Origin of the sequence: Burkholderia sp. Bp8986, assembly GCF_003854225.1 — a bacterium.
In the GTDB taxonomy this organism is placed as follows: domain Bacteria; phylum Pseudomonadota; class Gammaproteobacteria; order Burkholderiales; family Burkholderiaceae; genus Burkholderia.
Window position 1 is genome coordinate 1 of sequence record NZ_QTQM01000056.1, and the last position, 41,003, is coordinate 41,003.

The 41,003-nt window shown below is 69.0% G+C and carries 38 protein-coding genes and 2 pseudogenes; 19 read left to right on the forward strand and 21 right to left on the reverse strand.

The window, feature by feature from the left end:
- Positions 1 to 264: amidohydrolase family protein (locus tag DID99_RS32625; protein ID WP_148094686.1), on the reverse strand; the 264-nt coding region annotated here is incomplete at its 3' end.
- Between the two features lie 19 nt (positions 265 to 283).
- The gene (locus DID99_RS32630; protein WP_044846122.1) at positions 284 to 451 is read right to left on the reverse strand and encodes a DUF1427 family protein; all 168 of its coding nucleotides are present in this window, start codon (positions 449 to 451) and stop codon (positions 284 to 286) included.
- 119 nt (positions 452 to 570) lie between these two features.
- Between DID99_RS32630 and DID99_RS32635 the strand changes: the two genes are divergently transcribed.
- Positions 571 to 1,494, forward strand: coding sequence for a LysR family transcriptional regulator (locus tag DID99_RS32635; protein ID WP_124489483.1), 924 nt, complete (start codon positions 571 to 573; stop codon positions 1,492 to 1,494).
- A 19-nt stretch (positions 1,495 to 1,513) separates the two neighbouring features.
- On the opposite strand, the gene DID99_RS32640 is transcribed toward DID99_RS32635, so the two are convergent.
- A complete protein-coding gene (locus DID99_RS32640; protein ID WP_124489484.1) occupies positions 1,514 to 2,200 on the reverse strand; it encodes a hydrolase in 687 nt (228 codons plus the stop codon).
- Positions 2,201 to 2,483: 283 nt separating this feature from the next.
- Between DID99_RS32640 and DID99_RS32645 the strand changes: the two genes are divergently transcribed.
- The 4 genes from DID99_RS32645 to DID99_RS32660 all read left to right on the forward strand — a co-directional run bounded on the left by DID99_RS32645 (position 2,484) and on the right by DID99_RS32660 (position 5,698).
- Positions 2,484 to 2,744, forward strand: a complete 261-nt coding sequence (locus tag DID99_RS32645; protein WP_124668341.1) for a XapX domain-containing protein — start codon at positions 2,484 to 2,486, stop codon at positions 2,742 to 2,744.
- Between the two features lie 10 nt (positions 2,745 to 2,754).
- A complete protein-coding gene (locus DID99_RS32650; RefSeq protein WP_124524099.1) occupies positions 2,755 to 4,335 on the forward strand; it encodes a sodium:proton antiporter in 1,581 nt (526 codons plus the stop codon).
- Between the two features lie 61 nt (positions 4,336 to 4,396).
- Positions 4,397 to 4,789, forward strand: a complete 393-nt coding sequence (locus DID99_RS32655) for an OsmC family protein (protein WP_124668342.1) — start codon at positions 4,397 to 4,399, stop codon at positions 4,787 to 4,789.
- Positions 4,790 to 4,813: 24 nt separating this feature from the next.
- The gene (locus DID99_RS32660) at positions 4,814 to 5,698 is read left to right on the forward strand and encodes a pirin family protein (protein ID WP_124668343.1); all 885 of its coding nucleotides are present in this window, start codon (positions 4,814 to 4,816) and stop codon (positions 5,696 to 5,698) included.
- 71 nt (positions 5,699 to 5,769) lie between these two features.
- Here DID99_RS32660 and DID99_RS32665 read toward each other — a convergent pair whose 3' ends face one another.
- Genes DID99_RS32665 through bcsB form a run of 9 tightly spaced genes read right to left on the reverse strand, consistent with a single transcriptional unit; the run spans position 5,770 to position 20,553 of the window.
- Positions 5,770 to 5,964 carry a hypothetical protein gene (locus DID99_RS32665; RefSeq protein ID WP_124668344.1) on the reverse strand — a complete coding sequence of 65 codons (195 nt, stop codon included), beginning with the start codon at positions 5,962 to 5,964 and terminating at the stop codon, positions 5,770 to 5,772.
- Positions 5,946 to 7,502, reverse strand: a complete 1,557-nt coding sequence (bcsG, locus tag DID99_RS32670) for a cellulose biosynthesis protein BcsG (protein WP_124668345.1) — start codon at positions 7,500 to 7,502, stop codon at positions 5,946 to 5,948. The genes DID99_RS32665 and bcsG overlap by 19 nt, the downstream gene beginning before the upstream one ends.
- 27 nt (positions 7,503 to 7,529) lie before the next feature.
- Positions 7,530 to 10,067, reverse strand: coding sequence for a UDP-forming cellulose synthase catalytic subunit (gene bcsA / locus DID99_RS32675; protein WP_124668346.1), 2,538 nt, complete (start codon positions 10,065 to 10,067; stop codon positions 7,530 to 7,532).
- Entirely contained in the window at positions 10,064 to 10,852 is a 789-nt protein-coding gene (gene bcsQ, locus DID99_RS32680) for a cellulose biosynthesis protein BcsQ (protein ID WP_124489490.1), read from the reverse strand. Before bcsQ ends, bcsA begins: the two co-directional genes overlap by 4 nt.
- Positions 10,849 to 11,058, reverse strand: coding sequence for a hypothetical protein (locus tag DID99_RS32685; protein WP_124489491.1), 210 nt, complete (start codon positions 11,056 to 11,058; stop codon positions 10,849 to 10,851). The genes bcsQ and DID99_RS32685 overlap by 4 nt, the downstream gene beginning before the upstream one ends.
- On the reverse strand, positions 11,055 to 13,055 hold the full coding sequence (gene bcsE / locus DID99_RS32690) for a cellulose biosynthesis protein BcsE (RefSeq protein ID WP_124668347.1): 2,001 nt from the start codon (positions 13,053 to 13,055) through the stop codon (positions 11,055 to 11,057). Before bcsE ends, DID99_RS32685 begins: the two co-directional genes overlap by 4 nt.
- 8 nt (positions 13,056 to 13,063) lie before the next feature.
- Positions 13,064 to 16,999, reverse strand: a complete 3,936-nt coding sequence (locus DID99_RS32695; protein ID WP_124668348.1) for a cellulose synthase subunit BcsC-related outer membrane protein — start codon at positions 16,997 to 16,999, stop codon at positions 13,064 to 13,066.
- Entirely contained in the window at positions 16,984 to 18,213 is a 1,230-nt protein-coding gene (gene bcsZ, locus DID99_RS32700; RefSeq protein WP_124523921.1) for a cellulose synthase complex periplasmic endoglucanase BcsZ, read from the reverse strand. Before bcsZ ends, DID99_RS32695 begins: the two co-directional genes overlap by 16 nt.
- Before the next feature lie 6 nt (positions 18,214 to 18,219).
- Positions 18,220 to 20,553, reverse strand: a complete 2,334-nt coding sequence (gene bcsB / locus DID99_RS32705) for a cellulose biosynthesis cyclic di-GMP-binding regulatory protein BcsB (RefSeq protein ID WP_124668349.1) — start codon at positions 20,551 to 20,553, stop codon at positions 18,220 to 18,222.
- 524 nt (positions 20,554 to 21,077) lie between these two features.
- On the opposite strand from bcsB, the gene DID99_RS32710 reads away from it, so the two are divergent.
- Positions 21,078 to 22,100: a sensor domain-containing diguanylate cyclase gene (locus tag DID99_RS32710; RefSeq protein WP_124668350.1), complete on the forward strand. Its 1,023-nt coding sequence runs from the start codon at positions 21,078 to 21,080 to the stop codon at positions 22,098 to 22,100.
- 138 nt (positions 22,101 to 22,238) lie between these two features.
- Here the strand turns inward: DID99_RS32710 and DID99_RS32715 are convergent.
- From DID99_RS32715 to DID99_RS32720, 3 genes and pseudogenes are all read right to left on the reverse strand, one after another.
- Positions 22,239 to 22,507 (reverse strand): annotated as a pseudogene (locus DID99_RS32715) (class I SAM-dependent methyltransferase family protein); the annotation flags it as partial.
- A complete protein-coding gene (locus DID99_RS37470) occupies positions 22,411 to 22,716 on the reverse strand; it encodes a hypothetical protein (protein ID WP_185640926.1) in 306 nt (101 codons plus the stop codon). The pseudogene DID99_RS32715 and the gene DID99_RS37470, both read right to left, overlap by 97 nt.
- A gap of 65 nt (positions 22,717 to 22,781) precedes the next feature.
- The gene (locus tag DID99_RS32720; protein ID WP_124489496.1) at positions 22,782 to 23,387 is read right to left on the reverse strand and encodes a CDP-alcohol phosphatidyltransferase family protein; all 606 of its coding nucleotides are present in this window, start codon (positions 23,385 to 23,387) and stop codon (positions 22,782 to 22,784) included.
- On the opposite strand from DID99_RS32720, the gene DID99_RS32725 reads away from it, so the two are divergent.
- From DID99_RS32725 to DID99_RS32750, 6 genes are all read left to right on the forward strand, one after another.
- Positions 23,372 to 23,833: a hypothetical protein gene (locus DID99_RS32725; protein WP_260444745.1), complete on the forward strand. Its 462-nt coding sequence runs from the start codon at positions 23,372 to 23,374 to the stop codon at positions 23,831 to 23,833. The genes DID99_RS32720 and DID99_RS32725 overlap by 16 nt on opposite strands.
- Positions 23,830 to 24,462: a lysophospholipid acyltransferase family protein gene (locus DID99_RS32730; RefSeq protein ID WP_124524302.1), complete on the forward strand. Its 633-nt coding sequence runs from the start codon at positions 23,830 to 23,832 to the stop codon at positions 24,460 to 24,462. The genes DID99_RS32725 and DID99_RS32730 overlap by 4 nt, the downstream gene beginning before the upstream one ends.
- A gap of 36 nt (positions 24,463 to 24,498) precedes the next feature.
- The gene (locus tag DID99_RS32735; RefSeq protein ID WP_044848429.1) at positions 24,499 to 25,428 is read left to right on the forward strand and encodes a phosphatidate cytidylyltransferase; all 930 of its coding nucleotides are present in this window, start codon (positions 24,499 to 24,501) and stop codon (positions 25,426 to 25,428) included.
- Between the two features lie 132 nt (positions 25,429 to 25,560).
- Entirely contained in the window at positions 25,561 to 26,382 is an 822-nt protein-coding gene (locus tag DID99_RS32740; RefSeq protein ID WP_124572164.1) for a carbon-nitrogen hydrolase family protein, read from the forward strand.
- Between the two features lie 761 nt (positions 26,383 to 27,143).
- Positions 27,144 to 28,331, forward strand: a complete 1,188-nt coding sequence (locus DID99_RS32745) for a DUF6402 family protein (protein ID WP_260444746.1) — start codon at positions 27,144 to 27,146, stop codon at positions 28,329 to 28,331.
- A complete protein-coding gene (locus tag DID99_RS32750) occupies positions 28,307 to 28,768 on the forward strand; it encodes a hypothetical protein (RefSeq protein ID WP_185733849.1) in 462 nt (153 codons plus the stop codon). Before DID99_RS32745 ends, DID99_RS32750 begins: the two co-directional genes overlap by 25 nt.
- 114 nt (positions 28,769 to 28,882) lie before the next feature.
- Here the strand turns inward: DID99_RS32750 and DID99_RS32755 are convergent, their stop codons facing one another.
- Genes DID99_RS32755 through DID99_RS32765 form a run of 3 tightly spaced genes read right to left on the reverse strand, consistent with a single transcriptional unit; the run spans position 28,883 to position 31,894 of the window.
- A complete protein-coding gene (locus DID99_RS32755) occupies positions 28,883 to 29,194 on the reverse strand; it encodes a hypothetical protein (RefSeq protein WP_124489499.1) in 312 nt (103 codons plus the stop codon).
- Complete coding sequence (locus tag DID99_RS32760; RefSeq protein ID WP_124524305.1) at positions 29,194 to 30,555, reverse strand: acyclic terpene utilization AtuA family protein; 1,362 nt, start codon at positions 30,553 to 30,555, stop codon at positions 29,194 to 29,196. Before DID99_RS32760 ends, DID99_RS32755 begins: the two co-directional genes overlap by 1 nt.
- A 40-nt stretch (positions 30,556 to 30,595) precedes the next feature.
- On the reverse strand, positions 30,596 to 31,894 hold the full coding sequence (locus DID99_RS32765; protein WP_124489501.1) for a CitMHS family transporter: 1,299 nt from the start codon (positions 31,892 to 31,894) through the stop codon (positions 30,596 to 30,598).
- A 97-nt stretch (positions 31,895 to 31,991) separates the two neighbouring features.
- On the opposite strand from DID99_RS32765, the gene DID99_RS32770 reads away from it, so the two are divergent.
- Positions 31,992 to 32,888, forward strand: a complete 897-nt coding sequence (locus DID99_RS32770; RefSeq protein ID WP_124523911.1) for a LysR family transcriptional regulator — start codon at positions 31,992 to 31,994, stop codon at positions 32,886 to 32,888.
- A gap of 39 nt (positions 32,889 to 32,927) precedes the next feature.
- Here DID99_RS32770 and DID99_RS32775 read toward each other — a convergent pair whose 3' ends face one another.
- A complete protein-coding gene (locus DID99_RS32775) occupies positions 32,928 to 33,512 on the reverse strand; it encodes a flavin reductase family protein (protein ID WP_044848424.1) in 585 nt (194 codons plus the stop codon).
- 452 nt (positions 33,513 to 33,964) lie between these two features.
- Here DID99_RS32775 and DID99_RS32780 point away from each other — a divergent pair, with 452 nt between their 5' ends.
- The 3 genes from DID99_RS32780 to DID99_RS32790 all read left to right on the forward strand — a co-directional run bounded on the left by DID99_RS32780 (position 33,965) and on the right by DID99_RS32790 (position 36,792).
- The gene (locus DID99_RS32780) at positions 33,965 to 35,125 is read left to right on the forward strand and encodes a porin (protein WP_124668352.1); all 1,161 of its coding nucleotides are present in this window, start codon (positions 33,965 to 33,967) and stop codon (positions 35,123 to 35,125) included.
- Between the two features lie 68 nt (positions 35,126 to 35,193).
- Positions 35,194 to 35,457 carry a hypothetical protein gene (locus DID99_RS32785; protein ID WP_124668353.1) on the forward strand — a complete coding sequence of 88 codons (264 nt, stop codon included), beginning with the start codon at positions 35,194 to 35,196 and terminating at the stop codon, positions 35,455 to 35,457.
- Between the two features lie 87 nt (positions 35,458 to 35,544).
- The gene (locus tag DID99_RS32790; RefSeq protein ID WP_124668354.1) at positions 35,545 to 36,792 is read left to right on the forward strand and encodes a transglycosylase SLT domain-containing protein; all 1,248 of its coding nucleotides are present in this window, start codon (positions 35,545 to 35,547) and stop codon (positions 36,790 to 36,792) included.
- Positions 36,793 to 36,813: 21 nt separating this feature from the next.
- On the opposite strand, the gene DID99_RS32795 is transcribed toward DID99_RS32790, so the two are convergent.
- Both DID99_RS32795 and DID99_RS32800 read right to left on the reverse strand, forming a co-directional pair.
- The gene (locus tag DID99_RS32795; RefSeq protein WP_124668355.1) at positions 36,814 to 37,149 is read right to left on the reverse strand and encodes a hypothetical protein; all 336 of its coding nucleotides are present in this window, start codon (positions 37,147 to 37,149) and stop codon (positions 36,814 to 36,816) included.
- Between the two features lie 295 nt (positions 37,150 to 37,444).
- Positions 37,445 to 38,191, reverse strand: a complete 747-nt coding sequence (locus DID99_RS32800; protein WP_124489508.1) for a MipA/OmpV family protein — start codon at positions 38,189 to 38,191, stop codon at positions 37,445 to 37,447.
- A gap of 248 nt (positions 38,192 to 38,439) precedes the next feature.
- Here DID99_RS32800 and DID99_RS32805 point away from each other — a divergent pair, with 248 nt between their 5' ends.
- From DID99_RS32805 to DID99_RS32815, 3 genes and pseudogenes are all read left to right on the forward strand, one after another.
- Positions 38,440 to 39,168, forward strand: a complete 729-nt coding sequence (locus DID99_RS32805; RefSeq protein WP_044848420.1) for a response regulator — start codon at positions 38,440 to 38,442, stop codon at positions 39,166 to 39,168.
- Positions 39,169 to 40,509, forward strand: coding sequence for an ATP-binding protein (locus tag DID99_RS32810; RefSeq protein ID WP_124489506.1), 1,341 nt, complete (start codon positions 39,169 to 39,171; stop codon positions 40,507 to 40,509).
- Positions 40,510 to 40,894: 385 nt separating this feature from the next.
- Positions 40,895 to 41,003 (forward strand): annotated as a pseudogene (locus DID99_RS32815) (hydrolase); the annotation flags it as partial.

Sequence of the window (41,003 nt, forward strand, 5' to 3'; positions counted from 1 at the left end):
CCAGCGCAGCTCCATGTTGTAGTTCAGGCCACCGCGAATCACGTGGCAGTGGTTGTCGATCAGGCCGGGCAGCGCGCCGCGGCCGCCGAGATCGACGATCTTCGTCGCGCGGCCCGCGAGCGGCATCACGTCCGCGTCGCTGCCGACCGCGACGAAGCGGCCGTCCTTGATCGCGACGGAGGTCGCGACGGGATTCGCGCGGTCGAGGGTCGTGAATCGTCCGTTGTGGAGGATCAGATCCGGTTGAGTGTCGGGTACGCTCATCAATATGTCCTCGATGCAATCAGAAACCGAGCCAGTGACGGACCGGTGCAACGGCCGCCACGCCGATCAGCATGCCGGCCAGCCCGACCAGCGCGATCAGCGGCGGTGCGGGCGAGCGCACCTTGATCACGCTGTACACGACGCCGACCAGCACGCCGGCGCCCAATGAAACCAGATACGATTCCATACGTCCTCCCGACTGAATTAGAATGTGCCGCATTACCGCCCGGGGGCCGGGCGCCGTGCGCCTGCGGCCCGATCCGCTGCCGTCCCGTCCGCTTCACTTCGCCGCCACGCTTTCCAGCCATGCAACATCTGCCCGACCTCGAAGCCTGGGCCATCTTCGCGCGGGTCGCGGAGACCGGTTCGTTCGCCAAGGCCGCCGACCTGCTCGGCATCACGCAACCGACCGTGTCGAAGGCGATCGCGCGACTCGAAAAGCGCCTCGGCGCGATGCTGCTGTACCGTACGTCGCGCAAGCTGTCGCTCACACCGACCGGCGAACTGCTGCGCGATCGTGCGATCCGGCTGCTTGCCGACGCCGAACTGATCGAGGACGAGGCATCCGCGCACGCGCTCGAACCGCACGGCCTCGTGCGCGTGAACGCACCGATGTCCTACGGCCTGTGCAATCTCGCGCCGCTGCTGCCCGCGTTTCTCGAACGCTATCCGCGCGTCGACGTCGACCTCGTGCTCACCGACAACTTCGTCGACATCGTGTCCGGCGGCTTCGACGTCGCGATCCGGATCGCCGAACTGAGCGATTCGTCGCTGCGCGCACGCCGCCTGTGCGCGGTACGCCGGCCGCTCGTCGCGTCGCCCGCGTATCTGGACCGGCACGGCCGGCCGACCCATCCGAGCGAACTCGACCAGCACGTGTGCCTGACCTACACGAACATCCCGACGCCCGAATACTGGCGCTTTCGCCATACGACGTCGGGCGACGAATTCGGCGTGCCGGTGCGCGGGCGCATCCGTGCGAACAACGCCGACGTCCTCTGCCCCGCGCTGATCGCCGGCCACGGTATCGCACTGCAGCCGGCGTTCCTGGTATGGAATGAACTGCAAAGCGGTGCGCTCGAGGAAGTGATGCACGACTGGAAAATTCCGGACCTCAACGTCAACCTCGTCACACCGCCCGGCATGCTGCGTGCCGCGCGCGTGACGGCGCTGCTCGAGTTCCTCGTCGAACATCTGTCGCACGCGCCGTGGGCACTGCCGCCCGTCTGAGCGGGCGGCCCGCGACCCGTTACTTCGCCGGCACGGCCGGGATCGACTCGTGCGGCGTCGCGGTGCGCTGTGCCGCCTTGTGGACCATCGTGTACGCGTAGTCGACGCCCATCCCGTACGCGCCCGAATGCTCCTTCGCGATCGCCATCACGGCGTCGTAGGTATCGCGGCGCGCCCAGTCGCGCTGCCACTCGAGCGCGACCTGCTGCCAGGTGACGGGCACGACGCCGGCCTGGATCATCCGCTGCATCGCGAAGTCGTGCGCATCCTTCGACGTGCCGCCCGATGCGTCGGCGACCATGTAGATCTCGTAGTCGCCTTCGAGCATCGCGCAGAGCGCGAACGTCGTGTTGCAGACTTCGGTCCACAGGCCGGAGACGACCACCTTCTTGCGGCCGTTCGCAGCCAGCGCGTCGCGCACCTTCTGGTCGTCCCACGAGTTCATCGACGTACGTTCGAGCGTCTTCTGGTTCGGGAACACGTCGAGCAGTTCGGGATAGGTGTAACCCGAGAAGCTGTCGCTTTCGACCGTGGTGATCGTGGTCGGGATGTTGAATGCTTTTGCGGCCTTGGCGAGCCCGACGACGTTGTTCTTCAACGTCTGGCGATCGATCGACTGCACGCCGAATGCCATCTGCGGCTGCTGGTCGATGAAGATCAGCTGGCTGTTCTGGGGGGTGAGGACTTCAAGCTTCGGGTTGCTCATGGCGCGTATCATCCTTTGGACAGGAAACGTTTAAGGCTTGCCTCGATCGGAAACTGAGAGGAGCCGACTGTGCGTTACCCCGGATCTGCGTCTTCCGGTTGCAGCCATTTAATCGGAAAAGCCGCGGCTCGAACATCCAAGAAATGGAATCGATCGAATTCCGAAAGAGGGGGCTCTCCAACGGCTGTCCGCCCTTTTGTTCCACACGTAAACCCGATACGCTTCCAGCACGTTGAAGGCGCGCCCTTCGCCCCCGATCAGCCTATCACGAGAGGTTTTCATCATGAAGCCGTATTTTCTGTCGCTGTTCGCAGGCATCCTCGCCGGCGTCATCTACGGTGCGCTCGGCGTGAATTCGCCGGCACCGCCGATCATCGCGCTCATCGGCCTCCTCGGCATGCTGGCCGGCGAACAGATCCTGCCGCTCGCGCGCCGGATGCTGGCCGGCTACCGGCTGAATACCGCGTGGCGCGATGCACAATGCAGCCAGCACATGTTCGGCGCGCTGCCGGGCGCCGCCGCGAACGATCGCAAGCCGTCGTGACGCAAGACTCATGACCAACGTCGAGCTGTTCCACTACCTGCTGCTGTTGATCTGCGGCGCGGGCGCGCTCACCTGGCTCGCGGAGCGCGTGTCGATCCCGCCGGCCGTCGTGCTGCTGCTCGGCGGCTGCGTGGTGGCCATCGCAGGCAAGCGCACGCCCGACATGGATCCGGCGCTGCTGCTCGTGGCCGTGCTGCCGCCGCTGCTGATGTCGAGCGGCTTCTATACGGCGTGGAAGGAATTCCGCCACGAGCTCGCGTCGATCGCGTCGCTCGCGCTCGGCGCGGTGGTGTTCACGACGGTTGCGGTCGCGCTCGCCGTGCATGCGGCCAATCCGGCGCTGCCGTGGGCCGCGTGCTTCACGCTCGGCGCGATCGTGTCGCCGCCCGACGCGGTCGCCGCGAAGGCGATCCTGCAGCGCCACCCGCTGCCCGCGCGGCTCGTCGCGGTGCTCGAAGGCGAAAGCCTCGTCAACGATGCATCGGGCCTGCTGCTGTATCAGATGGCCGTCTCGGCCGCGCTCGCCGTCACGATCACGACCGCGAGCGCCACCGGCCTGTTCTTCTCGCTCACGCTGATCGGCATCGCGGTCGGCCTCGCGTGCGGCCATGCGATGTGCTGGGTGCTGCAGCGCCTGCGCGAGCCGATGCTCGGGATCGTCGTGACCTTCGCGATGGCGTGGGGCAGCTACGGCATCGCGGAAGCCGTGCACGGTTCGGGCGTGCTGTCGGTCGTGACCTGCGGCCTCGTGCTCGGCGTGCGCCAGCATCGCGTGTTCGGCGCCGACATGCGGATCAAGGCGAAGGCGACCTGGGAAGCGATCGTGTTCGTGCTCGACGCGCTCGTGTTCATCCTGATCGGCCTCGCGCTGCACGCGATCCTCGCCGGCGTGAACCACGAAGGCGCTGTGCTGATGGCCGGCCTGCGCGTCGCGCTGCCGGCCACCGCCGCCGCGATCGCCGCGCGCGTCGTGTGGGTGTTCGTCGCGATGTGGCTGCCGGGCCGCCTGCGCGCGCCGCGCGCGGGCCATGCGCCGTGGTCGTGGCGCGAGGCCGTCGTGCTCGGCTGGTCCGGCATGCGCGGCGTCGTGAGCCTCGCGGCCGCGATCGCGCTGCCGGGCAACTTCCCTGGGCGCGACCTGATCCTGTTCAGCACGTTCCTGCTGATCATCGCGACGCTGGTCGTGCAAGGCGGCACGCTTGCGCCGCTGATCCGCGTGCTGAAGCTGCGCCCGGCCGCGCGGCACACGATGTCCGAGCATGCCGTGCGCGCCCACACGTTCGGCGCGGCGCTCGCCGAACTCGATGCGCGCGAGCAGCGCGGCACGAGCCTCGAACGCGCATCGCTCGACCGGCTGCTGACCGAATACCGCAGCCGCGTCGCGTTCAACGAACGCGCGCACCGCGACGGCGCGGAACCGGCGGACGTGCGCGCGCGGATGCTGCGCGTCGAGCTCGAGCTGGTCGGCGTGTCGCGTGATGCGCTGCTCGAGCTGCATCGCGACGGCCGGGTCGACGACGCGGTGCTGCACCGCATAGAATCCGAGCTGGATTTCGAGGAACTGCGGCTGCAGCGCCTGCTCGAACCGTAACGTCCGGCCTTCCCGGCCCTCGCCGGCCGGCCCGTCTCCCCTTTCCCCACATGGAATTGCAATGAGCGAACTGTCCGTCGAAGCGAGCATCGGCTCGGTCGATTACCTGGTCCATTTCACCGACGGCGTCCATCAGTGGCGCGCCGACGAACCGGCGTCGCTCGGCGGCGGCGATACCGCGCCGACGCCCGTCGCGCTGCTGCTGTCGAGCCTCGGCGCGTGCACCGCGATCACGCTGAAGATGTACGCGCAACGCAAGGGCTGGCCGCTCGCCGAAGTGCACGTGAAGCTCGCGCACGAATCGGGCGGCGCGGGCAGCACGATCGTGCGCCGCATCACGCTCGACGGCGACCTGACCGACGAGCAGCGCGAGCGACTGCTGCAGATCGCGAATGCGTGCCCGGTGCACAAGATCCTCACGCACCCGATCACGATCGATACGGCCATCGCCTGACCCACCGGATACGAGAGACCCACCATGTCAGCATCGATCAAGACCCTGCTCACGCCGCGCGAGAGCGACATCGGCAACCTCGTCGTGCGCCGCGTGCTGCCCGCGCGCGCCGCGCGCCTCGTCGGCCCGTTCATCTTCTGCGACGAGATGGGGCCGGCCGTGCTGCCGGCCGGCAGCGGCATCGACGTGCTGCCGCATCCGCACATCGGCCTCGCGACCGTCACCTACCTGTTCGACGGCACGCTGATGCATCACGACAGCCTCGGCTTCCGGCAGAAGATCGTGCCCGGCGACGTGAACTGGATGACGGCCGGGCGCGGCATCGTCCATTCGGAGCGTTCGCCCGACGAGGACCGCCCGCATGAACAGCCGGTGCACGGGATCCAGACCTGGGTCGCGCTGCCGGTCGAGCACGAGGACACCGCGCCCGCATTCGTGCATCACGCGGCCGACACGCTGCCGTCGTTCACGCGCGACGGCGCGCACGTGCGCGTGATCGCGGGCACCGCGTTCGGGCTCACGTCGCCGGTCGCGGTGTTCTCGCCGACGCTCTATGCGTATGCTGAATTCGCCGCGGGCGGGCAGCTCGCGCTCGACGCGGAACACGACGAGCGCGGCGTGTATCTCGTCGACGGCGACCTCACGATCGACGGCACGCCGCTCGCCCCCGCGACGATGGCCGTGCTCGAACCCGGCACGAACGTCGCGCTCGCCAGCGCGAACGGCGCGCGCGTGATGCTGCTCGGCGGCGCGCACCTGCCGGGCGAGCGGTTCATCGAATGGAATTTCGTGTCGAGCGAGCGCGCGAAGATCGAGGCGGCCCGCCACGCGTGGGCCGCGCAGACCTTCGGCAAGGTGCCGGGCGAGGAAAACGAATGGACGCGCCAGCCGGAGCGCCGCGCGCAGTGAGCCCGCGGTGAGCCGATAGCGGTCGGCGCATCGATGCAGGGCGGCCGGCATTCACGCCGGTCGCCGTCCGTTTACCGCTTCAATCCCATCAGCTTCGCGAGCACGGGCCAGCGCTCGAGCGATTCGACGAATGCGCGCCGCGCCTGCTCGTCGACGTAGCGGGCCGGATCCAGCGCGGGCAGGTGCCGCGCGAGGCCGAGCACGTCGTTCGGTTTCGACAGGCGATCGTCGTCGCCATCGCCGATGTTTACTGTTCGTCGATCCATACGCCGTCCGGAGTCTTCACCGCATAGCCGGTGCTCGTCTGAAGCGTCACCGTGCCTTCGTTCTCGCCGACCATCCGCGTGCGCGGCAGGTCGGCGGCATATTGCGCAAGCGTCGCGCCCGGCTTGAACGGGCTGTTCGACACGAGGTTCGACAGCAGCTGCGCGAGCGCGAGGAAGCTCGTCGGCTGGTCGATCACGGTCGTCGTGCCGTGATTGCCGGTGAAGCCGACGAGCCGCACGCCGACCGGCCCGTGGACGACGCGCGGCGTCGGGATCTCGCGCAGGCCGGCCACCTGGTTCTTGTCGCCGCGCAGCGCGGCGCCGTGCTCGGGCACGAACACGATCACCGCGCGCCGTCCCGACTGCGCGATCAGGTCGGCGAGCCGGTCGAAGTCGTTCATCATCCGGGTCACGCGCTGCGGATACGAATCGATGCTGGTGAGCGAGCTGCCCACCACGCGGTTGCCGTCGTGCAGGCTGATCGTGTTGTAGTACAGCGCGACCGGGCCCGGCACCGACGCGCGCTGCGCGTACCAGTTCGCGAGCGTGCCGTAGTCGTCCTTGATCGCCGAGCCGTCGAACGCATGCATCGCGACCGGGGCGGCGGCGTTCGAGATCATCGGCGCGTCGGGCACGCCGATGTTGTCGTGAACGACCTGCAGGAAGTTGTCGAAGTGCCCGTCGTGGTTCAGCAGCGACTGCACCGTGTAGCCGGCGGACGCGAGTTGCGAAAACAGGTGGCACTGCTGCGGCGCGGGCTTGTACAGGTCCGCGTGCGCTTCCTGCCCGCAACTCGCGCGCAGCACGCGGATCGCGGCCGGGCCGCTGTAGCTCGCCGCCGTGCTGAAGTTGTTGAACAGGTAGTCGAAGTGGCTCAGCATCGGGTGATTGCGCACCTTCGCGGCATCGAGGTCGTCCCACGACAGCGAGCACACGTGCAGCACGATCACGTCGAACTGCGCGGCCGGATCGTTGCCGAGATGGCCGAACGCGACCTGCCGCTGCGACTCCTGCGCGCGGAACGTCGCGAGCGCCGCGTTGTGGTCCTCGGGCTGGCCGGCGCGCCCGCCCGTGGCGTCGGCCTGCTGCTGCGGGAGCGGCGCGACGACGCGCGCCATCAGCCCGTTGCCGGCCTGCCACAGCGGCATCACGACCAGCGCGGCGAGCACGAAGGTCGCGACGCGCACCCAGCGGTTGACGATGAAATAGACGATCAGCACGCCCGCCACGGTCAGCACCAGCAGCGGCGGCAACAGGCGCGGCAGCAGCTCCATCCAGTAGTCGAGGCGGAACGTGCTGACCTCGCGCGCGGCATCGACAAGGCGCGCGAGCGGCGGCGCATGCAGCTCGCGCGCAAGGAGCGGCGCCGCGATCGCGAGCGCGGCGAGCTGCCGCACGATGCGCCACACGCGCGTGCGGATCGGCGCGCTCGCCGCGAGCGCCAGCGCGAACGCGAGGTTCGCGAGCCACAGCGGCTGCAGGTGGCCGGTCGCGAACAGCGCGAACTTCAGGATGAAATACAGATTCCAGAACGTCATCTAAACCACTCCGTGATGGGCGCCGCGTCAGTCGCGCGCCCGATCGAGCTTCGGTGCCAGCATCGACTGCACGCCGCGCGCCGCACCTTTCCACATCCGTACGTAACCGTCCAGGCCCACGCGCAGCACTTCCTTCAGCCCGCGCAGCGGCGTGTCCGCGCGCGCGCTCGCGTGCCAGTCGAGCCACGCGTCCGCGCGGCCGAACGTGCACTGCACGAGCTGGCGCTCCTGCTCGAGCGTCAGCGCCTCGAAGCTCACGCCGACGTGGGTCGGCGTCACGCGGCTCACGCGCACCGGGAACGGAAACGGCCGGTCGCCGCGCGTCACGCATACCGTCAGCGTGTCGCCGACCGCGAGCGGCAGCCCCGGCACCGCTTCGAGGCCGAGGCCGCCGGTCGAGTAGTCGCTCGTGAAGCATGCGGCAGTCGAGCCGTCGGCGAGCAGCAGCGTCGCCGGCACGCGCATCGCGATCCGGTGCGTGACGCGCACCTGCTTGGTCTCGCGCGCGACGGCCATGGCCGCGCCGAGCATCGCGAGGTTGTAGACGGTCCAGCCGAGCGTGATCAGGATCGTCGACGCCTCGTCGCCCTGGTCGGCCACGAGCCGCCACAGGCCGGCCGCGATCGCGAGCACGTTCAGCGCGAACAGCACGAGGTACGGCTTCGACGTCGACCAGTCGACGTAGCCTTCGTCGATCTTGCCGCCCTTGTCGGTCACGTTGAACTTGCCGTGCTTCGGGCTGAAGAACGCGACGGTGGTCGGCAGCGCGATGTACCACGCGAGCACCGATTCGTAGACCTCGGCCCAGAACGAGTGGCGATAGCGCCCCTGCATCCGCGAGTTCGCGACGTTCGCGAGCACCAGGTACGGGATCACGTAGCTCGCGAGCGCGACCGACGACGCATTGATGAAGTACAGGTGGAAGAACAGGTACGCGAGCGGGATCGTCAGGAACACGAGCCGCGGGATCCCGTAGAAGAAATGCAGCATCGCGTTGCCGTAGCAGATCCGCTGGATGAAGCCGAGCCCGCGCCCGAGGAACGGATTGTCGATGCGGAAGATCTGCGCCATCCCACGCGCCCAGCGCGTGCGCTGCTTCACGTGGCCGGCGAGGCTCTCGGTCGCGAGGCCTGCCGCCTGCACGGTCGGCAGGTAAGCCGACGTGTAGCCGCGGCGGTGCAGCTTGAGCGCGGTGTGCGCGTCCTCGGTCACGGTCTCGACCGCGACGCCGCCTACCTCCTCCAGCGCGGTGCGCTTGAGCACCGCGCACGACCCGCAGAAGAACGTCGCGTTCCACAGGTCGTTGCCCGACTGCACGAGCCCGTAGAACAGGTTGCCCTCGTTCGGGATCTCGCGGAACGTGCCGAGGTTGCGCTCGAACGGATCGGGCGAGAAGAAATGGTGCGGCGTCTGTACCAGCGCGCATTTCGGGTCGCGCAGGAACACGCCCATCGAGGTCTGCAGGAACGAGCGCGTCGGCACGTGATCGCAGTCGAAGATCGCGATGTATTCGCCGTGCGTCTTCGGCAGCGCGCGGTTGATGTTGCCGGCCTTCGCGTGGCGGTTGTCGTCGCGCGTCAGGTAGCCGATCCCCGCCTCGCGCGCGAACGCCTCGAACTCGGGGCGCCGGCCGTCGTCGAGCAGGTACACGCGCAGCTTGGCCGCCGGCCAGTCGATGCTCTGCGACGCGAAGACGGTCGGCTTCACGACCGACAGCGGTTCGTTGTAGGTCGGGATGTAGACGTCGACGCTCGGCCAGGTGTCCGGGTCGTCGGGCAGCGGCACGATCGGCCGGTCGAGCGGCCACGCGGTCTGGACGAAGCCGAGCAGCAGGATCATCCACGTATAGGCTTCGGCGCCGTACAGCAGGTAGCCGGCGAACGCCTCGACGGGGCTGCGGAAATCGAGTGTCTGGGTCGTGCGCCACCACACGTAGCGGACGGTTGCGAGCAGCGCGAGCGACGCGAGCGCAAGCGTCGGCAGATGGCCCGGCAGGCGGCGCAGCGCGAGCGCCAGCACCGCGACGATCGCGAAGAACGCGAACTGCGCGCCGGGCATCAGCGGCGACATCCCGGCCGCGGCCCACATCAGCGCGCCGGCGATCAGCAGCAGCGGCGCGAGCCAGCGGTGCCGGCCGACGCCGTGCGCGCGCGCGTCGAGCCAGCCGCCCCAGCGCGCCCACGGCAGACGCGCGAGCAACGCGTCGAGGCGCCGGCCGAGCGCGCGCACCGCGACGTAGGCCGGCACGACGAACGTGTCGAACCACGCGAGCGGATCGCGCGCGGGCCGGCCATCGGCTGCGCGCGGCGCGCGCACGATCGCGCGCCACAGCCATTCGCGCGGGCTCAGCGGCTGCAGCACGCCCCACTCCCGCGCGAGCCACAGGAAGGCGATGCGTGCCCGGCGGCGCACGGGATCGGGCCGGCCGGGCGGCGGCGCGTGGAAGAACAGCCGGACGAGCCAGTCGAGCAGCGTGCGCTCGGCCGGCAGCCCGATCCCGTGCGCGCACCAGTCGGTCGCGCGCCGGGCCGCAGCGCGCCAGCGCGACGCGAACCCGGCCTTCATCGCCGCGCTCCCGTGCGGCCGGCCGCGGCCGCCGCGAGCCACGCGTCGACCCAGTTCGCGACGCCGTTCAGGTCGTGCGATGCCTGCGAATACGGCGCGTCGTCGAAGATCCAGCTGCCGCGCGCGAGCGTTTCGGGCACGGCCGCATCGACGTGAATCCGCTGCTCGAGCATCGACGCCGGTCCCGCGACCGCGCGCAGCATCGCGAGCGCATCGCGCTGCATGTCGCGCGCCGGGTTCAGCCGGTTCACGACGATCTGCAGGTCGCCGCCGCCGGCCCGCAGCGCGTCGAGGCGCGCGGCAATGGTCGCGCACGCGGCCGGTTCGGGCGGCACGACGACGAGCGTCAGGTCCGCGCGGCGAATCGCCTGCTCGGCCTGCGGCGACGGATAGCGCGCGGTGTCGACCAGCACGACGCCGCCAGGCGGCAGCGCGATCTCGTCGAGCGCGCGCGACAGCCAGGCCGGATCGGCCGCGAGCCGCGCATCGCAGGCGGCGGCGCCCGCCGCGTCGACCTGCCCGTACGGGACGAACAGCACGCCGTCGGCATTGCGCCACGTATGCGCGTGCCACGGCGCGGCGTTACCCGGGTCACCGAGCAGGCTGTGCGCGAGCCCGTGCTCGGCCAGCGTGTCGAGACCGAGCGTCGCGCCCATCAGGTTCTGCGCGTCGAACTCGACCGCGACGACCGGCCGGCCGCGACGGGCGAGCAGCACCGCGAGCGCGCCGGCGAGCGTCGTGCGGCCCGCGCCGCCGGTCGTCGACGTGACGGCGATCGTCTTCATGGCGCCGCCCCGCCGGCGTGGTCGGCATCGGGCAGCAGGCGCCCGCGCAGCGCGACCGGCACGAGTTCGCACGGCACCGCGTCGCGCCGCTGCAGCCCGCGTGGCGCATGAAAGCCGCGGCCGAGGCCCAGGTGCTGCGCGACGAGCCACACCGGCACCGCGATCGCGATGCCGACGATGAATCCGATGACGAGTTCGGCGATCATGCGCCCTCCGGCTTGCGCAGCGGCATCGCGCTGCGGATGGCGCCGCGCGTGTGCGCGACGGGAAATGCAGGAAATGCCGGCGCATCGCCCGGCATGTCGGCGGCCGGCGTCGCATCGTCGGCGTGAACCGCGTGCGGCGGCGCATCGACGTGCCGGTCGGCCACACCGCCCGCGGCGGCCGCGCCGGCCCCGCCGGCCACGGTGCCGTCGGCGCCCGGTTCGGCACGCGCCCCGGCATCCGCCGCGCGTTCGCCCGGCCCGCGTGCCGCATCCGCCGGCTGCGCCGTCGCGAACAGGTCGCTGTAGTCGGCGATCGGCGCGCGCCGGTTCTCGGCCTTCAGCGCATCGAGCTCGGTGTCGATGCTGCCCTGCCCGAGACACACGACGCGATCGGACAGCGTCTCGACCGGCACGTCGAAGATACGCGCGAGCGCATCCTCGGCATCGGCCGGCTCGCACGCGAACAGGAACACGTACAGGTGCCCGGCATCGGCCGTCACGACGTCGCCCGCGCGGCGCGGCCGGCAGTGCCGCAGCGCATCGACGTGCGACACGCCGGGCAGCAGCGCGATCTTTGCGAGCGTATGCGGCAGCGCGAGCACGGCGCCGCGATCGAGCACCGCGCGAATCCGCAGGCAGAACGCGCCGACCGGCAGGTAGCCGAGCACCGAATCGCCGAGCGCGGCCGCGAGCGCCGCGCGATAGTCGGGCGCGACGGGCCGCGCATAGAGCTGCCCGCGCAGCGCGTGCACGGCCGCGTGCATCCGCGTCACCGGCAGGTCGCGCGCGACGACGCGGTTCGCGCCGACGCTCAGCACCAGCATCTCGAACTGCTGGCGCAGCACCTCGCCGCGCTCGACCACGGCGATCTTCAACGCGCCGCCGCATTGCCGGCGCAGCGTGTGAACGGCCGCGCACAGCGTCTCGAGCTGGGCATGCGAGCGGAACGCCAGCACCGCGGTCGCGGCCTGCGCGCGTGCGCAGGCCGCGACGACCGCCGCGTTGTCGTCGACGATTTCCCAGTCGGCCGGCACGCGTCCGCCTTCGTCGAGCACCGCGCGGCTGACGACGACGCGATCCTCGTCGGTCGCGAGCTTCATCCGGCGCAGCGGTTCGGCGGCGGCGCCGTCGACGATCGCCGCGAGCCGGCCGCCCGGCGCGAAGCGCAGCGGTCGCACTTCGCCGGCCGCGAGCGTCTCGCCCGCGCGCCAGAAATCGACGACCCACAGCAGCTCGCCGTGCGTGCGCTGCAGCTGCGCGACGCCCGCGCACACGCCGTGAAAGCCGCTGCGCGGCGCGCGATTCGCGTCGCGCACGAGCGGCGGATCATCGGTGTCCGGATCGGCGCCGGTGCGCACGATCTCGGGATCGACCAGCAGCACCAGCGCGATCCGGTGCGTGCGGCACCAGTCGGCGAGCGCGTGCGCTTCTTCCGCGAGCGCCGTCGGATCGTCCCAGCTGAACCAGCGTTGCGCGCCTTCGATGAAATACAGCGAGCGCGCGCGAAAACCGTAGCGCTTCATCGCGCGCAAGCCGCCCGTGAGCCGCGCGAACGGACCGGGCGCGGCACGGCGCGGCGCACCGGGCTCGCGCGCGGCATCGCCGTCGGCCGGCGCGGGCGCGGGCGGCATCGCCAGCACGTTGAGGTTGCGCGGCCAGCCGGCCGGCTGCGCGCCGCCCGAGAAACCGCGCGCCTGCAGCTGCGCGGCAACGTGCGCCGCGGCGCGCGACAGCACGACCGTCACGTCGCGCGTGCGCGACTGCCGCGCGCTTTCCCACACCAGCGCATCGCACGCCGGCGTGCCGGCGGCGGCATAGATCGCGTACAGGCCGCCCGCTTCCAGCTGCGTCCACGTGTCGGGCAGCCCGTCGATCGCGAGCCGGCTCAGCGGGCCGGCGCGGCCGCCGGCCGGCCCGGTGCGCAGCAGCGCGCGCAGGCGGCCCAGCAGGCCGGCGGCGCCGAGCGCGGGACGGGTTGCATCGAGTTCCGTATTCACGCGTTCCCCTAGTAATCCGAATAAAGCCGCACCGGCGTCGGCGTGACGAGCCAGCTGCGCGCCGCGCGTGCGTCGAACGCATAGCGCAGGTACACGAGCGCCGAACTCGGCGCGTAGTCGTGCGACCGGTCGACGTGCAGTTGCGCGCCGACGCTCAGGTGCGGATTCACGCGATACTCGACGATGCCGTTCACGCCGTACGAGAACGACACGCCGCGCGTCGAACTGCCCGCGTAGACGAGCCCCGCCGCCTCCTGCGCGGCGCGCTGGTCCGCGAAGGTCGGGTAGAACAGCGAATCCTTCTCGTAGCTGTTCGAGATCCCGCCCGTGACGGTCAGGTCCCACGACAGCGCGTCGCGCCGCCCCGCCCACTCGAGCGGCACGCCGAGCGACAGGTAGCGCTGCGGGCTGTAGTAGCCGCCCTGCCCGTACGTGTAGTAACGCAGGTTCTGCGCGTAGTGCCACGCATTGCCGACGAGCCCCGTGCTCACCTTCATCGTCGCGCGTTCGTACACGGGCACCGTGAAGCCCGAGCGCAGCGTGACTTCCGCGTTGCGCTCGACGTTGCGGCCGGACAGCACGCCCGCGCCGAGTTCCGCGAACAGGTTCACGCGGCCGACGTCGAGCGCCGCGCGCAGGTTCACGCCGTCGCGGCGCACGCCGCCCCACACCGCGCCCGTCCACGGATCGCGCATCCCCGCATACGACAGCACGCTGCTCGTTTCCGGCCGGCGCGACGCGTTCACGGTGAAGCTCGCCGGGCCCGCGTCGAAGCGGTAGCGCACGCCGCCGACCAGGTAATGCACCGGGAAGCCGAGCGGCGACGTGCCGAGATCGACGCGCCACGCATCCGTGCGATAGCCGGCGCCGAGCGCGACGCCCGTCATCGGCTGGTGCAGGTCGCCCTGCGGATGCGCGATCAACGCGGCGGCCTGCTGGTTCAACGGCGCCAGCGACGAGCCGGCCAGCGCGTTGAGCGCGCCGTAGGTGCCGAAAGTCTTCAGCGAATACGCATTCGGGTCGCTCGTATCGAGCGTGCCGGCGTCCAGATGCACGGTGTCGAGCTGCAGGAACGCGTGCCCGTCGTAGCGCACCGGCATCTGCGCGTAGATCGGCACTTGCTGCGCGCGGTACGCGGAAATCCCTTCGTCGCCCGACTTGTACGCGGGCAGCCACCCGGTCTCGATCTCCGGATCGCGCCGCTGCTCGAGATCCGCGAACGCGGCCTGCGCGGGCGTGCGGCCGTCGCGGCCCGGGCTCACGCCGCTCGTGCGTTCCTGCGACAGCGACAGCCGGTACAGCGACGCGGCATCGTCGTAGCGGCCCTGCGCCTCGGCCACGCGCCCGGCGGCAACCGTCACGTCGGCGCGCGCCGGATACGCGGCCTGCAGCGGGTCGATCACCTGCGCGGCTTCGTCCGGGCGGCGCAGCGCGTTCAGCCGGCGCACGACCGACAGCCGCGTATCGACGTCGTCGTCCGGCGTGCGCGCCAGCACGGCCTGCACGCGCGCGAGCGCAGCCGCGCGCTGGCCGCTGTCCTCGTCGATGCGCGCGAGCGCGAGCTGCGTGTCGGCATCGTCCGGCGTGCGCGCGATAACGGGCGCGAGCGCGTCGCGTGCCGCGTCGTAGTGACCTTGCGCGCGTTCGAGATCGGCCAGCTCGAGTGCATAGCGCTTGTCCGCGCGGCCGGCCGGGCTCGCGCAATCGAGCAGCGTGCGCGCGCGCGCATAGTCCTGCTGCGCGATCGCGTCGTCCGTCCGGCGCAGCACGAGCCGCAGCGACTGATCCTCGATGCGCGCAGTCTGTGCCGGCGTCAGCGCCGATTCGCGGCGCAGCGTGTCGAGCCACGCGGCGAGCGCGTCGTCGCGCCCCGCGCTGCCGAGCAGGTCGCCGTAGCGCAGCCGCACGTCGGGATCGGCCTCGCGCGGATGCGCGGCGATCCAGTCGCGCAACGGCGCGAGGCCGCGCTCGGGCTCGCCCGCGTCGATCCACTGCGCGCCGATCGCGGCCAGCATGTCGGGATCGTCCGGGGCGCTCGCCTGCGCATGCGCGAGCGACGCGGCGAACGCCGCGCGATCGCCGCGGCCGAGCGCGCCGCGCGCGTCGGCCAGCGCGCTTTGTGCGTCGAGCTTGCGGGCGAGCGCACGCATGCCGTCCGAGCGCTGCGCATCGTCGACACCCGCGAGCGCGGCCTGCGCGCCGGCGACATCGTCGAGCGAGTTGCGATACAGCGCGGTCGCATAGCGCATCTCGGGCGTATCGCTTTGCGCAAGCCCATCATCCATCACCGTGCGGCCGAGCTGCGGCAGCCCCATGTCGCGATACAGCCGCGCGAGCGCGAAACGCGTCCACGGTGCGTCGGGCGCCGCGCGCACGGCCGCTTCGTAGCGTTGCACGGCCGGCCCGCGTTCGCCCTTGTCCGCGAGCGCGCGCGCCTGGCTCGCGAGCAGGTCGGCGCGCAGCCCGTCGAGCGCGCGGCGATCGTCGCTGCCCGTCACGCGGCCTTGCAGCGCGTCGAGCAGCGGGCCGACGCGGTCCGCGCGGCCGGTGCTCTCGTACAGCATCGCCGTGCCGCGCACCGCCGACACGTTCGGCGAACGTGCGGCCAGCAGTTCGCGCAGCAACGGCTCCGCGCGCGCCCAGTCGCGCTGCGCGAGCAGCGCGTCGGCGAGCTGCAGCTTCGCGTCCGGGCTGTCGGGCTGCATCGCGAGGGCGGCGCGCGCCGCGCGCTCGGCATCCTGCGGCCGCCCGGCCGACGCCGCCGCGCGGCCTTGCGCGAGCAGCCCCCAGAACTGCGCGGTACGCGCGAGGCTCTGCCACTTGCCGCGCTGGTCGGTCGACAGCGCCGCGGCGCGCGTGAACAGCGCACGCGCTTCGTCGTGCCGGCCTTCGCGCAGGCGCAGCAGGCCGAGCCCGCCGAGCGCATCGGCGTCGCCGGCGCGCGCCTGCGCGGCGCGCGCGAGCAGCGGATCGGCACCGGCCAGGTCGCCGCGCGCGAGCGCCTGCAAGCCGCGCTGCTGCGCGATGTAGTCGGGGTCGCGTTCGAGCCGGCGCTGCGCGTCGCGCTGCCGGTCGAGTTCGGCGCTGCGATCGCGGAATTCGGTGTCGTCCGGCACCAGCGCGAGATATGCATGCAGCGCATCGAGATACGCGGGATCGCTGCCGGCGGACTGCAGCACGCGCCGCCACACGGCCATCGCTTCCGTGTGATCGGCGTCGGCGCGCTTCGCGAGCGACCACGCGATGCGGTTCGCTTCCGCGCGCGTGTCGGCGCGCTGGTTCAGCAGCCGCGCGAGCGCGAGCGCCGCGCTCGTGTCCTGCGGGTCGGCCGCGACCGCGCGGCGCAACGCGGCGAGCGCCGATTCGCGGCCACCCGGCGCATTCGCGACGATCTGGTAGTACTCGGCGCCGAGCGCGCCGGACGGCGCGCCGTTCGGGAACAGCGCGACGATCCGCCGGGCCGCTTCGTCGGCGCGACCGCTGCGCGCGAGCAGCCGGATCTGCGCCATCTCGCCGCGCCCGCTCGTCGCGACGCGGTATTCGTCGGCCGCGCGCCGCGTGCCGGGCGCCGCGGGCGCGCGGGCCTGCAGGCGTGCCAGCGCGGCCTGCGCGCCTTGCGCGTCGCCGAGCCGCAGCAGCACCCGCATCTGTTCCGCGAGCAGTTCGGGATCGTCCGGCGCGATCAGGAGCCCCTTGCGCAGCGCGTCGCGCGCGAGGTCGTCGCGATGCTTCGCGCCCCACATGCGGGCGGTCGCGAGCTGACGCTGCGCATCGGGCAGCTCGGTCGTGGCCGGCGCCGGCGCCGAGATGGCCTTCGGCGCGACGGTTTTCGGCAACGCGGGCGCGGGTGTGGCGACGGCGGCCGGCGCCGCCGCCGTGACCGACGACGCGAGCCACGCGAACCCCGCGACGCGCGGTGCGGTGCGCTTCATCGGGCCGCGCATGAACGGTCCTCCCAGCGCGCAGCGAGCGACCCGTCCGCGCCGAACCGGTAGCGGCCGTCGCGCCAGCCCAGGCCGAACAGCGTCAGCACGCTCGTGTAGTAGCCGGGCGCCGCCTGGCGCGCGAGCGCATCGACACGGGCCGCCTGCGCATCGGCGAGCGCATGCTGGCCGCGCGCGTCGAGGAACGGCACGGCCGCCGCGGAGAAGCCGCCATTGCCGTCGTTCGGCCCCGCGACGCCGGTCGTCGTGTCGACCTTCTCCGGCGGCGCGCCATGCGCGGCGATATGGTCGGCGAACGGAGCGAAGCGCGCGAGCAGCGGCGCGGCGAGCGGATCGGCGCGATCGAGCATGCCGGCCCACAGGTACACGCGGATCGCGTTGTACGCGCTTTCCGCATGGGTCTGGGGATCGGGGCCGAAGCCCGCGCCCGCGCGATACAACGCCCAGTCCGGCGAGAAGCCCTTCGGCGCGGTGTCGAGCAGCACGCGGCCGGTACTGGCCGCGAGCGCGGCCCAGCGGCGCTCGTCGGGCAGGCGCGCGGCGAGCCCGCGAATCACCTGCGGCGGCGAATAGCTCGGGTTCACGCGCCATTGGCCATCGGCCAGCTTGAACCCGGTCGGCCCGGGCAGCAGCGTGAGGCCGAGGCCCGGCACGCTGGCCGTCTCGTCGTCGAGCACGCGCTTCGCGAGCAGCGCGCCGCGCGCGGTGTAGCTGCGCTCGTGCCACAGCCGCCCGGCTTCGACGAGCGTGTAGGCGATCCAGAGATCGGCATCCGACGCCGCGTTCGCATCGAGCACGCGCCACGTGCCGTCCGGCGCGCGGCCCCACAGCCACGCCGGCAGCCGGGCGCTCAGGTCGCCCTGTGCGAGGTTGTTCTCGGTCCATGCGAGGATCGTGTCGAACGTGCGTCGGTCGTTCGCGACGAGCGCGAAGAACAGTCCATACGCCTGCCCCTCCGATACCGTGCGCGAATCGGCCGAGCCGACGTCGATCACGCGGCCGTCGGCCGACACGAAATCGCGCTTGAACGCGTCCCAGCGCGGCCACGCCGCGCCGCACCGCACGTCGGCCGCACCGCCTTGCGCCGCCTGCGCGCGCCCGGCCGTCCCGGCTACCCCGGCCGCTGTGCACGCCGCCGCGACGGCCAGCACGAGCGTCGTGCCGCCCCGCCGCGCCGGCCGCGCTGCCCGTCGCCTTGCGAATGCCCAAGCCATCATCCGTTACATCCCCCGGCGGCGCGCGGCGATTTTCTGCAGCACGCTGAACACACCGAGCGCGAGCAACAGCCCCGCGACGACGCCGACCACGCCGAGCGCCACCGGGTACCGCGCCGCCTGCGTCCAGACGCGCGCATACCACGGCACGAAACCGACCACGTACGGATCGCCGACGCGCAGGCTGTCGACCTGTCCCGGCCGCACCAGCGCGAGGTCGCCCTGCAGTTGCGACACGAGGCCCGGCTTTTCGAAGACGTCCAGCAGGTCGGCCAGGCGCGTCTGGTCGGTCGCGGTCAGCGCGACGACGCTGCGGCCGTGGCTGCCCGGCAGTTCGAACCCGGCGAGCGCGGCGAGCGCGCCCGTCTGTTCGATATGCGCGCCACCGTCCGCCATGCCGACGCCATTGCGCCAGCGCTCCTTCACCGAGAACGCGACACGCGTCGCGCCCGTGCCGGCCTGCTGGTCGATCGCCAGCGGCAGCGCCGCGCGCCAGTGCGACAGCAGCGGCGACGCGGGCGAGCCGTCGATCACGAGCAGGTCCTTGCGGCCCGCCAGCGCGGTGACGTCGCCGGGCCGCGCGACCTGCACGCGCAGCGCCGGGAAGCCGGTCCACTGCCCCATGTGGCCGAGCATCGTCAGGTAGGCTTCCAGCTCCTGCGGCGACGGCCGGTCCGGGATCACGACCGCCGTCTGCGACAGGTCGGCGAAGCGCGTGAACGGGAAGCCGCTGTTCGCGAAGAATGCGAGGTTCGGCAACTGCGCGTAGTGGACGAAGTGCGAGAAGTCGATCGTCGAATCGGGATCGATCGCCGCGCGCTGCGGCTCGGTCGCGGTGCTCGAGCAGAGCCCCGTCTTCTGCGAATCGAGCGTGAAGCGGAACTGCAGCTGGTTGCCGCTGCCGACGCGGAACGCCGGGATATCGACATCGCTCGTCACGCGCCCTTCCGGCACCGCCAGCAGCGGCAGTTGCATGCGCCCGCGCGCGTCTTCGGCATGGGCCGGCCCGAGGCGGTACGACTTCACGAGCTGTTCGTTGATCTCGACGGCGAGCGTCGAGTTGTCCTGCACGGTCGGCGCCGTGTAGCGGTAGCGCAGCGTGATCGGCACGCCCGCGCCGTTCCACGAATGCAGGTCGGCCGGCACCCGCAGGTTCAGCCGGATCGCGTCCGGCGACGTGCCGCGCACTTCGAGTTCGCGCGGATCCGACACCAGTTCGCGGAACGCGATCGGCCGGTTCACCGGCAGCCAGCGCGGGGCGTCGTACGGCTTGCGCGGCGCGCCGAGATCGACGTGCGCGACCGTCGCCGCCGGGCCCGACAGCGCCGCGCGGCCGAGCACGAGCGCCGCGACCGCATCGTCGACCTCGGCTGCCGTGCGGCCCGTCACGACCAGCAGCTTGCGGCCCGGCGCGGCCGGGTTGTCGGCGACGGCGAGCAGCGGGCCGTTGACCGACGGCAGCGCGAGGCCGGCCGGCAAGGTCGCGGCCGTGCCGACCACCACCGCCTGGTCGTCGGCCGGCAGCGTCGCCGCGACCGGGAAGCGCGCCTGCCGGTAGTCGGCCTGCGCGCCGAACCACGACGCGAGCACGCCGGCACTGCGCAGCGTCGCCGAGTCGGGCGACGCCGGCAGCACGAACGGCAGCCGCAAGCGCCCGTTGTCGCGCCGGTCGAAGAACGGCGCGGGCAGCAGCGCGAGATCGTTCGGCAGGCGCACCGGCGACTCGTCGAGGATCAGCTCGCTCGTCGGGCTCACGTCGGCCCACAGCGCCGAGCTCGACGGGTCCTCGCAGTGATCGAGCGAGTAGTGCGCGATCAGGCGCAGGCCGATCTGGTTGAAATCGGAGAAGTAACGCGGATCGATCGGGATGTCCTGCGTGACCGTGCGGCCCGCGCGCGTCGCGTCGAACGGGACGGTCGCGACCACCTCGTCGTTCACCGAGACCTTCAGGTGCGACATCGGGAACACGAGCGACGGCGAATACGCATAGGTCAGGCGCAGCCGCGCGCCGGTGACCACGCGGTCGAGCCGCACGCCCGCATGGATCGTGCGCGCATCGTCGGCGCCGCGCAGGTGCACCGGATCGAACGCGCCGAGCGACGCGAACGGCAGGTGCACGGTCGTCGCCGGCAGGCCGGCGGGCGTCGCGCCGGCGGCGCTCGATGCGGCCGATGCGCTCGATGCGGCCGCGCCGTTGGCAAGCGCAGGCGTGGCCGGGCTGCCGGCGGCCGCCGAAACGGATGCCGACGCGGCCGGCATCGGCGCGGCCGACAGCGCGGCCGCATGAAACGCGCCGAACGTGGCGAGCGACAGGACGAACAGCGACACGGCCGGCTTCATGCGCGGCTCCGCATCGTCGTGGTCGTCCGGTGATCAAGCGCGCCGCTGTCGACGCGCCCAAAGCAGCTATGCCCGTGAGTGCACATCCCCACTGCTTCCCCTCAAAGTCTGGCCTGAATGCATGTATCGAAACGACGCGGCGCATTCTTCCGCTGCCGGTCCATCGGACGGTGCGCGCCTGGCACCGGCGCTCGCACATTCGTCACACTATCTCAAAATCAGGACAAAACTCACCCTGATTCGCGCTGACGAAGCGAAAAACAACTCAATACGGTCGGAAATGCTGCGTGCGGCGACTGAATGGCAAGAATTACGCCGTTGCTGCCGGCCGGACCGATCGGCATACTGCCGACGCTGCCGGATCGGCGAACCGTCGCGCCGGCGAACCGTCCGGATACCGATGCCGGATGCCGGATGCCGGATGCGACCCCTTGCGGGCCGCCCGGAACGCGCTGCCGCGTGGGCGGCGCGTATGCTACCGCAAGCCGGCGCCGCGTGCCGGGCTTTCTTCATGGAAAACTGACTTGGATCAAATCGTCGACACCGCCACCCCGTCCCCCGACACGCTGCTGCGCATCATCGCCACGCAGACCGAGATCGCGAAACTCGGCCTCGACCTCGGCAGCCTGATGGCTTATGTGACCGAGCAGGTGCCGCAACTCACGGGCGCGAGCGGCGCGGCGGTCGAATTCGCCGAAGGCGACGACATGGTGTACCGCGCCGCGTCGGGTTCCGCCGCCGGGATGCTCGGGCTGCGGTTGCGCCGCTCGGGCAGCCTGTCGGGCCTGTGCGTGACGCGCGGGGAATTGCTGCGCTGCACGGATTCGGAAACCGACCCGCGCGTCGATCGCGATGCCTGCCGCCGCGTCGGGCTGCGCTCGATGCTGGTGATGCCGCTCACCCATGCGGACACGACGGTCGGCGTGCTGAAGGTGATGTCGCCGGAGGTCGACGGCTTCTCGGCCGCCGACGCCGGCACGCTGCGGCTCACGGCCGACCTGATCGCCGCGGCGATGTTCCACGCGGCGCGCAACGAGGCGAACGAGTTGTACCTGCGCGCGACGCACGACGCGCTCACCGGCCTGCCGAACCGCGCGCTGTTCTACGACCGCCTGCGCCAGTCGATGCACACGGCGCTGCGCGCGAACGGCCGGCTCGGCATCCTCAACATCGACATGGACGGGCTCAAGCCGATCAACGACGGCTACGGCCACCGCGCGGGCGACGCCGCGCTGCGCGAGGCCGCCACGCGGATGCTGGGCGCCGTGCGGCGCTCGGATACGGTCGCGCGGGTGGGCGGCGACGAGTTCGCGGTGATCCTGCCGAACGTCGGCAGCCGCGACGACATCGACGCACAACGCGCACGGCTCGCCCGGCAGGTCGCCGAACCGTTCGAGTTCGAGGGGCAGCCGCTGCGGCTCGGCGTCAGTGTCGGCGTCGCGATGCTGCCCGAAGACGGCACCGACATGAACGCGCTGATCGAGCATGCGGACCAGGCGATGTACGAGGTGAAGCGCACGCGGACGCAGCGGGCATGCCACGCGTGACGTGGGACGCCCGGCCCATTCGGCCAGCCGGGCCGCTCGCGCACGGCTGACCGGACTGCGGCACCGCGATCGCCGCCCCGACCACGATCCACTGCACGATCGCGACCAGCACGCCGGCCCGGCACAACCCGAGCGCGCTCATGACGCGTCGACCCGCTGCGCGAGGCCGACCGTGAAGATGCCCAGCTCGCGATCCGCTGGTCGAGCTTGCGAAAGCCCGCGCGCGCGACGAGTTCGTCCATCCCGGCCTGCGAGCGGCGGCGCATCACCCAGGTCGCCTCGCCGCGATGATTGTTCAGCGCGCTCGAGTTCAGCGCACGCGCGATGAATTCCAGCTGCGGATGCCACGGCTGTCCGGTGCAGACGAGATAGCCGCCGGGCGGCACCGCCTGTGCGAGCCCGCGCAGCTCGAACGCACGCAGCGGCGCGAGCGCCTGCGCGCGGTCACGCTCGCCGAGTCGACGAGGTGCGCGACGCGCGCCGAATGTTCGTGGCCTCGATGCAGCAGCACGATCGCGTCGCGGCAGCGCGGGCCCGTCGCGGGCCAGTGACGGTAGAACAGCGTGTCGCCGTCGTGCGTGACGAAGCCGGCCTCGCGGGCCGTGCGTGCGCTCATGCGATCTCTCTCGTTTCGTTATTCGAATCATGCGGCGCCGGTCCCGCTATGGCCGCCAGCCGCCGTCAGCCACCCGCTTCGGCGACGCCCGCCTGCACGCGCCGCACCGCCGTCACGATCGACAGCACGATCAGCACGCGCCACAGCCACGCGGCGACACCGCCGACCGGCAGGCCGAAGCCGATCCACAGCGCGAACGCCCCGAGCGCGAGCGCGCGGTCGCTCTTGCCGAACGGGCCGTCGTAGCGGCGCGTCGCACCGGCGAGCGGACCGATCAGCCCCGCGCATTCGACGATGATCGCCGTGAGCGCGAACAGCCAGACATCTGCCGGCGCGAACGCGGGAATCGCGAGGAACGGCAGCACGAGCGCGACATCGGACACGATGTCGCCGAGCTCGTTCAGGTACGCGCCGAGCGTGCTCTTCTGCCCGTGCTCGCGGGCGAGCATGCCGTCGATCGCGTTGAGCGCCATCCGCACGAACAGCCAGATCGGAATCAGCAGGAACAGCACGCGGGCGAACACGCCGAGCCCCGCGAGCGCGCCGACGACGATCGAGCCGCCGGCCGCGAACAGCGTGACCTGGTTGGCCGTGACGCCGCGCTCGGCAAGCGAATCCGCGAACGGACGCAGACGGTTCTGGAATTTCGGTTTGAGTGCGTAAAGGCTCATCGTTTTATTGGTTCGGCACGTTCGGATACGTTCGTCGCCGCCATGCCCCGGGCGGCGCAACCGCCGGCGGCGGCTTTCGACAGGTGGCCGTAATCGTCGCCGAGCGGCCCCGACGCGTCAAGCCGCGCGCCGCGCCGGGCAATCTGGCGTTTTCGACGGAAACTCGCGATAATCCGCTGGCCCGTGAGCGCAGCAATTCACTCGAACTGTCGCCGGGCGCTCGTGCAACAGCCGATTATCACGCCGTCGAACGGCGCATTCGCCGCAACGCAACTCTGCCGGCGCATCGTCCGATGATCGCGGCCCTGCGACAGGCAGCCACGAATTTGAAAAAACTTGAACAATGGCCGTCCGGCGCGCATCCTGCCGCGCCGGCATTCCGGGATTCCGCCCGCCGCGCCCGCGCGGCCGCGCGGGCATGCACGCAGGAGGCGCGGCGCCGATGAACATCCTGAACATCTGGCAGCGCGATTTCCTGCTGTCGATCGTGCGGCTCGTCGCCGGCGCGTATCCGGTCTGGCATCAGGCGCCGCCTTCCCCGACGCAGAAGATCTACTTCTCGAATCACACGAGCCACATCGACACGCTCGCGATCCTCGCCGCGCTGCCGCGCGACGTGCGCGCGGTCGTGCGGCCCGTCGCCGCGCGCGATTACTGGGACAGCGGCGACCTGAAGCGCCACATCGCGCAGAAGCTGCTGAACGTCGTGCTGATCGACCGTCACCGCGAGAGCGGCGGCGACCCGTTGGACCCGGTGCGCGATGCGTTACGGCAAGGCCACTCGATCATCATCTTCCCGGAAGGCACGCGCGGCGCCGACGTGTTGCCGCAGCCGTTCAAGAGCGGCCTGTTCCATCTCGCGACCGAGTTTCCGAACGTCGCGCTCGCGCCGGTCTATCTCGAGAACCTGCAGCGCATCATGCCGAAGGGCGCGATCTGGCCCGTGCCGCTGATCTGCAAGGTGCACTTCGGCGCGAACGACGCGCTCGGCACCGGTGAGGACAAGCCGACCTTCCTCGCCCGCATGCGCGACGCGATCGTCGCGCTCGCGCCGCCGCAGCGGCCGGCCGGCTGAACGCGGCGCCCTCCTCTCCCTTTTCCGGACCTCTTCATGCGAACTCTCTTCTGGGAACTGGTCGCGGGCGTCACCGGCGTGCTGGTGCTCGCGACCGTGATCGGCGCGATCCTCGGCGCGCGCAGCGGCGGCGCGAGCGCGACCATCGTCAACCTGAACCAGCGCATCCGCGCGTGGTGGGCGATGATCGCGATCATGGTCATCGCGATCAGCCTCGGCAACAACGTCACGTATCTGGTGTTCGCGCTGCTGTCGTACCTGACGCTGCGCGAGTTCATCACGCTCACGCCGACGACCGCGAGCGACCATACGACGCTCTTCATCGCGTTCTTCGTCGCGATTCCGGTGCAGTACCTGCTGCTCGGGATCAACTGGTACGGGATGTATTCGATCTTCGTTCCGGTACACCTGTTCTTCGCGATGTCGCTGGTGTCCGCGCTCACGCAGGACACGCGCGAATTCCTGAGCCGCAACGCGAAGATCAACTGGGCGCTGATGGTGTGCGTGTACGGGCTGAGCCACGCGCCGGCCGTGCTGATCCTCGACATTCCGCGCTACGCCGGGCAGAACGCGCTGCTGCTGTTCTTCTTCCTGTTCGTCGTGCAGATCAGCGACGTGCTGCAGTACGTGGTCGGCAAGCTGTGCGGGCGCCGCAAGATCGCGCCGCAGCTGTCGCCGTCGAAGACGGTCGAAGGCTTCGTCGGCGGCGGCCTGCTCGCGACGCTGTGCGGCGCATCGCTGTATCGCGTGACGCCGTTCAGCTTCGGCGCGGCGTTCGGGATCTCGCTCGCGATCGTGATCGCGGGCTTCGTCGGCGGCCTCGTGCTGTCGGCCGTGAAGCGCTCGCTCGGCACCAAGGACTGGGGGTCGATGATCGCGGGCCACGGCGGGATGCTCGATCGCGTCGACTCGGTCTGCTTCGCGGCGCCGGTGTTCTTCCACCTCGTGCGCTACCTGTACGTGTGATGCGCGGGCGGCGCGGCATCGCAAGCGCTAACGCGTCGGCGGGATGGGAAACCGGCGCGTTCGGCGCATACTGACGCTCATCCCCACCCTTGCGCCGCATCGCGCGACGAGCCACTGCCACCGAACCCGCCCATGAAACTGAAACTCGACATCGTGCAGCTGGCCGGCCGCGACGGCGACACACCGTACAACCTGCGGCGCACGCTCGACGCCATCGCGAGCTGCGCGCCCGGCACCGACATCGTGATGTTTCCGGAAGCGCAGCTCACCGGCTTTCTCGATCCGTCGAATCTCGCGCGCGTGGCCGAGCCGCTCGACGGTCCGAGCATCGGCGCGGTGATCGCGGCCGCACGGGCGCGCAACGTCGCGGTGGTGGCCGGGCTGATCGAGAACGACGGCGGGCGCTTCTACAACACGACCGTGTTCGTCACGCCGGACGGCATCGCGCTGCGCTATCGCAAGACACATCTGTGGCTGAGCGAGCGCGACGTCGTGCTGCCCGGCGACCGCTACGCGAGCGTCGAATGGCGCGGCGTGCGGATCGGCCTATTGATCTGCTACGACAGCGAATTTCCGGAAACCGGCCGCGCGCTTGCGGCGCTCGGCACGCAGCTGATCCTCGTGACCGACGGCAACATGGAGCCGTACCGTCAGGTGCATCGCATGTCGGTCTCGGCCCGCGCGATGGAAAACCAGGTGTTCGCGGTCGTCGCGAACCGCGTCGGCGCAGGTGCGCACGACGTCGTGTTCGCGGGCGGCAGCCTCGCGGCCGATCCGTTCGGCAACCTGATCTTCGAGGCCGGCAACGGCGAATCGCGCCACACGGTCGAACTCGATCTCGACCAGGTCGCCGCGTCGCGCGCGGTCTACGACTATCGTGCGGATCAGCGCCTGCACATCGCGGGCGAACGCATCGAGCACGCGGACGGGCGTCGCGAGTGGTTGATTCCGTGAGAGTCGGGCGCCCGCATTGCCGCTCTCTCCGCGCTCCGATCATCCGGGCGTTCTCAGTCAGCCACGGCATGATTCCGCGAGTGGCGGCTGATCGATGATAAGCGTTCGGACCCAACGACGAGGTCGAGCTGCGGACTTTCATCGCCGAGCTCGAGATTCAAGTTCGAATTCCGTTCATCGTCGATCGACCCTGCGCGATCGGTTCACTTCCTATAACTGTTACTCGCACTGACAGCGTACTCGTCGCCTGTCGGCGCCACTTCGCCAAGATTTACCACGGCGCGCGACTCGTCTTCATCGTATGACCTTCGTGTCCGCTCGGACACCATTCCTCACTTCTCCGCTGTCGTAGCCGGACTATGTCCCTGGATCCAGGCCGATCGAGGCTCGCGCTTCATTCGCGGCGAATTCACATAATTTAAAACTCTTCAGCTCACCGGATTCAACAAAAATCTCGGCCGCCTCAGCCGCAAACACCGCGATTTCGCGTGATTTGGCTAGCCCAAGCCCAGATGAGCCCGCTTCCTCAGGACCGTACCCGCATCGTTCAACGAGCCACTTCATCGAGACCGATGCTAGATTTGATGCCACCAAAGCGCATCGAAATTCCGAGGATTCTCCAATTCACTAATTTATAAATTAGCCAGTGAATTTAAAAAAATATGGTGAAAATAAAAAGATTACCTTACTACCGAATGAGTGCTTCGGCACTCCCTTTTTACGCCTCGACGTGGAAAGCCTGTACCGGGTCGCACGGATGTGTGCCGATCAATACGCTGCAAACCATTTCGTACGCACGGCTTGCGCCGGGTGAAACGCCACCACCGCCACCACCCAAACCCGCAACTGAACAGATCGAGGCAGAAGCCGCGTTCAGGAAGCTGCTTGCAGCGCAGCTGCCCAACGTTCCTCTCCAATCTCCGCAGCCGCCCGCGCAGCCAAAGGATACAGACGGGGAAGATCATGACGCGATTCCCGAGTTTGATTTGCAGGATGTACCGGTTGCGATGGACAAGATCGGCTGGCCTGTTGCTGCCAAAATTGCAAGAGCGTGGTTTGCGAATCCCAAGCATATCTACAATGACGAGCCCAACTCCGAACAGCCGATCGACAATACGACCATTACACTCAAATGGGCGTTGAAATTCGGAAGTGTTAGAAAAAAATACGAAGACCTAATTTCCAGCAGAATTTACTCATCGGGCGCGACCAGAGAGGCAAAATTAAAAGTCTCCAGACAGGTACAAGCCACCTTTCTCGACCAGAAGACGTCGAACTTCTATTTTGACACCACTCCCCTCATCAACGATGAAAGACAGTTTCACATCGATTGGCAATTCCAGTTTCAGAACATTCCAACGAGTGCGACGCTCGACGGACTACTCTTGACCGATCTGACAGCGGCACTAGGAAATTTCAATTTATATGCCGCCATTGGCAGAGTCCGAATTTCCTCTGAAAAATATTTTCGATATGATGGAAAAACTAAATCATATTGCATTGACGCCACCGCCACAATCACTCACATCTATATCTATGTAAAGGACAACTATTCCTTCAATGACAAAGGCGACGGAAACAGTCAATACCTGGGGCACTGGAACAGGAAAGACATGATTCTCTCGTATCGCGCTGTCGTCAGCGATATAATCGACGGAAAAAAGCTTCACACTCAGATGGGCGACTCAACGATCGAGAAAACCACCGCCGATTGGCCCTATCTTCCCAATCATCCACTCGACAAGCCCGTTGACAAACGCCCCGGCATTGCAAAACTTTTAAGCAAAAACGTTTACTATCCCGTGTACAATAAAAGCTACAACGAATGGCGGGAGAAGCACAACAGAGGTGGCGACTTCATGATCTATAGCAAACCGAAACTACTGAAACTGAACAGGCCACTTCAATTCAAACTGGAGACGATATGCCACCCGCCAGAACCAATATGAAAAATCCGTACAGGACAGCCATCACAGTCGGCGCATTGATATTTCTATCGCTCGTCGGTGGCAGCATCATTTTTTTACAAGCAAATCGTGATGACACGGATTGCCAGCACCACAACTACAACGACAAGTTGAATGGTGGAGTCAAGGAGTTTGCCGGCAAGAAATACACGATCGATATCTGTGGCAGCGGCACCAACAATAACCACTTCTTCGGCGACGGAATGGATTCAGTAAAACTGACCATCTCGGATTCTCAAGGTGAGATTCTGGCCCGAAGATACTACAAGGTGTTCTGGGACGGGAGGCCAGGTCACGAACAGCTCATGATCGGGCCCGACAGCATTACTTACCAGGATGACGAGAAGCAAAAGGACTATACGATCGCCATGCCGCCGGCCACGATTGACTGGATAAGAGCGCGGCTCCCATTTTTTTGACCGGCCATATGAGCCAGTCGCCGAGCATGCTCCTGCAAGAAAATAGCGGGCCTTTCCCATGAGTTCGCCGGTAGCGATGACTATCGCCACGCATCCCGGCGCGCATATCCTCGGTCACTCAGGCTCCGGCACATCGATCGCCAGCAACACCGAGCTGACCGACTTGCCGTGCGCATCGAGCGCGAGCGAACGCGTGACGCCGCCGCCGAGCGCATCGCGCAGCACGAAGTTGAACGCGGCAAGCGCCGGCAGCTCGTAGCGCACGACGTCGCCGTGCACGATGCCCGCGAGCCATCCCTTCACCGCGGCCGCATCGAGATGCGCGCGCAGGTGTTCGTAGTGACGCGGATCGCGGCAGATGACCGATACGTTCAGCGTATTGCCCTTGTCGCCGGTGCGCGCATGCGCCAGTTCACGCAATTGCATCATGCCTCCACGAAAGAAAACGACGGCGTCACGGCCGTGCGCGGCAGCAGCACCGACTGCACGGCGATCACCTCGCGCGTCGACTTGAACGCACCGCCGCCGCCGGCCGGCCCGTTCGTATAGAGCGTCTCGACTTCGTTGCCGATCCGCGCGGCCTCGGCGGCACTCGCCGCACGGCCGGCCACCCGCACGCGGACTTCGGCCGGCTCGCCGCGCACGGCGGGCGTCGCGTCGCCGTACAGCGCATCCACGCCGATCAAATCGAAACGCAGTTCGGTCGCGGCCACGCCCGTCAGCGCGAGCCGCTCGCGGACGATGTCGAGCGCGAGCCGCGCGCGTTCCAGCGCGCCCGGCCCGCCGTACGAGATCTGCCCTTCGCCGATGTGGCCGTCGACATACGCGACCGACACCTTGAGCGTCCCGGTGCGTGCGCTGCCGCGCCCGCCCGTCACGCGCACGCGGTCCGGCGCCTCCTCCGCCACCGCCACGCGCGTGAAATCCGCGACGACGTCGGGCTGCAGGTAGCGCGCCGGATCGTGAATCTCGTACAGCAGCTGTTCCTTGCAGGTCGCCGCGCTCACGCGGCCGCCCGCGTGCGGCACCTTGGTGATCACGACTGAGCCGTCGGCCGCGACCTCGCCGATCGGGAAGCCGAGCCGCGCGAGGTTCGGCACATCCTTGTAGCCCGGGTCGGCGAAATACCCGCCCGTCACCTGCCCCGCGCATTCGAGCAGATGGCCGACGACCGTCGCGGCCCCGAGCGTGTCCCAGTCGTCCATCCGCCAGCCGAACGCGTGGATCAGCGGCGCGGCGAACAGCGACGGATCGGCGACGCGCCCGGTCAGCACGACGTCCGCGCCGGCCGCGAGCGCATCGACGATCGGCGCGGCGCCGAGATACGCGTTCGCGGACACGATGCGGTCGCGATACGCGGCGACTTCGTCGCCCGACTCCTCGAAGCGGAACGCGCCGCGCAGCACGACGTCGAGCACGTCGTCGCCTTCGACCGCCGCGACCTTCAGCCCCGCGAGGCCGAGCGACTGCGCGATCCGCGCGGTGCGCCGCGCGGCCGCGCGCGGGTTCGCCGCGCCCATGTTCGACACGATCCGCACGCGCTTGTCCGCCGCCACCGGGAGCACGGCATGCATGCGCGCGTCGAGCAGCGGATCGTAACCGAGCGCCGGATCCTTGCGCCGCGCCTGCTGCGCGAGCGCGATCGTGCGCTCGGCCAGGCACTCGAAGACGAGATAGTCGAGCTGCCCGTGTTCGGCCAGCTCGACCGCGGGCTCGATCCGGTCGCCCGAATAGCCGGCGCCCGCGCCGATGCGCACGCGCCGTTCGTGTGGTGGCTTTGCTGTCATGTCGGTACCGTGATCCGGCGCTCGCGCGCCGGGAAAAAAATCAAAAGACGCCCATCACGACGCACGCGATCGTCATCACGATCGAGGCGCCGAACAGCAGCGGGAACGTGAACTTCTGGTGCTCGGCCAGCTCGATGCCGCACAGGCCGACGACGAGGAACGTCGCGGGCGTCAGGGGGCTGACCGGAAACCCGGTCGTCATCTGGCCGAGCAGCGCGGCCTGCCCCACGTGCACGGCCGGCACGCCGAGCTGGCCGGCCACTTCGGCGATCACCGGCAGCACGCCGAAGTAGAACGAATCGGGATCGAACAGCATGCTGAGCGGCATCGACGCCAGGCCGAGCGCGACCGGAATGTGGCCGGCCATCGACGGCGGCACGAAGCCGACCGCCGCCTGCGCCATCGCCTTCAGCATCCCGCTGCCCTGCATGATCCCGGTGAACACGCCGGCCGCGAGCAGGATGCCGGCCATCATCAGCGCCGCGCGCGCATGCGCGTCGATGCGCTTCCTCTGCATGTCGACGTCCGGGTAGTTCACCATCAGCGCGATGCACAGCCCGACCATGAACATGATCGCCGGCGGGATCTTCTCGCCCATCACGACCATCGTGCCGAGCACGACGAGCGTCAGCAGCAGGTTGAACCAGAACAGGCGCGGCCGGCGCAGCGCCTGCTCGTCTGGCGTGAGCGCCCGGGTCGGCAGCGGAATCGACGCGTCGTCGCGCGACAGTCCGAGCCGCTTCTCCTCGCGCCGCCCAAGCCAGTACGCGACGCCGAACACGAACACGAGCCCGATCGCCTGCACCGGAATCAGCGGATTGAACAGCGCCGACACCGGCAGGTGCAGCGAGGCCGACGCACGGATCATCGGCCCCGTCCATGGCAGGAAGTTGATCCCCGCGGCCATCGACACGGCCGCGGCCAGCACGCGCCGGTCCATCTTCAGGCGGTCGTAAAGCGGCAGCACCGCGGGAATCGTCACGAGAAAGCACACGGCGCCCGAGCCGTCGAGGTGGATCAGCAGCGCGAGCAGCGTCGTGCCCATCACGATCCGCGTGGGCCGCGTGCCGACCGCGCGCAGGATGCGGTCGATGATCGGGTCGAGCGTGCCGGCGTCGGTGATCGTCCCGAAATAGAGGATCGCGAACACGAACATCCCGACCACGGGCGCGAGGCCCTTCAGCCCGTCGATCACGAACTTGCTGGTATGCAGCCCGAAGCCGCCGATCAGCGACGCCGCGATCGGCACGATGATCAGCGCGACGAGCGGCGACATGCGCCTGGACAGAATTGCGGCCAGCAGCACGACGATCGTGCCCAGCCCGAGTAACGGCAGCATCGGTGTCTCCTACCTTGTCTTTTGTTGGAGACGAGCGTAAGGTCGGCGCAGCGATAGCACAATTGAAATGATTTGATCGCAGCAATCACGAATCGTTATGGATCTGAACCTTCGCGACATTCGCGCGTTCGTCACCGTCGCGCAGGCCGGCAACTTCACGCGCGCCGCCGCGCGGCTGCACCTGTCGCAGCCGGCGCTGACCGTGCAGATCCGCCGGCTCGAGGAGATCGTCGGCGCGCGGCTGTTCGACCGCAACAGCCGCAGCGTCGCGCTCACGCAGACCGGGCGCGAACTGCTGCCGCTGCTGCAGCGTTCGCTCGACGACATGGAGCGCGTGCTGCGCGACGCGCGGGCGCTCGGCGAAGGCGCGAGCGGCACGGTACGGCTCGCGTGCCTGCCGACGTTTGCATCCAGCCTGCTGCCGGAGCTGATCCAGTCGTTCCGGCGCGACGTGCCGCGCGCGGGCTTCGACATTCGCGACGGCGTCGCGAGTCTCGTCACCGCGCTGGTGCGCAACGAGGAAGCCGATCTCGGGCTGACCGGCGGCGACGCGTTCGACGCGTCGCTGGACGTGCTGTACGCGGGCGCCGACCGGCTCGTCGCCGTGTGCCCGAAGGATCATCCGCTCACGCGCAAGCGGCGCGTGCGCACCGCCGACGTCGCCGCCGTGCCGCTCGTGCTGACCGCACAGGGCACGAGCGTGCGCAGCGTCGTCGATGCCGCGCTGGAAGCGGCCGGCTGCACGCCCGACATCGCGTGCGAACCGACCTACATGATGACGGCCGTCGCGATGGTGCGCGGCGGCCTCGGCGTGACGATCCTGCCGGCCGCCGCGCGCGAGGTGCGCGCCGAGCCCGACCTCGTCGCGAAGCCGATCGACGACCCGGCGTTCGTGCGGCCGATCGCGCTCGTCGCGAAACGCGGGCGCACGCTGTCGCGCGTCGCGCAGGCGTTCGCCGACGTGATGCTGGCGGAATTGAACAAGCGCGCGTGAACCGCGCGCCCGAATCGCGAACGAAAGCCCGCTTTCTGCCTACTGCGCGTCCGGATCGACGTGCAGCGATTCGCCGATCGCATAGAAGTTGCCGCCCGCGATGTAGTGCAGGCTGCGCAGCGCCGGATCGGCCGATTCGAAATACCAGTGACCGTCGCGGAACACGCGCGTGTCGGACCATGCACCGACCACCTCGCCGATGAACAGGTCGTAGGCCTGCTGGTTGTGCGGCTCGGGTATCAGCTTGCACGCGAGCCAGCCCGAGCAGCCGGCGACGAACGGCAGGTCATGGCCGGCGACGTCGAACAGCGTGACGCCCGCCTCGCGCAGCTTGTCCGGCCGCTCGGCGAGACTGTGACTGCCGACCGCATGCGTGAGCTGGAGCTGCGCGGCCGTCGGCACCTGGATCACGAAGGTGCCGCTGCGCTCGACCAGCTCGCGCGTCTTCGCGGACTTGTCGAGCACGACCGTCAGCTTCGGCGGCAGGAAATCGAGTGCGCAGGCCCACGCGGCGGCCATCACGTTGTCGACGCCGTCGTGACGGGCCGACACGAGCACGGTCGGGCCGTGGTTGAGAAGACGGTAGGCTTTCTTCAGCTCCACCGGAGCGATGTGACTGTCCATGCGGGTTCCCTGGTGAGCGGCACGACGCGTGCCGGCCGAGGCCAGCATTCTCGCACTCCGTGCCGATCGCCGCTGACGGCGCGCGCGGGCGCGCTGCGTCACACCCAAATCGCTCGCGCGGTGCGCGCAATAACACACTCGGCCCGCATCACGCGATTCGATTCGTTAAATAATCAATTGATGAATCGACGACCAATGCATCGTCGTCGAAATTCGACTGGAAATCGTGCGGAATTATCACGATTCCGGCAATACGCCGGTCGCGCCATCTCGAAATTCAAATCGATTGATACACGATTCTCAATAATGTGAATCTCTCAATGGACCTTGCCGAAGCATGCATCTGTCGGCTTTATGTCACATCGGAGAATTTCGTTTTTGCCGTTCGTCTGCGGCTCGGTAGTCTCCTGCCATTCCGGTTCAAGAAAACAGGCCAATCGCAAGGAGATGAAATGAAACGCACGACCCTCTCGCTGATTTCGCTCGCGTCGTTCGCGGCGATGCCCGCCGCGCATGCGCAGTCGAGCGTCACGCTGTATGGCGTGATCGACACGTCGATCACGTACGTGAATCACGCGCAGGGCAAGGACAACGCGTGGATGCTCGGCAACAGCAGCGCTGGCAATCTCTCCGGCAGCCGCTGGGGCGTGAAAGGCAGCGAGGATCTCGGCGGCGGGCTGAAGGCGCTGTTCCAGCTCGAGAACGGCTTCGACCCGAGCAGCGGCCGGCAGGGCCAGGGCGGCCGCCTGTTCGGCCGGCAGGCGTTCGTCGGGCTGTCGAGCGACCGCTACGGCACGCTCACGTTCGGCCGCCAGTACGATCCGCTCATCGACCTCGTGCAGGGCATCACCGCCGACAACTATCTCGGCAGCGTGTTCGCGACGCCGGGCGACGTCGACAACTACGACAACAGCTTCCGCGTCGACAACGCGGTGAAGTACACGTCGGCCGTGTATTCGGGCCTGCAGTTCTCGGCGATGTACTCGTTCGGCGGCATCGCCGGCAGCACCGGCGCCGCGCAGTCGTATTCGGCCGCCGTGTCGTACAACAACGGGCCGTTCAGCGTCGCGGGCGGGTACTTCCACGCGACCAACAGCCCCGCGTCGAACGGGCTGCGCAACGGCTGGACCAGCTCGTCGGACGGCACCTTCGACGGCCCGATCAACACCGGCTACGCGAGCGCGCATTCGATCGGCATCGCCCGCATCGCGGGCCAGTATGTGGCCGGCCCGTTCACGTTCGGCCTCGGCTACAGCAATGCGCAATACCGCCGCGACGCGAGCTCGGTGTTCAACTCGAACGAGCACTACAACACCGGGCAAGGCTTCGTGAACTACCAGGCGACCAATGCGCTGCTCGTCGGGCTCGGCTACAGCTACACGCGCTCGGGCGGCGATACGTCGGCGACCTATCACCAGGTGTCGGCCGGCGCGGACTATACGCTGTCGAAGCGCACCGACGTGTACCTCACCGCCGCGTACCAGCACGCGAGCGGCCAGACGGGCGACGGCAACGGCGGGTCGATGGCCACGCAGGCGTCGATCGGTTCGTACGGCTATGCGGGCACGAGCTCGCAGACGATGGTCAACCTCGGCCTGCGTCACCGCTTCTGAGCGACGACGGCCGGCTGCGTGAGGCGTCGCGCGGCCGGCCGGTCGATACCGGATTTCGGGAGTCGAGGATGCATCGACACGGCGGCTGCGGCCGCCGTCGTCGTTTCTATGGCCCGCGCACCGGCGCGCCTTTTATCGTCCGTTTCGCTGCACCATTCATTGCCGCATTCGCCGCGCAACTGACGCGTGGCGTCAGTATTTCGATAGCGGCCGCACCCTGGCATGCGCACGATAATCGGCCCCTTTTTACCGATTCCATCCTGTCGCACGGAGATACCGGCGCCCGCGAAAATCCGCGACAAATCCGCCGGCAAATGCAAAGGAAAGTTTGACGCGAGCCATTTGCCTGCGCGCTATGGCACACTTCGCGTCTGCGTAATTTCCTTGCACCGGGCGGCCGGATTCCGCCCCATCCTGCCATGCCGCGTCAGACTGCCCGTTCGATCAGCCACGCCACGCCGAAGATCGCCGCGACGATCGTGTTGTCGTGCGCGCTGCACGGGTTCGCGCGGGCCGACTGCCTCGACGACGCGGCCACGTTCCAGAAAGTGAGCGTGAGCCTGTTGCGCGGCATCGCGCAGGTCGAATCGGGGATGAATCCGAACGCCGTCAACACCAACACGAACGGCACCGTCGACATCGGCCTGATGCAGATCAACAGCACCTGGCTGCCGACGCTCGCGCGCGAAGGCATCACGCGGGAAAGCCTGTTCGATGCGTGCACCAACGCGTACGTCGGCGCGTGGATCCTGTCGCAGAACATCCGCCAGCTCGGCGCCAACTGGAACGCGATCGGCGCGTACAACGCCGCGTCGCCCGACAAGCGCCTCGCGTATGCGCGCAAGGTCTATGATGCAATCCGGACCATGCCGGATTCGCCGGATACTCCCATGCCCATCCTTCCGCCCTCCTTCACGCCGCCGCAACAGGTGCAGGCGTACAACCCGTTCGCCAGCCTGAGCGTGTCGGCACCGCCGGTCGCACGGCCCCGCACGCTCGCGCCTGCCGCGCCGCCGCCGCAACCGCAAGGCGGGCCGGCCGGCCCGGCCGGCACGTACAACTTCGGCTGGACCGTCACGGGCGCCGACCAGGCCAAGCCGACCCAGGTGTTCGACGACGGCGCGCGGATCTACGTGCAGTTCAGCGACATGAAGCACGTGCCGGCGATCTTCACCGAGACGTCGTCGGGCCGCGTGCTGATGTCGTGGGAGCTGCAGTTCCCGTATGCCGTTCTGACGCGTCCCGCGCAAACGTTAATCTTCCAGCTCGGGCCGTTCGAGGCGCGCGCGCAGCGCGGCGCGACGGGGACGACCGCTCAGGCGGGCGCGGCAGCCGCAGCGGGCGCGCAGCGTTCGGGTGCGACGGCCGCCACGGCAGCGACGGCGACGGCAGCGCCCGCATCCAGACACACCGCCGATGCAGCGGCCAAGCGCACCGCATCGGCCGATGCGCTTTGGTATATCGACACGGCGTCCACGTCGGGTTCGGCAGCAACCTCGAGTCAGGCCAATACGTCGACGGCATCGACCGCGTCGAACACGCCTGCGACGTGGCCCACCGCAGTGACGTCGAACACGCCGCCGCCGGTTGCGACACCTCAGGCGCCCGCCGCGCCGAAGCCGGGCGCACGCGTCAGCACCGACGCGCTCTGGTACATCTCGAAGTAACGCTCGGGCCGGCCCGATCCCTCACCCGCGCCGCACCCAGATCACCTTGCCGTCGCGAATGCCGAGGTCGCGGCGCTCCTCGCGATAGTCCATCGTGCCCGGCAACGACCGGCCGTCGCGCTCGAGCACGCGCCACAGGCAGCCGTCGAGCAGCGCGGCCGCATCGGCCTCGGTCTTGCCGATCAGCGCGTCGTCCAGCGTGGCGTCCGCCTTGCACGTGTTCACGGCGCCCGACGGCGCGGGGTTCGTCACCGCGCCGCCGGCGGTGGCGTTGGGGTGCTTCGTGTTCATGTCCGCACATCCCACAAAGGTTGCGCTCGCAACGAGTGCCGCGAGCATCGCGATCGTGTTCTTCATCGGTTTCTCCCTGTCGCGGCCCGGCGCGGCAGGTGCGGGATGCGCGCACGCACCGGGCGTTGGATCCATGATGGGTTCTGCGCGCCACCGGCCGGCAAGGCACCGTATTGCGCGATCCGTTCGAGTCGAATCGGCTCCGCGCAGTCGCCTCGACAGCCTGACGCCGAAGCCGAAGCCGAAGCCGAAGCCGAAGCCGAAGCCGAAGCCGAAGCCGAAGCCGCCTTCATGTTACCGCACCGATCCGCGGCGAAGTCGTGCTCCCCGGACGGGGCGCTGGCGAATCATGCCGTTCGCGTCAGAACTTGTACGTCACGCCGGCCATGCCGAAGTAGTTGCTGCGCGTCTGGACGATCGGGCTGTCGCCATAGCGTCCGAGCAGCCGCGTGAAGCCGCTGGTCGCATGCACCGACCAGTGCCGCGACACGCCCCAGTTCCATGCGAGCGACAGCGTTGCGCTGTCGACCCCGCCGCTCGTCGAATACGGCCTGAAGCCGCTCGCCGCCGACTGCGCGTCGGTCACGCCGTAGAACGTCTGCATGTAGCGCCCCGTGCCGGCATGCACGCTGCCGGTCACGACGACATCGTGGCGGCCGGCCTTGAATACCGGCACCGCGAGATCGACGTGGCCGGACAAGCCGCGCGACGTATGCGTGATCGGCGCATCGATGGCGACGCTCAGTTCGCCGCCATCAAGCAGCTGCACGCCCGCACGCATGCCGACGAGCACCGAACCGGGGATCCGGCCCATCCCCTTCAGGTGATCCGAACCCGCCAGGTCGAAACGGTTTTCGTCGGAACGGCCACCGGCATAGCCGAGCGCTGCCGACACGAACGCCCCGTGCGGCAGGTTCAAACGGTAGCCGGCGCCGGCTGCCGTGTCGATGAAGAACCCGTTGCCGAACATCGCGGAGAACGACGGCGCGACGACGGCGCGATACTGGTTGCTGCCCTGGTAGCGCGGCGCGAACCCGCCGCCGAGCGATATCGCGTACTGGTTTTCGGCGTGGGCGACGGCGGCGAGGGTCAGGCCGGCAAGCGGCATGCAATAGCGCAACGAGCGCAGCGAACGGAAGGATGGACTCACGATGTCGAGACAAGAGTGACGGAGCCCGAAGTCTAGGTACGACGGCGCGGCAGCACTGTCCTGAATCTGCGGAAAATGTGTGCTCAATTGTGATCGTTTGTTCCCGATTGTCGTATCGCGGCCCCGGCGGCCGCCACGCCGGATAGAATTCGCCGGCCGCGCATTCATCGGCATGGAGAGGCTGAACGCGCGCAACCGAGGAGACCATGAACGACAATCCGCTCAAATACCGTGTGCTGCTGATCGAGGACGACGACCGCCTCGCCCAGCTCGTGCGCGAATATCTCGACAACTATGAATTCGCGGTGACGGTCATACGGCGCGGCGATCTCGCGGTCGCCGCGGTGCGCGAGCATCAGCCCGCGCTCGTGATACTCGACCTGATGCTGCCGAACCTCGACGGGATGGAAGTCTGCCGGCGCATTCGCGCGTTCACCAACGTGCCCGTGCTGATCCTCACCGCGCGCGCCGACGTGTACGACCAGGTCGCGGGCCTCGAAACCGGTGCCGACGATTACGTGACCAAGCCGATCGAGCCGCGCGTGCTCGTCGCACGCGCCCGTGCGCTGCTGCGCCGCGCGCAGCCTGCCGCGTCCGAACCGGCGGCCCACACGCAGCCGCATGCCCTCGTGTTCGGCGAGCTGACGATCTCGCCGCCGAACCGCACGGTCACGTGGCGCGGGGAACTCGTCGACCTGAAGACCACCGAGTTCAACCTGTTGCTGATCCTCGCGCGAGCGGCAGGCACCGTGCTGAGCCGCGACGACATCCTGAAGCAGTTGCGCGGCATCGAATTCGACGGGCTCGACCGCTCGGTCGACTCGGGCATCTCGAAGCTGCGCCGGCGCTTCGAGGACGCTTCGTCGGAGCCGCAACGGATCAAGACGATCTGGGGCCGCGGCTACCTGTTCAGCCCTTCCGCGTGGGACGACTAAATGCTGCGCCCGTTGATCAAGCTGTACCTCATCGTGATCCTGTGCTGTGCCGCCTCGATCGTATTCATTCAATGGTCGTTCAACAGGATTTTCTACGAGCGCGTGGCGCAGGCGCAGCGCAACGCGCTGACCACTTACGCGTTCGTGCTGAACGATTACCTCGAACGCCATCCGGGCGGCAAGCGCAGCCTCGCGCTGCGTGAACTCGCGCAGCACGGCAACGAGCGATTCGGTTTCGTGACGATGGCCGACGCCCGTGCGCAACTGCGCGGCGGGCCGCTGCGCGATCTGGACGCCGGCCGGATCGCGATCAGTTACGACCGCAGGAACTACTACATGCCGCTCGCGGACGGCTCGGTCCTGCATGCCCGCCCGATCGCACCGGCCGACCTCGACATCCAGATCTACGCATACGGGATGACCGCACTCGCGGCCCTGTTCGCCGTCGCGCTGTGGACCTCGTATCACTGGCGCGACCTGCGCAAGCTGCAGGCCGCCGCGCACGCGTTCGGCGCGGGCAACCTGTCGACGCGCGTGAAGCTGTCCGGGCGCTCGAACATCTACGCGCTGTCGCAGCAGTTCAACGACATGGCCGAGCGGATCGAGGCGTCGATCAAGCAGCAGCGCGAGATGATGCACGGCATCTCGCACGAGCTGAAGACGCCGCTCGCGCGCCTCGAATTCGGGCTCGCGCTGCTCGCCGAATCCGACGAAAGCGGCCGCATGCGCGAGCGCCGCGACGAACTGCGGCGCGACGTGCGCGAACTCGACGAGCTGGTGACCGAGTTGCTGACGATCGGGCGGCTCGAACAAGGCGCAAGCGAACTCGCGCCGATGGACGTCGCCGTCGATGCGCTGATCGACAGCGTGGCCGGCAACGTCGCGAACGACGTCGCCGACCGCGGCCTCACGCTCGGCGTGTCGACGACCGGCGCGCCCGCCACCCACGTGTGCGATCCCAAACTCGTCGCACGGGCGCTGCTGAACCTGATCCGCAACGGCGCACGTTATGCGTCGCGCACCGTGCTGCTGTCCGCGACGCACGACGCGTCCGGCGCGCTGGTGCTCAGCGTGGACGACGACGGTCCCGGCATCCCGGTCGCCGAACGCGCGCGCGTGTTCGAACCGTTCCAGCGGCTCGACTCGAGCCGCGACCGGCAGACCGGCGGGTTCGGGCTCGGGCTCGCGATCGTGCGACGCGTCGCGCTCGTGCACGGCGGCGACGTGCGGCTCGAGGATTCGCCGCTCGGCGGCGCCCGCTTCGTGATTTCGCTGCCGCCGCGGGCATTGCCGGAATTCCTCGGCGACACGCCACCGCGCACGGAGCACTCTCGTATCTAAACACTCTCTCCTGGGGCCGGCCGCCGCGCCGCTCGATCGCTGCGTGCGCGGCAACCGTCGCCTTCACACCTGTCAGTGCTCCTGATCATGCCGCTCATGGTAGTGGCACGCCGCTCCCGGTCGCGCCCGCATGCCGTTCGATGAACGAGAACACTATGTTCTGTCCGCGCGCGCTACGCACCGCCGCGCGAATCGCATAAGCTGACGACACTCGCCGGCACCCGAATCCGGCGAATCGCCAGGCGCGCGCCGCGTCGAGGTCGCGCCGCACCGTCGCGCTTCGATCGTCGTGGCACCGCACCGCAGCAGAATCGCATCGCGTCCGCACGACGGGGCGGCGCGATCGTGATCCCCAGCCGCCCACCACCCTGATCTGGAGAGAACCATGGCAAGCGAACCGATTCGCGATCCCGCGAACGACCACCTGCTCACCCCGCAGAACGCGGCGTTCATCGTCATCGACTACCAGCCGGTCCAGGTGAACTCGATTGCAT

Bases quoted from the DNA above. Each gene is read 5' to 3' on its own strand.
- DID99_RS32630 (WP_044846122.1), bottom strand. From the start codon at position 451: ATGGAATCGTATCTGGTTTCATTGGGCGCCGGCGTGCTGGTCGGCGTC.
- DID99_RS32635 (WP_124489483.1), top strand. From the start codon at position 571: ATGCAACATCTGCCCGACCTCGAAGCCTGGGCCATCTTCGCGCGGGTC.
- DID99_RS32640 (WP_124489484.1), bottom strand. From the start codon at position 2,200: ATGAGCAACCCGAAGCTTGAAGTCCTCACCCCCCAGAACAGCCAGCTG.
- DID99_RS32645 (WP_124668341.1), top strand. From the start codon at position 2,484: ATGAAGCCGTATTTTCTGTCGCTGTTCGCAGGCATCCTCGCCGGCGTC.
- DID99_RS32650 (WP_124524099.1), top strand. From the start codon at position 2,755: ATGACCAACGTCGAGCTGTTCCACTACCTGCTGCTGTTGATCTGCGGC.
- DID99_RS32655 (WP_124668342.1), top strand. From the start codon at position 4,397: ATGAGCGAACTGTCCGTCGAAGCGAGCATCGGCTCGGTCGATTACCTG.
- DID99_RS32660 (WP_124668343.1), top strand. From the start codon at position 4,814: ATGTCAGCATCGATCAAGACCCTGCTCACGCCGCGCGAGAGCGACATC.
- DID99_RS32665 (WP_124668344.1), bottom strand. From the start codon at position 5,964: ATGGATCGACGAACAGTAAACATCGGCGATGGCGACGACGATCGCCTG.
- bcsG (WP_124668345.1), bottom strand. From the start codon at position 7,502: ATGACGTTCTGGAATCTGTATTTCATCCTGAAGTTCGCGCTGTTCGCG.
- bcsA (WP_124668346.1), bottom strand. From the start codon at position 10,067: ATGAAGGCCGGGTTCGCGTCGCGCTGGCGCGCTGCGGCCCGGCGCGCG.
- bcsQ (WP_124489490.1), bottom strand. From the start codon at position 10,852: ATGAAGACGATCGCCGTCACGTCGACGACCGGCGGCGCGGGCCGCACG.
- DID99_RS32685 (WP_124489491.1), bottom strand. From the start codon at position 11,058: ATGATCGCCGAACTCGTCATCGGATTCATCGTCGGCATCGCGATCGCG.
- DID99_RS32695 (WP_124668348.1), bottom strand. From the start codon at position 16,999: ATGCGCGGCCCGATGAAGCGCACCGCACCGCGCGTCGCGGGGTTCGCG.
- bcsZ (WP_124523921.1), bottom strand. From the start codon at position 18,213: ATGGCTTGGGCATTCGCAAGGCGACGGGCAGCGCGGCCGGCGCGGCGG.
- bcsB (WP_124668349.1), bottom strand. From the start codon at position 20,553: ATGAAGCCGGCCGTGTCGCTGTTCGTCCTGTCGCTCGCCACGTTCGGC.
- DID99_RS37470 (WP_185640926.1), bottom strand. From the start codon at position 22,716: ATGAGCGCACGCACGGCCCGCGAGGCCGGCTTCGTCACGCACGACGGC.
- DID99_RS32720 (WP_124489496.1), bottom strand. From the start codon at position 23,387: ATGAGCCTTTACGCACTCAAACCGAAATTCCAGAACCGTCTGCGTCCG.
- DID99_RS32730 (WP_124524302.1), top strand. From the start codon at position 23,830: ATGAACATCCTGAACATCTGGCAGCGCGATTTCCTGCTGTCGATCGTG.
- DID99_RS32735 (WP_044848429.1), top strand. From the start codon at position 24,499: ATGCGAACTCTCTTCTGGGAACTGGTCGCGGGCGTCACCGGCGTGCTG.
- DID99_RS32740 (WP_124572164.1), top strand. From the start codon at position 25,561: ATGAAACTGAAACTCGACATCGTGCAGCTGGCCGGCCGCGACGGCGAC.
- DID99_RS32750 (WP_185733849.1), top strand. From the start codon at position 28,307: ATGCCACCCGCCAGAACCAATATGAAAAATCCGTACAGGACAGCCATC.
- DID99_RS32755 (WP_124489499.1), bottom strand. From the start codon at position 29,194: ATGCAATTGCGTGAACTGGCGCATGCGCGCACCGGCGACAAGGGCAAT.
- DID99_RS32760 (WP_124524305.1), bottom strand. From the start codon at position 30,555: ATGACAGCAAAGCCACCACACGAACGGCGCGTGCGCATCGGCGCGGGC.
- DID99_RS32765 (WP_124489501.1), bottom strand. From the start codon at position 31,894: ATGCTGCCGTTACTCGGGCTGGGCACGATCGTCGTGCTGCTGGCCGCA.
- DID99_RS32770 (WP_124523911.1), top strand. From the start codon at position 31,992: ATGGATCTGAACCTTCGCGACATTCGCGCGTTCGTCACCGTCGCGCAG.
- DID99_RS32775 (WP_044848424.1), bottom strand. From the start codon at position 33,512: ATGGACAGTCACATCGCTCCGGTGGAGCTGAAGAAAGCCTACCGTCTT.
- DID99_RS32780 (WP_124668352.1), top strand. From the start codon at position 33,965: ATGAAACGCACGACCCTCTCGCTGATTTCGCTCGCGTCGTTCGCGGCG.
- DID99_RS32785 (WP_124668353.1), top strand. From the start codon at position 35,194: ATGCATCGACACGGCGGCTGCGGCCGCCGTCGTCGTTTCTATGGCCCG.
- DID99_RS32790 (WP_124668354.1), top strand. From the start codon at position 35,545: ATGCCGCGTCAGACTGCCCGTTCGATCAGCCACGCCACGCCGAAGATC.
- DID99_RS32795 (WP_124668355.1), bottom strand. From the start codon at position 37,149: ATGAAGAACACGATCGCGATGCTCGCGGCACTCGTTGCGAGCGCAACC.
- DID99_RS32800 (WP_124489508.1), bottom strand. From the start codon at position 38,191: ATGCCGCTTGCCGGCCTGACCCTCGCCGCCGTCGCCCACGCCGAAAAC.
- DID99_RS32805 (WP_044848420.1), top strand. From the start codon at position 38,440: ATGAACGACAATCCGCTCAAATACCGTGTGCTGCTGATCGAGGACGAC.
- DID99_RS32810 (WP_124489506.1), top strand. From the start codon at position 39,169: ATGCTGCGCCCGTTGATCAAGCTGTACCTCATCGTGATCCTGTGCTGT.